Source organism: Micromonospora sp. WMMD998 (assembly GCF_029581235.1).
Classification (GTDB): Bacteria; Actinomycetota; Actinomycetes; order Mycobacteriales; family Micromonosporaceae; genus Micromonospora.
On sequence record NZ_CP120740.1, the window covers coordinates 1,376,430 to 1,430,891 of the forward strand.

A 54,462-nucleotide genomic window follows, 5' to 3' on the forward strand; every position below is an offset into this window, starting at 1 on the left:
GAAGATCGGCGCGCACCCGGACGTGATGGTGGTCGACCTGGACCCGGGCGCCCCGGCCGCGTTGAAGCAGTGCTGCCAGGTGGCGTTGCTGATGCGTGACCGGCTGGCCCGTGACGGCGTGGCGGCGTATCCGAAGACGTCCGGGAAGAAGGGCATGCAGCTCTGCTGCCCGATCGCCGGTACGCAGGACGCGGAGGTCGTCTCCGGTTACGCCCGGGCAGTCGCACGGGAGTTGGAGCAGACGCACCCGAAGCTGGTCGTGTCGAAGATGGCGAAGAACCTGCGCCCCGGCAAGGTCTTCATCGACTGGAGTCAGAACAACGCGGCGAAGACGACGGTCGCGCCGTACTCGCTGCGCGCCCAGCCGGTGCCGGCCGTGTCCACGCCGTTGACCTGGGAAGAGGTCGAGGCGGGGGCGGCCGGGAAGCGGCCGTCGACCCGCCCCTACACCGCCGCCGAGGTGCTCACGCGGGTGGCGAAGCAGGGTGACCTGCTGGCTCCGCTGCTCGACGGCGGTCCCGAGCTGCCCACCCGCTGATCCGCCACCAGGCGCCGCCCACCAGGAGCAGCACGATCACGCTGATCGCCACGTCACCCGTCAGGTCCGCGGCCGGGCTCGACGGGGAATAGGTCGGCACGTCGTACGCGGAGGTGGCCGCGGCGAGCACGCTTGCCGAGCCGGCGGCGAGCACGTGCAGTTGTCCCCAGCCGGGCCGCCGGGACCAGCGCGTGAGCAGGACGCCGGTGACCGCGGCGAGCGTGAGCGCGACCCCGATCCCCGGCCAGCCCGGCAGGGCACTGGCCCCGGCGTACGCGACCGCCACCAGCAGCCCCGCGCAGACCGGCCATGGCGCGGTCGCGGCGCTGGTGTCGACGCGGCCACGGCGGCGCAGCAGGGCGGCGGTGATCAGGGCCAGCGCCACCCCGGCGGCGAACACGAGCTGGACCGGCGAGGCCTGAAAACCCTTGCGACCCCCATCGTCGGCGAAGATCAGCAGGCTGCCACCGAGCCAGAGCAGCGCGGCCACGGCCAGCCCCGGACGGCCCAGCCAGGGCCGCGACCGGCGGCCCGCACCGAGGTACGACTCGACGAGCGCGATCGACGCGCAGATGGTCAGCGCCACGTGGTTGCCCACGTAGTCGACGGCCTGCCGGGCGCTGAACCCGAGGCCGGGCACCAGAGTCGCGTCGGCGACGGCGCGGGAGCCGGCGAACTGGGTGTCGTCGAGGTACCCGGGGTTGAACAGCGACTGGTCGACCAGGCCGGCCTGGACCACGCCGAAGGCGGCGGCGAGCAGGACGATCCCGGGCCAGCCGAGCCGGAGCCGCCGGGCCGTCTCCCGGATCAGCAGCGCGGCCCCGCCGTACATCGGGGCGAGTATGACCACGACGAACGGCATGCCGACGAGCGTGAAACCGCCCCAGGAGCACTCGGCGGTCCAGGGCGCGAGCAGCAGCAGCGCGATCGACGGGAGGAGCCGGCGGCGCAGGGGTTCGGTCGTCATGCCCGCACCGTGCCGTAGCCGCCCGGCTCGCCGATACGGCCATCGGCCGGCCGGGTCCGCGACCAAAGTCGACGTTCGCGGACCCGGAGGCTCTCTTCGGTGGCCGACGCCGCTGGAGCGGCCGGCGTCTAGAGGGCGAACAGCAGGGCGGTGTCGAGGAGCATGACCATGGCGGTGGCGAAGTGGATGCCGAAGGCGGTGGCCCGGGTGCCGCCGTGCCGGAGCACGATGACGGTGTCGGCGAGCGGGGCCAGCGTGACGACGAGCATGAACCAGGCGACCGCGTCCGCGTTGGTGAAGGCGATCAGGGCGAGACCGACCAGGCCGTAGGTGAGGTCGCGCACGCCCTTGATCGTGAGATAGGCGGGGTCGCCCCCGCCCTCCGTCGCCGGGACGCCGTAGCCGGCGGCGGCGGCCCGGGGCACCACGAGGAAGCGTGCGCCGATGTAGACGATGAACAGGTTGAGGACGATGGCGAGCCCGTAGGCGAGGACGTTGAGCATGACCGACTCCAAAAGCTAGCGCCGCTAGATATGAGGGCAACGCTAGCAGAGCGCCGGCAGCCTGGCTAGCGGTGCTAGAGTCTCGGTCATGTCGATTCAGGCGCGGCGGGAGCGGGAGCGGGCGGAACGCGAGCGGGCGATCGTCGCCACGGCCCGCGAGCTGGCCGAGTCGGAGGGCTGGGACGCGGTCACCACCCGCCGGCTCGCCGCCGAGATCGAATACAGCCAGCCCGTCCTCTACAGCCACTTCAAGGGCAAGGACGCCATCATGGCGGCGGTCGCCGTGGAAGGCTTCGGCGACCTCGCCGACGACCTCACCGCCGTCCGGACCGCCGCGACCGACCCGCGCCGCGCGGTGGCCGACGTCGCGACGGCGTACGTCGCGTTCGCCGAGCGTCGGCCCGCCCTCTACGACGCGATGTTCACCCTCGCCATCGAGTTGCCCTTCGCCACCCAGGACGTTCCGGTCGACCTGGCCCGGGGCTTCGCCCAACTGGCCGAGGCCCTGCGCCCGTTCGCCGGGGACAACGACCTGGGGGCGTTCACCGAGACGTTCTGGAGCGGGCTGCACGGCCTGATCACGCTGATGCGCAACGGGCGGCTGCGGCGGGCCGACCACGAGCGACGCTTGGCCCTCCTGGTGGACCGGTTCGCCCGGCTAGGGTGAGGCGACCCCGCCAGGGAGGAGCCCGTCCGATGGCAGCACCCGCGTCCGTCCCCGTCGCCGCAGACGAGCCGCTGCTCAGCTACCACGACGACGCCACCGGCGAGCGCACCGAGCTGACCACGTCGGAGCTGGGCGCCTGGGCGGCCCGCAGCGCCGGGTTGCTGCGCGACGGCTGCGGGCTACGCCCCGGCGACCGGGTGGCGGTGCTGCTGCCGCCGCACTGGCGCACCGCGGCGGTGCTGCTCGGGGCCTGGTCGGTCGGGCTCACCGTCTCCTTCCGGCCCCGGGCGCTGGCCGGGCTGCCGGTGCTGGAGCCGGGCGCGGACCGACCCTACGACGCGGTGTTCGTGACCCCGGAACGCCTCGACGACTGGCTGGAGGACGTACCCGAGGGGACGCACCGCTACCTGGTCGGCACCGGCGCCGGCGCGCTCGACGCGGTGCCGGCGGGCTGGCTGGACTGGTCGGCCGAGGTTCTGCGGCACCCCGCCGACCCGCCGGACTACACGGCGGTGGACCCGGCCGACCCGGCCACCCCGGACGGCACCAGCTTCGGCGCGTGGCGACGGCTGGCCGCGGAGATCGCCGGGCAACTCGACCTGCACGCCGGTGATCGCCTGCTCGTCGACCCGGTCGAGCACGAGCAGCCGCTGAAGTGGCTGCTCGCGCCGCTCTCCGCCGGTGCCCGGATCGTCATTCACGCCAACCCCACGAATCCGGCCCCGCCCCACACCCACCGCCTCTGACGGAACTGGTGACGGTGGGGGTGAGCCTGGGGCCTACTGCTGCCGGCAACGGGCGACGGAGGTGGCACCGGGCGGGCGGGTCACGCTGCTGCGGCGTCCTGACCGCCCTTGTTGATGCCGCCGGCCCCCCTCTTCGGTGCGAGTTGCGATACACGCTGCGCGGAGATGCCAAGGAGGGCGCCCGCGTCGCGAACCGTGTAGCCCTTGGAGAGCAGGGCACGCACTGCGGTGACGGTCGCCTCCTCGGCGGACTCTTCAGCCGCCCGCAGGGCGCTTCGTGCCTTGCGGGCGCGGGTCACCTCTTGGGGCATCTCGGGCTGCACCTCGACGTCGAAACTCAGTGGGTCGACTTCGAGGAGGAGAGCGATGGCTTCGCGAGCCATCCCCTCGACCTGGTCGAGACGACGTGCTTGGGAGAACACGCCAGTGATCTCGGGTACGGTGATTGCCCACCAGCCGCCCGAGCGCACGCAAGTGGCGGTGTACTTCATTTGCGCCCCCCTCACCTCAGTCCGAGGCTGCGCAGGATACCCCGCGCCGTAAGTTCGTTGATCTCCTTGTGTCGAGGTATGACGACGTTCTGTGGGCCGTACCGATAGATCGTATGGCTGCCGCCCTCGCGAACCATCTCGAAGGTCACGCCAGCATCGGCGGCAGCCTTGCTGATCTTGTGGATGAGGTCAACCCGCTTCACATTGGAAGTCTAGTCTACTAGATGAGATAAGTTAAACGCACTAGATGTGCGACTTGACGGTTGGGGTGGGTGCCCAGGCGGGGATGTACTCGGGTGCCTAGAAACTTGATGGCGTGGATGGATCAGCGTCGGCGGAGCCAGGGCGCGCGGCGGGCGCACGCCGCGACGTGATCCACCGGCAGCGCACACCGGCCGCCGCCATCCGGCAGCGGGTGATCGCAGAACACCCAATGGCGTACGCACTGCGCGTCCTCCGCCGACACGGTCACCCCGCCCGGCTCGACCCGGGCGCTGAGCTGGGCCAAGACCCGGGCGGCGGTACGCGCGAAGATGCGCGCCCGGTGCAGGTCCGGCGCGGTCACCGGCAGGTGGATCGCCCAACGTTCGGTCATCGGTAGCGGTGCTGCGCCGACTGGGCGCCCTGCCAGGCGCGGAGCACATCTTTGAGGCTCGCGGACGACTATGACGTGTCGCGGTCAACGATCAGCCGGGCGGTGGCGCGTCTGCGGGAGCAGGGCGTACTGGTGGGCCACCCCGGCCGAGGCGTCTTCGTCGCTGAGGCCGACCGCTGCTGATCGCGTGAGATCTTGGTACGAATCGGCCCCTCCGGGGGCCATTTCGTACCAAGATCTATGCGGATGTCCATTAAATGAGACACCGATCCTGCTGGGTGGGATGCGGTGCCATTCGTTGGTGTCGTCCATAGCCAAACTCGTCGAAGCGATGCGGAAGGGCCAGTAGAACGTCGCCTACAACGATCTCTACCGGGTCTGCGAGCATCACTTCCGGAAGCCGCGCGAGGCCGGCACCTCCATACGGTGTTCAAGATGCCGTGGGCCGGCGATCCACGGGTCAACATCCAGGACGACAAGGGCAAGGCCAAGGCTTACCAGGTACGGCAGGTGCTCAAGGCGATCGACAAGAAGGAGGCCATGTGATGTCCGAGTCCCGTCCTGAGATCTCGCACTACACCTACCGCGTCACGTGGTTGGCCGAGGATCAGGAGTTCGTCGCCACCTGCGCCGAGTTTCCGTCCCTCTCGTGGTTGGCTGCCCGTCAGTTCGAGGCGCTGCAAGGGCTCCAGGCGTTGCTGCGTGAGGTGATCGCCGACATGGCGGAGCAGGGCGAGCAGGTCCCGGAGCCGCTGTCGGAGCGCACCTACTCGGGCAAGTTCAATCTCCGGGTCGGCGAGAGCCTGCACCGTGAGCTGGCCATCCACGCCGCCGAGGAAGGCATGAGCCTCAACCAGTACGTGCTCAGGAAGCTGAGCGCCGCCTGACCAAGCCCGAGGGGTGTTGTGGACGCCGTTGACGTGGTCTTATGTCGGGACGACGACGTCATCGACCCGCAGCTTTGACAACCCCGCGTCGTGTTCCTTTCATGCCTCTCGAAAGGTGCAACGATGCACAGGAAACCGACCATCCACCTGGCAGTGCTCGCCGCTGCCGCTGCCACGTTCCTCACCGCCGGCGGCGCGCCCGCCACGGCGTCCGCCGCCCAAACGGCGACCTGCCAGCCCGGCGCCGCTGACACGCACAGCGCCGCCCGGGTACGCGAGGGCGCCACCGCCCAGGAGCCGGCGCTCTACTCGAAGAACGAGGCACACGCGTACGGCGTGATCAAGGACGCCCCGCGCCTGGCCGACGGCAGCGTCACCGTGCCGACGGTCTTCCACATGATCTCCGACCACACGCTCGGCGCGGCCGAGAAGGCCCGCTGGAACACGCTGATCGCGGCGCAGATGACCGTGCTCAACGACTCGTACGCGGGCCGCACCGCGGCCGACGCCTCCGACACCCCGTTCCGGTTCTCGCTCGTCGACACCACGTGGACCGTGAACAGCACCTGGTACACGGTGGTGCCGGGCAAGAACGAGCGGGACATGAAGAAGGCGCTCTACACCGGTGACTCCCGCACGCTCAACGTCTACGCGGCGAACATCGGCGGCGGGCTGCTCGGCTGGGCGTACTTCCCGAAGGGTTACAACAACGGCCGGGACTACATCGACGGCGTGGTGATGCTCGACGAGTCGATGCCGGGCGGCACGGCTGGCAAGTACGCGCTCGGCGACACGCTCACCCACGAGGTGGGGCACTGGCTGATGCTGGAGCACACGTTCGCGCACGGCTGTTCCGCGTCCGGCGACTTCGTCGCCGACACGCCGCGTGAGGCGGCGCCGCAGTTCAACTGCCCGATCGGCGCGGACACCTGCACCGCGCCGGGGCTGGACCCGATCCACAACTTCATGGACTACACGCAGGACTCCTGCATGAACATGTTCACCCCCGGCCAGGCCGACCGGATGAGTGACGCCTGGGTGGCGTTCCGCGCCAGCGGCCAGGGCTGACCGACGACGGAGGGGACGGCCGCATCAGACCGTGGCCGTCCCCTCCGCCTGCGGAGACTCAGCAGGTGGTGTTGCCCAGCGGCACCCAGCCGTCGATCGACGGGTACTCGGCGCCGTGGCCGTACACCCAGGCCTCGTTGTCCTCGGCCCAGCCCCCGTGGGCGCGGAACCCACGCCCGGCGGTCAGGGTGCGCAGCACGCCGCCGTGCGGTTGGTCCCGCAGCCAGGTGTTCTGGGTGAGGTTGCAGACGAAACCGGGCGCGTCGCTCGCCGAGGCGGGCGAGGGCGCCACGGCCGCGAGGGCGAGGCCGACGGTGGCGACCGTCAGTGCGGAGAGAAAACGGCGGTTCACTCGGGTCCCTTCTGGTGCTCCAGTGACGGTCCCCGATTGTGCCACTGTGGACGGACGCCGGGAACACCGGAAGCCGGGCTACTCGACCGTCGGCAGCGGCGGGCCGAGGACGTCGTCGGCGTCCACGATGGTGTACGCGTACCCCTGCTCGGCGAGGAAGCGCTGCCGGTGCGCGGCGTACTCGGTGTCGATGGTGTCCCGGGAGACCACGGTGTAGAAGTGCGCCTGCCGGCCGTCGGCCTTCGGGCGGAGCACCCGGCCCAGCCGCTGCGCCTCCTCCTGCCGTGATCCGAACGTGCCGGACACCTGGATCGCCACCGCCGCCTCCGGCAGGTCGATGGAGAAGTTGCCCACCTTCGAGATCACCAAGGTTCGCAACGAACCGGCCCGGAACGCGTCGAACAGCCGCTCGCGTTCCTTGTTCGTGGTGGAGCCCTGCACGATCGGCGCGTCCAGATATTCGCCGAGCTGGTGCAACTGGTCGAGGAAGCCACCGATGACGAGCACCTGCTCGGACGGGTGCCGTTCCACCAGGGCCCGGACCACGGGCAGCTTGGTGCGGGCGCTCGCGGCCATCCGGTAGCGCTCCTCCGCCTCCGCCGTCGCGTACGCCAGCCGCTCCGCGTCGGTGAGCGTCACCCGTACCTCGGTGCACTCCGCCGGGGCGATCCAGCCCTGCTGCTCGATGTCCTTCCACGGCGCGTCGTACCGCTTCGGGCCGATCAGGCTGAACACGTCGCCCTCCCGGCCGTCCTCGCGTACCAGCGTCGCGGTGAGGCCGAGCCGGCGGCGGGCCTGGAGGTCCGCGGTGAAGCGGAAGATCGGCGCGGGCAGCAGGTGCACCTCGTCGTAGACGACCAGGCCCCAGTCGCGGGCGCCGAACAGGTCCAGGTGGGTGAACGCGCCGCCGCGCCGCGAGGTGAGCACCTGGTACGTGGCGATGGTGACCGGGCGGATCTCCTTGCGCTCGCCCGAGTATTCGCCGATCTCCTCCTCGGTCAGCGACGTGCGGGCGATCAGCTCCCGCTTCCACTGCCGGCCGGCCACCGTGTTGGTGACCAGGATCAGCGTGGTCGCCTTCGCCTCGGCCATCGCCGCCGCGCCGACGAGCGTCTTGCCGGCGCCGCAGGGCAGCACCACCACGCCGGAGCCGCCGGCCCAGAACGCCTCCACCGCCTCGCGTTGGTAGGAGCGCAGCGTCCACGCCCTGCCCCCGTCCTTGCCGGACTCGGCCAGCTCGATCGGGTGCGCCTCGCCGTCGACGTAGCCGGCCAGGTCCTCCGCCGGCCAGCCGAGCTTGAGCAGCGCCTGCTTGAGGCGCCCCCGCTCGGACGGGTGCACGGCGATGGTGTCGTCGTCGAGCTTCGCGCCGAGCATGCCGGCGAGCTTCTTGCTCTTCGCCACCTCGATCAGCACCACCCGGTCCAGGGCGCGCAGCACCAGCCCGTGCGCCGGGTCGTTGGCGAGCTGGAGCCGGCCGTACCGGTCCATCGTCTCGGCCACGTCGACGAGCAGCCCGTGCGGCACCGGATAACGCGAATACTTGATCAGGGTGTCGACCACGCCCTCCGCGTCGTGGCCGGCGGCCCGCGCGTTCCACAGGCCCAGCGGCGTCAGCCGATAGGTGTGCACGTGCTCGGGGGAACGCTCCAACTCCGCGAACGGCGCGATGGCCATCCGGCAGGACTGCGCGTCCGGGTGGTCGATCTCCAGCAGCAGCGTCTTGTCCGACTGCACGATCAGTGGTCCACCGCTCACGCCGCGTTCTCCTCGCATCGGCCGGGATCCGTGCCCGCACCCCGGCTGACCTGCCGAAGGCGGACCATCAAGTGTTGCACGCCCGGCATGGTCGGAAAAAAGTCTCGCTGGACAGGCAACGTCATACTCACCCCACACGTCTAGAAAGCGGGACAACTGTCCAGGGAGGGCCCATGCAGCGTGTCCGGTTTCTCGCCCGGGTCGTCGGTCTGACAGTGGTCGTGCTGGTCGGCGTCGGCGCGTGTGCGCTCGATCCGCAGGCGGAGGGCGCCGGGGGCAGCACCCCCGCGCCGGTCGGGCTGACGGAGGGAGCATCGGGGGCGAGCGCGCCGCCCACGCCCGAGCGGTCGGCGACGTCCCCGTCGGCGCAGCCGAGCCGGACGGCCACGCCGAAACCCACCCGGTCGCCGACCGCGACCAGGAAGCCGAAGCCGAAGGCCACGCCGAGCCGGCCCGCCGGGTGCCCGCAGGGGGAGCACCAGAAGGCCGTGGAGAGCTACCTGAGTCGGCTGGGCGGTTTCGGGACGCTGAGCGTGGACGGTGCGCAGTCCGCCGCCGACTGCGCCGCGATCAAGAAATTCCAGATCCGGTACGGCATCAGCCCCGCCGCCGGGCGCGCCGGCCCCACCACGTACGACGTGGCGAAGCGGCTGGCCGGCACCGACGTGTCCCGCTGCCGGGCCGGTTCCCGGCTCACGTTCTGCGTCGACCTGACCCGGCAGACCGTGTGGGCGATGCGCGGCGGCAAGGTGGTGCTGGGCCCGACCGTCACCCGCACCGGCATGTCCGGGTACGCCACGCCGACCGGCACCTACTCGGTGGGCGGGCGGAACCTGCGCGAGTGGTCCAACCCGTACGAGGTGTGGCTGCCGTACTGGCAGCGGTTCAACGGCGGGATCGGCTTCCACGAGACCACCACCTACCTGCACAACGGCGCGATCGGCTCGCACGGCTGCGTCAATCTGCTGCACCGCGACGCGGTACGCCTCTGGGAGTTGGGCTCGATCGGCACCCGCGTGGTGGTGTTCGGCCGCCGCCCGTGACCGGACCGCCCGGATCAGGGTTTTAACCCCTGTCCGCGCGGGCCGGTCGGTGTCACTGTGGAAGCCGGGTCCACCACGGGGCGGGGAGGGGCTGGCCATGACCGTCGATCAGGACGTGCTTCCCGAGGACGAGCGGACGCAGCAGGAGGTCTCCACGGCGGCGATGGTCGGTTACGCGGTCGCCGCCGTGGGCGTGTTCGGGTGGTTCCTGTTCGGGCTGCTGGTGCAGCGGCAGGGCTTCGTCGACTCGGTCGGCGAGTCGGCCGGCGCGGCGTTCGCGCTGCTGCTGGCCGTCTCGGTGATCGGCACGCTGCGGCGCAACGGCGAATAGGGTCACTCCTCCAGCACGGCGGCGGTGATCCGGTGCAGCGCGAACGTGTGCAGCATCTCGGTGCGGTCGTCCTCGGCGCGCAGATAGCCGGCGCCGATCGACACCGGCCGCACCAGCCGGGACGCGGTCGCCCCGTGCGCGTCGACGTAACCCACCCAGACCAGCGCCTTGTCCCGTACCGCCTGCTGGAGCACGGCAAGCGCCTCGCCGTGCCCGTGCGCCGGCGCCGGACCGGTGGTCGCCGCGCCACGGACCACCGCCGGCGCCCGCCGCGCCACCCGGGCTGCCATGTCGCCCCGGCGCATCTGCTCCACCACGCCGAGCAGGCGGGGCATCGGCAGCTTCGGCGTGGCCAGCGGGTCCATCGCGCGGCCGGTGACCGGGCTGCGGCCCGGCGCCCGCCGGGTCTTCGGGCGGGCCAGCACCGTCGCGCCGCTGGCGTCCTCGGGCACCGGCGCGTACCCGGCGTCGCGCAGGGCCAGCAGCATCCGGTTGACCTGGTACGGGGTGACAAGCACCGTCGGGGCCAGCCGGCGGAACGCCAGCGACTCCAGTCGCCGGTCCGCCTGCACCTCGGTGAGCAGCGCCTCGTCGTCGCTGCGCACGTACCCACCGGCCGAGCCGACCCGCAGCCCGCCGTGTTTCCGGGCCACGTCGTCCACCAGGTAGGTCAACCCCTGCGGGACCGGGGTACGCGACCGGCGGCGGAACAGCGCGTGCAGGTCGTCGGCGGTGTAGCCGGCGTCCAGGGCCCGCCGGATGCTCGCCGTGGTGACCCGGTGCACGCTCGCCCCGCCCGCCGACTCGTGCTCGGCCACCACGTCCAGTTCGGCGGCGAGCGCCGGGTCCGGCGGGCCGGGCACCACCACACTCAGGTCGGCCTGCACGAGCACGTGGTCGACCGGGGCGGGCAGCAGCCCGTCCAGTGCGCGTACCGCCGTCGACGGGTCACCCGACTCGGCGTCGGAGCGCAACCCCAGCGGGTCGTCACCCCGCTCGTCGGCGTCGGTCAGCTCGGCCAGCAGCAGCCGCCCGTACGTGGTGAGCGCGCCCAGCGCGGTCACCCCGAGCCGCGCCGCCTCGGCCAGCACCTCGCGGTGGGCCGTCTCCCGCCCTCGGGCCCGGCGGGGCGCTCGCCAGTCGAGCAGCGCCAGCACCTCGTCCGGCGTCGGCGCGGTGGCCTGCGGCAGGTCGGCCAGCACGGCGAGCACCGCGCGTCGGGCGGCCGGCGCGCCGGCGCGTTCCGCCTCGGGGGAGAGCACCGAGATCGGGCGGTCCCGGTCGTCCCGCTGGCCGACCAGGCCCACCTGGCGGGTCATCGCCAGCCACGCCCGGGCGAGTTGCTCCCAGCGCTGGGCGAGCGACGCCGCGCGCCACACCTCGTATCCCCCGGTGGGCAGGATCTGCTGGTCACCGCCGTACCGGGTGGTGGCCGACCCGGTCAGTTCCAGCTCGCCGGTCAGCCCCGCCGCGTACGCCACCTCGAAGATCAGCGCGGTCGTCGGCTCGTCCAGCCCGAGGCCACGGGCGAGCCGGCGCAGGTCGCGCACCCCCACGCCGCCGGAGCGCAGCACCGGGGCCGGTTCGGCGACAAGCGCCTCCAGCAGCGCCTCGGTGTGCCGGACCACCTCCATGGTCTGCCCGGCGCCGGCCGAGTCCACGGCCTTGACCTCCCGGGGCGGGCCGGAGACCTCGGGCGGGCCGGTGCGCAGCGGGCCGAGCGGACCGGCGTCGCGGCGCAGCACCAGCCCCACCTCGCGGGGCAGCTCGACGGTGCCGTTGGGGTCGCCGGACATCCGCACCAGCAGCCGGTGCTCGACCAGCCAGCGGATCGGTGAGCCGGTGGGCGTGCCGCCGTTGACCAGGTCGGGCGGAAGCACGTCCTGGTCGCCGGTGGCGGGCGCCTCCAGCGCGCCCGGGGCCACGGTGCCGACCGGTGGGCCGGCGGCCAGCCGGTCCAGGACCGCCCGGGCGGAGGGCGGCGCGGCGAGCAGCGTCCGCCGCAGCTTCGCCGGGTCCGCGCACAGGGCCGCCGCGCGCGGGTCCAGCTCCGCCGCCGGCCGGCCCAGCCCCGCGGGGTACGGGGAGACCTCGTCGACGCCGCCCACCACGTGCAGGTCGTGTTCGGCGCCGTAGAGCAGGAACCGCGCCCGGAGCCGGTCCACCGCGGCGCGGACCGTGGTCGGGGCGGGTGGGTGCGGCCCGGCGGTGGCCATGGCCAGGATCTGGTCGGTGGAGGTGCCGCTCTCGGTGCCCTGGGTGAGCCGGGCGGCGTCGAGGATCTGGAGGGTGAACTGGTCCAGCCCGTCGAGTGCCCGGGCCACGGAGACCCGGGACTGGGCGCGCAGGGCGAGGGCGGACACATCGGCCGGCACCGGCACGACGAGGTCCGGCCGCAGTTGGAGCAGGGCGGCCAGGGACTCGTCGGGGAGGGCCCGCAGGTGGTCGGCGAGTGAGGTGGTCATCGTCGTACCACGCTAGCCCGCTGGGTAGGTTCTCGGCATGTCTCCGCTGATGGTCGGCTTCGACCTTGACATGACCCTGGTCGACTCGCGCCCCGGCATCGCCGCCGCCTACCGGGCGTTGACCGAGCGCACGGGCGTGCCGGTGGACGCGGATCTGGCCGTGTCCCGGCTGGGCCCGCCGCTGCGTACCGAGCTGGCGCACTGGTTCCCGCCGGAGCGGATCGAGGAGGCGGTGACGCTCTACCGGGAGCTCTATCCCGCGTACGCGATCACGCCCACGACGCCGATGCCGGGCGCGGAGGCCGCGCTCCGGGCGGTGCACGCGCGCGGCGGCCGGGTGATGGTGGTGACCTCCAAGATCGGGCGGCTGGCGAAGCTGCACCTGGACCACCTCGGGCTGCCGGTCGACGAGTTGGCCGGGGACCTGTTCGCCGAGCAGAAGGCGACCGCGCTGCGGGAGCACGGCGCGACGCTCTACGTGGGCGACCACGTGGCCGACATGGCCGCGGCGCGGGCGGCCGGAATCCCGGGCGTGGGAGTGGCGACCGGCCCGTGCCCGGTGGACGAGCTGAGCGCGGCCGGCGCGTATCTGGTGCTGAATGATCTTGTCGAATTCCCGAAGGCGGTCGACCGGATCATCGGGCTAGCCTTGGAGGGGTAGACGGTTCGAGTGGAGCGGGGTTCGACAGGTGCCGACGGGTCGAGTGAAGTGGTACGACGCGGCCAAGGGATACGGGTTCGTCACCAGTGACGAGGGTGGCGACGTGTTCCTGCCGAAGGGCGCGCTACCGGCGGGTGTCGCCGACCTGAAGGGTGGCCAGCGGGTCGATTTCAGCGTGGTGGACAGCCGCCGTGGCGCCCAGGCCATGGGGGTGAAGCTGCTGGAGGCGCCGCCGTCCGTGGCGGAGCTGCGCCGCCGGCCGGCGGAGGAGTTGCACGGCCTGGTCGAGGACATGATCAAGGTGCTGGAGGCGAAGGTCCAGCCGGACCTGCGCCGGGGTCGCTTCCCCGACCGCAAGGCCGCGCAGAAGATCGCTCAGTTGGTCCACGCGGTCGCGCGCGAGCTGGAGGTCTGAGGGACGAGCCCGGCGTCGGCGGCCCGGCCCAGCAGCGCCTCCACGGCGGCGAAGCCGGCCTCACCCAGGTCGGCGGTGAACTCGTTGACGTAGAGGCCGATGTGCCGGTCCACCACGTCGGGCTCCATCTCCTGCGCGTGCGCGAGCACGTACCCGCGGCTGGCCTCCGGGTCGGCCCATGCCTGCCGGACCGACTCGCGGATCCAGGTGGCCGCCTCAACGGGGTCCACGGCGCCCTTGCGGGCCAGGATCGCGCCGAGCGGGATCGGCAGCCCCGTGTCGCCCTCCCACCATTCGCCCAGGTCGACCAGGGCGGTCAGCCCGTGCCGCGGGTAGGTGAAACGGGCCTCGTGGATCACCAGTCCGGCGTCGTACCGGCCGGCGGCCACACCCGGCATGATCTCGTGGAACGGCACCACCTCGATCCGCTTCGGCGCCTGCTTGGCCGCCCAGAGCCGGAACAGCAGGTACGCCGTGGTCCGCTCGCCGGGCACCGCCACGGTCGCGCCGGACAGGTCGGCCCGGTCACCCCGGGTCAGCACCAGCGGGCCGCAGCCCCGGCCCAGCGCGCCCCCGCAGGGCAACAGGTGGTAGTCGTCGAGCAGCCAGGGCAGCGCCGCGTAGCTGACCTTCACCAGGTCGAACGCGCCGCGCTCGGCGGCCGTGTTGGTGACGTCCACGTCCGCGTAGGTCACCTCGACCGGCGGCGCGCCGGGCACCCGCCCGTGCACCAGGGCGTCGAAGACGAACGTGTCGTTGGGGCAGGGGGAGATCGCCAGGGAGAGCGTCACGCTCCCACCGTAGCTCCGCCCCTTTCCAGCGCCCGCCGCCCCGGCTCCGCGATGTGACCGGCGAGGCTGTCGGCTCACCGGGAAGTGCCGGCTTCAGGGAGCGCCGGGTTCCGGGAGCGCCGGGTCGGGGAGCGCCGGGTCGGGGAAGTGCCGCTCCGGCGGAGGCCGAGGAGATGTTCCCGCGGGGAAGATGCGGGGTGGACCAGGGCGCTCGTCCCCCAACTCGCGCAGCCGCGGGCGAGCGGCGAGGTCCTGGTTGGCTGCCTAGAAACTTGATGACGTAGATGAATCGGCCCCCGGACGGGCCTCGCCCCGCCCGTCGAGGGACTCGGCCGAATCCTCGCCAGGGTCGATTCCTCCTGGTAGGGGCCCATCGGATGAATCCGAGGGCCCGGGGTCGGTTGGGTGGAGTCGAGGGCCCGGTCGGGTGGGTTGGGTGGAGTCGAGGATCTGCCCGAGGTCGATCCGGCCGCGTCGAGCTTCCGCGCCGGCGTGGGATTCGGCCCTGGCTCGTCGCGCCCGCCTGCGGCCGATCCACTCTCGTCATCACGTTTCTAGGCGCTGGCGCACCCCTTCGTCCCCAGCGGCGCTGCTTTTCCACAGCGTTGTCCACAGGCTGACAGGTGGGGTGGAGGAACAGCCGGCGACGGTCGAGCATGACGTGGTGACCGATGTCGAACACCCCGCCGAGCAGACCATCACGTTGGGGGCGACGCTGCGGGCGTTGCGCCGGGCGGCCGATCTGAGCCAGCGCGAGCTGGCGGCGAGGTCGGGGGTGCCGCAGGCCACCCTGGCGCGCATCGAGTCGGAAAATTCGGGCCGATCGGTCGGCCGGTCGGCTGGTCGGTCCTCCGGCCGGTCGGCAGGCCCGAGTTTCCGGACCATCGAGCGGCTGGTCATCGGTGCGGGCGGGCAGATCATCGTCGTGCCGCCACCATCGGACGGCGCGCCGGAGCCAGCCACCGGGACCGGCGCGTCGGAGCCAGCCACGAGGCCCGGCGCGCCTGAGCTGGCCATGGGACCCGGAGCGCCGGACGGAGAGCCGGCGGCGCAGGAGCAACTGCGGGACGCGGCGGGGCGGCACTGCCCGGCGCACCTGGACGCCCGGGAGGTGCGTGAGCCGAAGGACTGGCCGAGGGCCTGGTGGGCGCACTGGCCGAGCCTGTCCGCCGGATACTGGTCCGCCCTGCCGGCGGTGACGTACCGCCTCGACCGGGAGCTGCGTGATCGCGATCGGGTCCGCGAAAGGGTGCGGCAGGGCTTCCGGGTCCGTCGGCACCTTGCCCCGGAGTTGCCGACCACCTCCTGGCGGTTCGTCGCCGAGTTGCCCGACGGTGAGCTGGTGGGCGAGTTGCGCGCGCACGAGCGCAGCGACGAGTTGCTGTTCGGGTACCCGGTGCCCGAGCAGGATCAGATCGTGTTGGACGGGATCCTGGTCGTGCCGGCATACCGGCGACTCGGCATCGGCCGACGGTTGGTGAACGCGCTGACCGCCGAGATGGCCCGGTGCGGGGTGCGGTCGGCGCACGGCTTCGCCGAGGGCGGCAGCACACGCTTCCTATGGGTCTGCGGGTTCCGGGTCGAGTCGATGCGAGCGGCAGAGATGCGGTTCGACCTGCCGGTCAACGCAGGACTGACGCGGCGGTGGTGAGCGCGGTGAACGCCTCGCGCATGCGCCAGGCGTCGCGATCGCGCGGGCCGATCGGGTTCGAGATCGTGCGCAGCTCGACGAAGGGGATGTCGGCCAGGGCGGCGGCGACGGCCACGCCGTACCCCTCCATGGCCTCGGCCACGGCGTCGGGGTGCCGGCCGGCGAGGGCCGCGGCGCTCGCGGCGGTGCCGGTCACCGTGCTGACCGTCAGGACCGTGCCGACGGTGGCCGCCGGGAGGGCGGCGCGCAGCGCGCCCAGCAGGGCGCGGTCGCCGGGCACGGTGCGGCCGACGCCCAGCATTTCGGGGGCCATGCCCAGCTCCTCGACCGGGAGGAAACCGCTCGGCGACTCGGCGCCGAGGTCCGCGACGACGCTGCGGTCGGCCAGCACGGTGGCGCCGACCTCGACCCGGCCGACGAAGCCGCCGGCGATACCGGCGCTGACCACCGCCCGGTACGGCCGGCCGGCGGCCTCGGCCAGCGCCAACAGCCGGGCCGTGGCGGCGCCGGCGACCGCCGGGCCGACGCCCACCGGTCGCACCGTCACGCCCGGGTCAGCGAGGCCGGCGCGGATCGCCTCGGCCTCGGCGGGCACCGCCGTGACCACCAACAATCCGGTCACGCCACCGGCCCCCGGGGGTCGCGCCGGTTCTCGTCCTCCGTCGTGCCGGGGCCGCCGACCGACGAGGAGGGGCGGTAGATGTGGAAGCCGGGCGGCGCCAGCGCATCGTCGTCGGGTGCCGGCGCGTCGGCTCGCTGCGGCGCCGGCGAGGTGGGCACCGGGTTGTCGAACGCGGTGACAGCGGGCTCGTGGAACGCGGTACCGGTCGGCTCGTGGAGCGCCGTGGCGGCGGGCTCGGCCGGTGCGGCGGCCGGCGGCACCGCCGCCGGGTCGTCGTCGCCCACGGGACGGCCGCTGGTCAGTTCGTCGTCGCCCAAGGGGCGGCCGACCAGGTGCTCGCCGCGCAGTCGGCCGGCGACAAGCACGCCGCGTACGGCCACCAGCGCGGCCACGCCGGCGGCCACCGCCACCCCGATCAGGCCGGTGAACGGCACCAGCCCGAGCCCGCCGCCGGCCACGAAGGCGAGCATCAGCGCGGTCTCCGAGTGCGCGAAGGAACTGGCCCGCAGCCGCTCCGGGATCCGCTCCTGGATCGACGCGTCCACCGCCAGCTTGGCGATCCCGCTCATCAGCGCGGCCACCAGGCAGAGCAGCGCCACCATCGGCAGCGAGAACTTGATCGCGGCGAGCAGCGCGACACCGGCCACGATGATCGTGCCGCTGGACTGGATCGCGGTCGGGCGGTGGATGCGCAGCCGGGTGCCGAGCGCGGTGGCCAGGAAGGTGCCCACCGCCAGCGCGCCACCGACCAGGCCCAGCGCGGCCTGGGCGCTCAGCTCGCGGCCGAAGAAGTCGGTGGTCAGGTCGCCGGCCTTGATGGCGAACGCGAGAAAGAGCAGCAGGAAGCCGTAGAGCCCGCGTAGTGCCGCGGCACCGATCAGCGTGGCGATCACCAGGCGGCCGGCGGGGCGTCCCCGGCCCAGCGGGCGTTCGCCGTCGACGCGGCGCATCGCCCGCAGCGGGCGTGGCATCCGCTCCGGCGGCTCCGAGTCGGCCCTCGGCGGCAACCGGAGTGCGATCACCATGCCGACCAGGAAGATCACCGAGGCGACCCGGAGCGGCCACTGCGGCCCGAGCCAGAACGCGGCCAAGCCGATCGGGGCGACGAGCGCGCCGGCCACCGTGCCGTAGACGCTGGCCCGCGCCCCGACCTGGGACAGCCCCAGCCCGTCGGGGAGCAGCCGGGGCACCGCCGCCGACCGGGCCACCCCGTAGGCGCGGGAGAGGGCGAGCACCCCGAACGCCGCCGGGTAGAGCCCGAGGCCGCCCATGTAGTCGGAGATCAGCCAGGCCAGGAAGGCCCGGCCGAGCATGGTGGTGGCCAGGGCGTACCGGCGGCCGTGGCGGAAGTGGTCGAGCAGCGGGCCGACCACCGGGGCGAGCATGGCGAACGGGACCATGGTCACCAGCAGGTAGAGCGCGACCTTGTTGCGGGCCTCGCCCAGCGGCACGTCGAAGAAGATGGTCCCGGCCAGGCCGATGGCGATCAGCGTGTCCCCGGCGCAGGAGAGCGCGTGCAGGTCGAACAGGCGGACCATGCCCACCTCGTTGCCGGCGCTGCGGGCCCGGGCGGTGCCGGCCCGCCGGGTCATCCAGCGTCCGCCGTGCAAGGAGCCCCGCAGCAGCAGCCGGGTGGCGCGGATGCCGGTGCCGACGGTCCGCCCGAGGAAGGAGCGGCCGGAGCGGGAGGACTGCGCCATGTGTCCCATCCTCGCCCATCCGCTCCCCGCGCGCCGCCTCACCCGGGGAGAACCCGCCGACGGGCATGGGGAACAATGGAACAGTGACCAGGCCCGTCTCCGCCCGCGCTCCCCGGCTCGACCAGGTCTGCGCCGCCGCCGTCGAGGTGGCCCGCGACGCCATCACCGAGGTGGAGCCGACCGACGTCGGCGATCACCTCCAGGCCGTCGCCGAGGGCGACCGGGTCGTCACCCACTACTTCGACTGCCGGATGGCCGGCTACCGCGGCTGGCGCTGGGCCGTCACGGTGGCCCGGGTGGCGCGCAGCAAGCACGTCACGATCTGCGAGACGGTGCTGCTGCCCGGCCCCGACGCGCTGCTCGCCCCGGGCTGGCTGCCGTGGCAGGAACGGCTCCAGCCGGGCGACCTGGGCCCGGGCGACCTGCTCACCACCTCGGCCGACGACGAGCGGCTCGCTCCCGGCTACCTGCTCTCCGACGACCCGGCGGTGGAGGAGACCTCCTGGGAGCTGGGCCTCGGCCGGGCCCGGGTGCTGTCCCGGGAGGGGCGCGCCGACACCGCCCAGCGCTGGTACGACGGGGACCACGGGCCGGACGCCGCCATCTCCACCGCCGCCCCGGCCGCCGCCCGTTGCGGCACCTGCGGCTTCTACCTGCCGCTGGCCGGCTCGCTGCGGCAGTCCTTCGGGGCGTGCGGCAACTTCTTCGCTCCCGACGACGGCCGGGTGGTGAGCGCCGACCACGGCTGCGGCGCGCACTCGGAGACGCTCGTCGGGGTGGCCGAGACGCCCGTCGACGAACTGCCCACCGTCTATGACGACAGCGAGGTCGAGGCGATGCCGGTCGGCCAGGTCCCGGGCGCGAACTCGGCGGAGGCTGCCGAGTCGACGGAGCCCTACGGGCCGTGACCGGTCAGCGCTGAGGCTCGGCGGCGGCCCGTCGACGACGCCTGGCGGCGGCCCGTCGACGACGCCTGTTGGCGTCGTGCCGCATCATCGTGGCCAGCCCGGGAAAGCCCCACAGAAAACCGGCGAGGCAGGTCCAGAGCCAGTTCTCGTGCCCGTGGGTGGTGAGCCAGCCGCGGAAGAAGATCAGCAGCACCAGGCCGGCCACCGCCCAGGCGATCAGCCCGGCAACGGCGAACGGCACCATCGGCGGGTCGAGCGGCTCCGGCCGCGGCTGCTCCTCGGGCACCGGCCCAGCGTACGTGATCGTCCTTCCCTGTCCGCCGGGTGATCTGGCACGATGCGCGCGACGAAACCGGTTGATCGACAGGATGAGGACCTCCGATGGCCATTGACCCGCCGGCGGACCACGGCACGCCGCCCGATCCCGCGCACCCACGTAACGCCTTCGACCGCTTCTTCGAGATCTCCGCCCGCCGGTCGACGACGGGACGAGAGATCCGTGGTGGTCTCGCCACGTTCTTCACGATGGCGTACATCGTGGTGTTGAACCCGCTGATCCTCGGCGGCTCGGAGGACGCGGACGGCCGTATCCTGGCCATCCCGGCGCTTGCCGCGGCGACCGCGCTGGTGGCGGGCCTGATGACCATCCTGATGGGCGTGGTGGCCCGGTTCCCGATCGCGCTGGCCGCCGGGCTGGGCGTGAACGCGCTCGTCGCGTTCGAGATCGCGCCGCAGATGACCTGGGCGGACGCGATGGGTCTGGTGGTCATCGAGGGTGTGCTGATCGGCATCCTGGTGCTCACCGGGCTGCGCACCGCGGTGTTCCGCTCGGTGCCGACGCAGCTCAAGACCGCGATCGGCGTCGGCATCGGTCTGTTCCTGACCATCATCGGCCTGGTCGACGCCGGGTTCGTCCGGCGGGTGTCGGACGCCGCGAACAGCACCGTGCCGGTCGGGCTCGGCATCAACGGCAAGATCGTCAGTTGGCCGATGCTGGTGTTCGTGGTGGGCCTGCTGGTGACCGTGGTGCTCGTGGTGCGCCGGGTCCGCGGGGCGATCCTGATCGGCATCCTGTCCTCCACCGTGCTGGCCATCATCGTCGAGGCGATCGGCGACATCGGCCCGTCCTTCGTCGACGGCAAGCCGAACCCGAAGGGCTGGGCGCTGAACGTGCCCGAGCTGCCGAAGCAGGTGGTGGACCTGCCGGACCTGTCGTTGCTCGGCAACTTCAACGTGCTCGACTCGTGGACCCGGGTGGGCTGGCTGGTCCCGCTGATGTTCGTCTTCACGCTGCTGATCACGGACTTCTTCGACACCATGGGCACGATGGTCGCGATCGGCCAGGAGGGGGACATGCTCGACGAGCAGGGCACCCCGCCCCGGGCCAAGGAGATCCTGCTCGTCGACTCGATCGCCGCCGCCGCCGGTGGCGCGGCGTCGGTGTCGAGCAACACGTCGTACATCGAGAGCGCCGCCGGTGTCGGCGAGGGTGCCCGGACCGGGGTGGCCAACCTGGTCACCGGCGTCCTGTTCCTGCTGGCCATGTTCCTGGCGCCGCTGTCGGCGATCGTGCCGTTCGAGGCCGCGTCGACGGCGCTCGTGGTGGTCGGCTTCCTCATGATGACGGCCGTCCGGACCATCGACTGGACCGACTACGAGATCGCGATCCCGGCGTTCCTCACCATCGTGCTGATGCCGTTCACCTACTCGATCTCGAACGGCATCGGGGCCGGCGTGATCAGCTACGTGCTGGTGAAGCTGGCGAAGGGTAAGGCCCGGGAGGTCCACCCCCTGCTGTACGGCGTGGCCGCGCTCTTCGTCCTCTACTTCCTGCGCGGGCCGATCGAATCCGTGTTGCTGTGAGCCGGTGAGCCTGGTCATAACGCATGTCGTTAGCCAGGCTCATTAGTTAAGCTAACGAGTGTGACGGAGCGGACGGTGACGGCGAGACGCGTGCCACCGGCGCAGCTGGCCCCCCAGCTGCGAGATGCGATCACCCGACTCAACCGGCGGGTCCGGCAGGCCCGGCCGGTCGGCGACCTCACGGTCACCCAGTTGTCGGCGCTCACCAGCCTCAACCTGGCGGGCGCCCTCACACCACGGGAACTGGCCGACGTCGAACGGGTGCAGCCGCCCACGATGACGAAGATCGTCGCGAAGTTGGAGGAGCGCGGCCTCGTGCAGCGCACCCCCCACCCGACCGACGGACGGCAGGTCATCCTGGCGGCGACCGAGGGGGGACGGGCCGTGCTCGACCAGTTCGAGCGCGCCCGCAACGAGTGGCTGGCCAGCCGGCTGGCCGCGCTCACCGAGGAGGAACGCGACACGCTACGGCGGGCCGCCGACATCCTCCAGGGGATCGCTCGCGCCTGACACCGCGTCGCGCGGTTCGCTTCGTCCGCTGTGGATGAGGCATACCCGACGCAAGGAGGCGCACCAAGAGTGCGGGCCAAGCTGAGCACGATGTTCCAGTCCCTACGAGTCCGCAACTATCGACTCTTCGCCACCGGACAACTGATCAAACTGATCGGCGTCTGGATGATGTTCATCGCCCAGGACTGGCTCGTCCTCGAGCTCAGCGACAACTCCGCGACCGCGCTCGGCGTGGTCACCGCGTTGCAGTTCACCCCCGTACTCCTGCTCACCCTGCTCTCCGGCCGCCTCGCCGACCGGTACGACAAGCGGATGCTGCTCTTCGCCGCCAACGCGTTCTGGACCGTGCTGGCACTCGGTATGAGCCTGCTCGTCGTCACCGGCCTGGTGCAGCTCTGGCACGTCTTCGCGTTCGCCGCGCTGCTCGGCGTCGGCAACGCGGTGGAGACACCGGTGCGGCAGTCGTTCGTCTCCGAACTGGTCGGTGTACCGCTGCTGCCGAACGCGCTCTCGCTCAACGCCGCCGTGTTCAACTCCGCCCGGATCATCGGCCCCGCCGTCGCCGGCCTGGCCATCGCCGCCTTCGACGTCGGCCCGGTGTTCATGTTCACCGCGCTCAGCTCGATCGCCCCGCTCGTCAACGTGGTCCGGATGCGACCCGCGGAACTGCACCGCAAGGACCTGCCGCCGGCCGGTGAACGGGACCGGGCCCGAGTGGTGGACGGCCTCCGGTACGTCGCCCGCCGCCCCGACCTGCTGCTGCCCATGATGCTCATGTCGGTGGTCGGGATGAGCCTGTTCAACTTCCAGCTCACCCTCGCCGCGTTGGCCAAGACCGTGTTCAAGACCGGGGCCGCCTCGTTCGGCCTGTTCAGCACCGCGCTCGCGGTCGGCGCGCTGGTCGGCGCGCTCGCCGGCACCGGCCGGCGCAGCCGCCCCTCGGTCTGGTTGGTGCTCGGCGCCGCGATCGGCTGCGCCAGCTTCGGCACGCTCGTCGGGCTCGCCCCGGCGTACTGGATGGTGGTGGCGCTCCTGATGCCCACCGGGTTCTTCATGGTCTTCTTCGCCCAGGCCGCCAACCAGCGGGTGCAGCTCGGCGTCGACGCCTCCTTCCGGGGTCGGGTGATGGCGCTGTGGGTGCTGGTGTTCCTGGGCACCAACCCGGTCGGCGCGCCGATCATCGGGTGGACGGCCGAACGGTTCGGCGCCGGCGCGAGCATCTGGATCGGTGGACTGATCTCGCTGGCCGCCGCGCTGCTGGCGCTCACCTGGCAACTGCGCCGTTCCGGTGCCCGGCTGCGGCTGCGGGTGCTCCCGATGCCCCGCTTCTACGTGGTGTCCCCCGGGGCCGAGTGAAAGGAGGGGGCCCCTGTTAACGCTTTCGGTATAGGAGGGGCCCCCGCTTAACACCCCGCACACCCGTACCACCCGGTTTTGGCAATCGGGTGGCGGGTGCGTCCGGCAGGGCCTAGCGTCAATGTGTGGGATTGGGTCAGGGGCTGCTGTTGGCGCTGGCGATCTTCGCCGTCTGCTGCCTGCCGGCCCTCTTCGCGCTGATCTTCTGCGCCGACGAGATCATCGACCGGGTCGCCTGCGGCTGGGCCGACTGGCGTGAGCAGCGTCGCGAGCGTCGCACCATCGACCGGCTCGACCGGGCCGTCGAGGCCGAGGCGCTGACCCGTGACATCGACCTCACCGAGTTCGAGCGGGAGGGCCGCCGCTCCCTGGAGCAGCTCGCGACCGACCTGCGCCGGCTGGGCGGGCACCGACTCGCCGCCGCCGACCGGTCGGTGGTGTGGCACGGCGCGGTCATCGAGGCGTACGACGAGCGGTTGTCCGCCGCCTGCCGCGCCCTGGGCATCGCCGAGCACCTGACCGAGCTGGACGGCGTCGACCGGGAGATCGAACGGGTACGCGTCGAAGGGCTGCTGCACGCCGCCGGGTTGACCCTGCCGGCCGCCCGTGCGGCGCACCACCAGCGGCACCGCTGACCGGGTGCGGCTCTTCGCGGCGATCTGTCCACCTCAGGCCGCCGTCGACGACCTGACCGGGAGGGTCGCCGAGCTGCGGGTCGGCCTCGCCTCCGCGAGCGGCGTCGACGTCCGGCTCGCCGACCCGGCCCACCTCCACCTCACGCTTGCCTTCCTCGGCGAGGTGCCGGACGACCGGCTGGTCGACGTCGAAAGCACGCTCGGGCTCGCTGCGGCGGCGTTCCGGCAGGGTCGGGGCAGCTCGCCCCGGCTGCGCCTCGGTGGCGGGGGCAGCTTCGGCCAGGGCCGCTCCACTGTGCTCTGGGTGGACGTGCGCGGCGACACCGACGCGCTCAAGGCGCTCGCCGGCCTGGTCCGCGACGGGCTGCGCCGGGCCGGGCTGCCGCACGACGACAAGCCGTTCCGCGCGCACCTGACCATCGCCCGCCCCGGTGACCGGATGGACCCCGCCGACGTCCGCGCCGACCGGGAGGCGCTGCACGGATACGCCGGCCCGCCGTGGCCGGCTGCCGAACTGGTTCTGGTACGCAGCCGGCTCGGCTCCCGCCGCCGCTACACGCGCCTTGCCGCGTGGCCACTCTGACCGCCGCGTACCGCCGCGTACCCGCAGCCGTGCGCCGCGGCTCGCCTGCCGCCGGCAGTGGTTAACAGGGGCCCCCGCCTATACCGAATGCGTTAAAAGGGGGCCCCTCCTTACACCTACCAGGCCCAGGCTTCGGGGGCGGGGCCGCCGTTGCCGATCGGCGGGAACAGCTCGTCGAGGCGGGTCAGCGTCGACTCGTCCAGGTGGACGTCGAGGGCGCCCAGGTTGCGGTCGAGCTGGTCCATGGTGCGCGGGCCGACGATCGGGGCGGTCACGCCCGGTCGGGAGAGCAGCCAGGCTAGCGCCACGTCCGCCGGGTCGTGGCCGAGGTCCGCGCAGAGCTTCTCGTACGCCTCGATGGTGTTCCGGTGCTCGGCCAGCGCGTCGGCCGAGCGGCCGGTGGTGCCCCGCGCCGCGCTGCCGTCGGCCATCTTCCGGATGATCCCGGAGAGCAACCCGCCGTGCAGCGGCGACCAGGGGATGATGCCCAGCCCGTAGTGCTGGGCGGCCGGGATGACCTCCAACTCGACGTGCCGGGTGAGCAGGTTGTAGATGGACTGCTCGGAGACGAGGCCGAGGAAGTTGCGCTTGCCGGCCGCGGCCTGCGCCTGCGCGATGTGCCAGCCGGCGAAGTTGGACGAGCCGACGTAGAGCACCTTGCCCTGCGCGACGAGCGTCTCCATCGCCTGCCAGATCTCCTCCCACGGCGTGGTCCGGGAGACGTGGTGCATCTGATAGAGGTCGATGGTGTCGGTCTGGAGCCGGCGCAGCGAGTCCTCGCAGGCCCGGATGATGTGCCGGGCGCTCAGGCCCTGGTCGTTGGGCCACTCGCCCATCTTGCCGTAGACCTTGGTGGCCAGCACGACCTTGTCGCGCCGCCCGTCGCCCTGGGCGAACCAGCGGCCGACGATCTGCTCGGTGATGCCTTCGCCGAGCTTCCAGCCGTAGACGTTCGCGGTGTCGAAGAAGTTGATCCCGTGTTCGAGCGCCCGGTCCATGATGGCGAAGCTGTCCGGCTCGTCCGTCTGCGGCCCGAAGTTCATGGTGCCGAGGCAGAGCCGGCTCACCGACAGGCCGGTGCGTCCCAGGTTCGTGTACTCCATGGGTCCACCCTGGCACGCGGGCACTTCGAGTGCCTCACGTCGAGCGCCCCAGGGTGGACCTGTGGATCAGGAGGATTCGCGGGCCGCCGGGCCGCTGCCGAAGAGGACGTCGTCCCAGCTCGGCAGCCGCTTACGCGGCTTGCCGCCGGCCTCACCGGCGTCGCTGCCCGAGCCGGACGCCGGTGCGGCGCCCGTGCGCCTGGGCCGCAGCACCGCCAGCGAGGGTACGGCCGGGATCTCCTTCGGCGTGTCCGAGTCGTCGTCGAACGCCGAGCCCTGACCGCCGCCGAGCAGCGCGGCGGCGCCCCCGGCGACGGCCCGTTGCCGGGGCGCGTCGGAGCCGGCGAGCGCGGCCGGGGACCGGGTGTCGAGCCCACGGCCGGACGAGCCGCCGAGGGGCCGGTCGAGCGAGGCGAGCAGCGCGTCCCGGCCGGCGCGGATCGGATCCCGCCCCGGTCGGGCCTGCTCGACGCCGGACGGCAGGCCGTGCCCGCCCCGGCTCGGCTCGCCACGCGACGGGCCGGGCAGCGCGTGGCCGCCCCGCTCCGGCGCCGGCTCCTGGCCGAGGATCGGCGTGGGCCGCTCGGCGCACAGGTATTGCGCCATGTCGTCGTGCGCGATGACGTTCTGCCGGGACTTGTCGAGATCCCACACCGCCTGGGCGGTGGCCTTGCCGGACGGCCAGGTGGCGATGATCCGCCAGGTGCCGTCGTCGCGGCGGTAGGCGTCCCACGAGATCTTCTCGGTGTCGATGCCGTGTTGGGCCAGCCGACCGTTCACCACCTCGGCCAGCGGGGTCGGCTTCTCGGCGCCCTTGAGCCGGGTGCGGCGGGCGTGCTGGGCGAGCATGGCCCGCTCCTGGAGCACCGGGCCGGCGTAGCGCAGCACCCGGTCGACGGGGACGCCGGCGATGCGGGCGACGTCCTCCGCGGACTCGCCGGAGCGGATCCGGGCCTGGATGTCCCGCGGGGACAGCGACGGCGTGGGGTCGGTGGACGCGGGCACCACGGCGAGCGGGGCGCCGCCCGGCTCGGAGTGCAGGGCGGTGGCGACGCGCTCGTCGATGGGCAGGGCCAGCAGGCGGCCCACCTCGTCGGTGAGCACCAGGGCCTGGCCGTCCTCGGAGAGGGCGACGAAGCGTACTGGGCGCATGGGCTTGCCTCCGTCCCGCTTCGCTGGCCGTCACGCCACGAGCCGGCCACCCGGGCGTCCTCGCACCACCGTACGCTCATCTTCCCAGCCGTGGCGATAACGACACCCCGGCATGTCGCGACTGAGCTGCGGCGATGATCACGGTGGGTGGCCGCCGGAGCCCCGGCGACCACCCAGCGTCACGACGTGATCAGAGTCGCTCCACCACGTAGTCGATGGACGCGGTGAGCGCCTCGACGTCGGCCGGCTCGACCGCCGGGAAGAGCGCGACCCGCAGTTGGTTGCGGCCGAGCTTGCGGTACGGCTCGGTGTCGACGATGCCGTTGGCGCGCAGCGCCTTGGCGATCGCGGTCGCGTCCACCCCGTCGGCGAAGTCGACGGTGGCGACCACGGTGGAGCGCAGCGCCGGGTCGGACACGAACGGGGTGGCGTACGCCGAGCGCTCGGCCCAGCCGTACACGATGCCGGCGCTCTCGGCGGTGCGCTTGGCCGCCCAGGCCAGGCCGCCCTGACCGTTCATCCAGTCGGTCTGCTCGGCGGCCAGGAAGATGGTGGCCAGCGCCGGGGTGTTGTAGGTCTGCTCCAGCCGCGAGTTGTCGATCGCGGTGACCAGGTCGAGGAAGGCCGGGATGTAGCGGCCCGACGACTTGATCTCGGTGGCCCGGTCGAGCGCGGCCGGCGACATCAGGGCGAGCCAGAGACCGCCGTCGGAGCCGAAGCACTTCTGCGGGGCGAAGTAGTAGACGTCGGTCTCGGCGACGTCGACGTCCAGGCCGCCGGCGCCGGAGGTGGCGTCGACGAGCAGCAGTGAGCCCTCGTCCGCGCCGGGCACCCGGCTGATCGGCACCGCCACGCCGGTGGAGGTCTCGTTGTGCGGGGTGGCGTAGACGTCCACGCCGGCCTCGGCGGTGAGCGTGGGAGCGCTGCCCGCCTCGGACTTGCGGACGGTCGGCTCGCCCAGGAACGGCGCGTCCTTGACCGACTTGGCGAACTTCGCGCCGAACTCGCCGAAGCTGGCGAACTGGGCCCGGTCGCGCACCAGGCCGAACGTGGCGACCTCCCAGAACGCGGTGGTGCCGCCGTTGCCGATGATCACCTCGTAGCCCTCGGGCAGGGAGAAGAACTCGGCCAGGCCGCGGCGCAGCCGGGCGACCTGGTCGCGGACCGTCTTCTGCCGGTGCGACGTGCCCAGGTAGCTGGTGGCGACGTCGGCGAGCGCGGAGACCGCCGCCGGGCGGACCTTGGACGGCCCGCAGCCGAAACGTCCGTCGGCGGGCCTGAGGTCGTCGGGAATCCGGATGGTCGGTGCGTCAGCCACGGTTGTCTCGATCCTTCCGCATGGGCGAGGGCGGGCCTTCCTGCGGGCGCGGAGCGCCGACCGGCTCGTGCGCCGGGCGCACGGGACGGCCGGGATCCGAACCCGGCCGGCAGCGCTGCCGGCCCCCATCCTCGCACCCGACCGGCCGCGACCGGCCGTTCGTCCCACCCCCAGCCCTGAGGCGTACGCCACAGGGCGGGTGTTAAAAAGGGGCCCCGCCTATGCAGAATGCGTTAAGCGGGGGCCCCTCCTTACATCTCAGACGTTGTGCGGGATGGCGTCCCAACCCTCGACCTGCTGGGGCTTGCGGGTGCCCGGGCCGACGTAGGTGGCGGACGGGCGGACCAGCCGCTGGAGCTTCTTCTGCTCCAGGATGTGCGCGGACCAGCCGCCCATCCGGGCGCAGGTGAACATCGAGGTGAACATGTGCGCCGGGACCTCGGCGAAGTCCAGCACCACGGCCGACCAGAACTCGACGTTGGTGGCGAGGACGCGGTCCGGGCGGCGGGCCTGAAGCTCGGCCAGGGCGGCCTTCTCCAGCGCCTCGGCCACCTCGAAACGCGGCGCGCCCAGCTCCTTGGCGGTGCGCCGGAGCACGCGGGCGCGCGGGTCCTCGGCCCGGTAGACCCGGTGCCCGAAGCCCATCAGCCGCTCACCACGGTCGAGCACGCCCCGGACGTAACCCTCGGCGTCGCCGCCGCGCTCGACCGCCTCCAGCATGCTGAGCACCCGCGACGGCGCGCCGCCGTGCAGCGGGCCGGAGAGGGCGCCGATGCCGGAGGAGATGCAGGCCGCGGCGTCCGCGCCGGTGGAGGCGACGATCCGGGCGGTGAAGGTGGAGGCGTTCAGGCCGTGCTCGGCGGCCGAGATGAAGTAGGCGTCGACGGCCTTGACGTGCCGGGGGTCGGGCTCGCCCCGCCAGCGCTTCATGAACCGCTCGACGATGGTCTCCGCCTTGTCGATCTCCTTCTGCGGCACCGCCGGCAGGCCCAGCCCGCGCGCCGACTGGGCGACGAAGGAGAGCGCGGTGACCGACACCCGGGCCAGGTCCTCGCGGGCCTGGACGTCGGAGATGTCGAGGAGCTGGCTGAGCCCCCAGTACGGGGCCAGCATGGCGACCGCGGACTGCACGTCGACGCGGATGTCGCCGGAGTGCACCGGCACCGGGAACGGCTCGGCCGGCGGCAGGCCCGGCCCGAACCGGCCGTCCACCAGCAGCGCCCAGACGTTGCCGAAGGAGACCTGGCCGATCAGATCCTCGATGTCCACGCCCCGGTAGCGCAGCGATCCGCCCGCACGGTCGGGTTCGGCGATCTGGGTCTCGAAGGCTACGACGCCCTCCAGCCCCGGTTTGAAATCGGACATGTCGTCTCCAGGCTTCCGGTGCGGTGCGCCCGGCGGGCTGATCCAGCCCCGCAGCTCAGGCGACCCTCAGGGATGTGGTTCGTGACATCTTGCCCGGTGGGTAACCAGGTCCGCGACCCACGGCCACTGTGCGCCACGCGACATCCCCGCCGGTGGACACCCGTTCGGGTGAGGGAAGACTGTTCGTCGGGGCCTGGCCAGCGTCGGGGGACGCCGGTTTGCCCGGGAGAGGGACGGCGAGAGTGACAGGCGACACATCCACCCCGGCCGGCATGCGTAACGAGTACGCCGCCGACCTGGGCCTGACCAAAACGGACCTGGCCTCGGACTGGACCACCCAGTTCACCCGCTGGTTCGCCGACGCGGTGGCGCACCCGCTGCCCGAACCGAACGCGATGGTGCTCGGCACCGCCGACGACCGCGGCCGGCCCAGCGGTCGCACCGTGCTGCTCAAGGGGTACGACCCGGAGGGCTTCGTCTTCTTCACCAACCACCACTCGCGCAAGGGCGCCGAGCTGACCGCCAATCCCTGGGCCAGCCTGGTCTTCCCGTGGTTTCCGATGCAGCGGCAGGTGACCGTCACCGGCCGGGTGGAGCGGATCGACCGGGTCGAGACCGAGACCTACTTCGCCAGCCGGCCGCGCGGCTCGCAGCTCGGCGCGTGGGCCAGCACCCAGTCCGCGGTGGTGCCGGACCGGGCCGCGCTGGACGCCGCGTACCGGGCGGCGACGGAGCGGTTCGCCGGCGTCGAGCCGGTCCCCGCGCCGCCGCACTGGGGTGGGTTCCGGGTCCACCCGGAGACGGTGGAGTTCTGGCAGGGGCGGGCCGGTCGGCTGCACGACCGGCTGCGGTTCCGGCGTACCACCGGGGGCGTCTGGGTCGTCGAGCGGCTCGCACCGTGACGGAAATCACCAAGCCCCGGGCTCGTGGACCGCGTCGCTGGGCGATCGACGTGCGTCCGCTGGGCGTGCCCGCGTACCGGCGGGTGTGGCTCGGCAACGCGGTGGCGATGTTCGGCTTCCAGTTCACCGCGGTCGCGGTGCCGGTGGAGATGTTCGACCTCACCGGCGGCTCGTTCTGGGTCGGCCTGCTCGGCATCGCCGGTTTCGTACCGCTGCTGGTCTTCGGGCTCTGGGGCGGCGCGGTCGCGGACGCCCGGGACCGGCGGCGGGTGCTGCTCGCCGCCGGCACCCTGCTCTGGGCCGCGACGCTCGGGCTGCTGGTGCAGTCCCTGGCCGGGGCGCGCAGCCCGGTGCTGCTCCTGCTGCTCGTGGGCGTGCAGGCGGTGGCGTTCGCGATCACCTCGCCGGCCCGCAGCGCGATCCTGCCCCGGCTGGTGCCGGCCGAGCTGGTCCCGGCGGCCACCACGCTGAACTACACCACGTTCACCGCCGCGGCCGTCTTCGGCCCGCTGGCCGCCGGGCTGATCTTCGCCACCTGGCGCGTCGACGCGGCACTGCCCATCGCGTACGGGTTGGACGCGCTGCTGTTCACCGTCTCGCTCTGGGCCACGCTACGGCTGCCGGCGATGCCGCCCGAGCCGGAGCCGGGCGGCGGCGTCCGCCGGGCGGGGCTGGGCAGCATCGTCGACGGCTTCCGCTACCTGGCCACCACGCCGGTGCTGCTGCTCTCCTTCGCCATCGACCTGATCGCGATGATCCTGGCCATGCCGCGGGCGCTCTTCCCGGAGCTGGCCCAGGACCGCTTTGGCGGCGGCGCGGCGGTCGGCTGGCTCTACAGCTCCATCGCCATCGGCGCGATGCTCGGCGGTCTCACCTCCGGCTGGATCGGCCGGGTCCGCCGGCAGGGGCTGGCGCTCGCCGTGGCGGTGGTCGGCTGGGGCGTGGCGATCGCGTTCGCCGGGCTCGCCGGCCGGCTCTGGCTGGCGGTGCTGCTGCTCGGCGTGGCCGGCGCCGCCGACCTGGTCAGCGCGACCCTGCGGCAGTCGATGCTGCTGGTGTACGCGCCGGACCGGATGCGCGGCCGGCTCCAGGGCGTGAACACGGTGGTGGTGGCCGGCGGCCCGCGCCTGGGTGACCTGCGGGCGGGGGTGACGGCCGCCGGGTTCGGCACCGGCTTCGCCATGGTCGGCGGTGGGATCGCCGCGGCCGTGCTGGCGACGCTGCTGGTGGTCGCGTTCCCGGCGCTGCTGCGCTATCGCGCCACCATCCCCGCCGAGGAACGTCGCTGACGGTAGGGTCGCCGAATGGGGATCGACGCGCAGGCACCGTCCGGAGCACAGTGGACCATTTCCGCCGACGGCCACGAGGCCGTCGTGGTGGCGGTCGGCGGTGGGCTGCGGGCCTACCGCCACGACGGGGTGGACTACCTCGACGGGTACGCCGAGGACGAGCTGAGCCCCGGCTCGGCCGGGCACGTGCTGGCCCCCTGGCCGAACCGCATCCGGGACGGCGCGTACACGTTCGGGGGCCGCTCGTTCCAGCTCGACCTGACCGAGCCGGAACGGCACAACGCCCTGCACGGTCTGGTCGACTGGGCCCGGTGGGAGTTGGTCGAGCAGTCGCCGGCGAGCGTGACGGTCGGCTACGACCTGCCACCCACCCCCGGCTACCCGTGGGCGCTGCGACTGCGCAGCCGGTGGAGCGTCGGCCCGGACGGCCTGCACGCCGCGCACGAGGTGACGAACCTGGCCGCCGAGGCGGCGCCGTTCGGCTTCTCCGTGCACCCCTACTTCCAGTTGCCCAAGGTCGCCGTGGACGACCTGCTGCTGAGCGTGCCGGGGCGCAGGCGGGTGCTGGTGGACGGCCGCCTGCTGCCGGTCGCGGCGACCGAGGTGGCCGGGACGGAGTACGACTTCACCACGCCCCGCCCGATCGGCGGCCTGGTGCTCGACCTGGCCTTCGGTGACGTGCGGCGGGACGCCGACGGCGGCTCGGCGGTGACGCTCGGCGCGCCCGACGGCACGAGCGGGCTGCGGATCTGGGCGGACCGCGAGTTCGGTTGGTGGCAGGTGTTCACCGGGGACACGCTCGGCGGTGAGCGGCACCGCCGCTCGGTCGCGGTGGAGCCGATGACCTGCCCGCCGGACGCGTTCCGGTCCGGCAAGGACCTGATCACGCTCGATCCGGGGCAGACCTGGCGGGGTGCCTGGGGCGTCCGACCGGCGGTCTGAGCGTGGAGTTCGCCGAGGTCGTCCGGCGTCGCCGGATGGTACGCAACTACGACCCGGACCGGCCGGTGCCGCCGGAGACGGTGGACCGTCTGCTGGCGCACGCGGTCCGGGCCCCGTCGGCCGGGTTCGCCCAGGGCTGGGGTTTCCTGGTGCTGGAGGAGCCGGCGGACCGGGACCGGTTCTGGGCGGCGGCCACCCCGGACGGCGGCGGCCGGGAACGCTGGCTGGCCGGCATGCGCCGGGCGCCGCTGATCGTGGTGCCGCACGCCAACCGCGACGCCTACCTCGACCGGTACGCCGAGCCGGACAAGGGCTGGTCGGACCGGGCGCAGGAGCGCTGGCCGGTGCCCTACTGGTACGTGGACACCGGCTTCGCCGCGCTGCTGATGCTGCTGACCGCCGTGGACGAGGGGCTCGGCGCCTGCTTCTTCGGCATCCCGCCGCAGCGGATCGAGGCGTACCGGGGCGCGTTCGGAGTGCCGCCGGAGCTGCACCCGATCGGTGCCGTCACCATCGGTTATCGAGCTGTCGACCATCGGTCACCGTCGCTTCGCCGGGGGCGGCGTCCGGTGGATGATGTGGTGCGGCGGGGGCGGTGGAGCTGAGCGGCTAGGCTGGCACCCACATCGTCAGCCGGGCCTGGGGGAGGAGAGCGCGCCGTGATCTTCAGGGCGGTCCGGGACGGTCGTCCCTACCCGGAGCACAATTTCACGCTGAAGCAGTGGGCCGAGATCCCACCGCGTCCGCTGCGGCTGGACCAGCTCATCACCACCAAGCGGGAGTTGGCGCTGGACAAGCTGCTCGCGGAGGACTCCACCTTCTACGGCGACCTCTTCCCGCACGTGGTGCAGTGGAGCGGCGGCCTCTACCTGGAGGACGGCCTGCACCGGGCGTTGCGCGCGGCGTTGCAGCAGCGCAACCAGATCCACGCCCGGGTGCTCGTGCTCGGCGAGCAGGGCGAGTGACGGCATGACCACCCTCGACCTGCTCGACGTCGGCGCGTCGCTGAGCGAGGAGGAGCGGCAGATCCGCGCCGTCGTGCGCCAGCTCGTGACCGACCGGGTACGCCCGCACGTCGCCGGCTGGTATGAGGACGGCGACGTGCCGGCCCGCGATCTGGCCCGCGAGTTCGGCAAGCTCGGCCTGCTCGGCATGCACCTCACCGGCTACGGCTGCGCCGGCGCGTCCGCCGTCGCGTACGGGCTGGCCTGCCTGGAGCTGGAGGCCGGCGACTCCGGCGTCCGCTCGCTGGTCTCGGTGCAGGGTTCGCTGGCCATGTACGCGATCTGGCGCTTCGGCAGCGAGGAGCAGAAGCAGCGCTGGCTGCCGGCCATGGCGACCGGCGACGCGATCGGCTGCTTCGGCCTGACCGAGCCGGACCACGGCTCCGACCCGGCCTCGATGGCCACCCGGGCACGCCGCGACGGCGACGACTGGATCCTCACCGGCGGCAAGATGTGGATCACCAACGCGCCGATCGCCGACGTCGCGGTGATCTGGGCCCGCACCGACTCCGGCGTGCGGGGTTTCGTCGTACCCATGGACACGCCGGGGGTGACGGCGCGCGAGATCCGGCGCAAGATGTCGCTGCGCGCCTCGCTGACCGGCGAGATCACGCTCGACGACGTGCGGCTGCCGGCGGACGCGCAACTGCCCGAGGCGACCGGGCTGAAAGCGCCGCTGAGCTGCCTGACCGAGGCCCGGCACGGCATCGTCTGGGGCGCGCTCGGCGCGGCCCGCGACTGCCTGGAAACCGCCCTGGAGTACGCCACCACCCGCACCCAGTTCGGTCGGCCGCTCGCCGGCTTCCAGCTCACCCAGGCCAAGCTCGCCGACATGGCGGTGGAGTGGAACAAGGGGCTGCTGCTGGCGCTGCACCTGGGTCGGCTCGCCGACGCCGGGGCGCTGCGGCCCGAGCAGGTGAGCGTGGGCAAGCTGAACAACGTGCGGGAGGCGCTCGACATCGCCCGGCAGTGCCGCACCATCCTCGGCGCGAACGGCGTCTCGGGGGACTACCCGGTGATGCGGCACGCCAACAACCTGGAGAGCGTGCTCACCTACGAGGGCACCTCGGAAATCCACCAGCTCGTCATCGGGCAGCGGTTGACCGGCCTCTCCGCCTTCTCCTGACCTGCGTCTCTCCCCGATCGTGGCACTCGGCGCGCGAGTGTCGCACGCTGCCCGTACCGTCATTGTCAGTCGATGTGTCGGACGAGGACGGTGAGTGGCGATGGCCCGCGATGGTGACCTCAACCAGCCCACCAGGGAGTTTCCGGAATACCCCACGAGCGAGCCCCTGCACGACCGGTCGGAGTCGCCGGCCGAGCCGGAGCCGGGCGCCCCGCCGCCCCCGGCCGGCGGCGCCGCGCGTGGTCTGCTCTGGGTGCTCGGCGTGGCCGCGCTGGCGGTGGTGGTGCTGCTCGGCGTGCAGGCGACGAACCTGCTGCCCGACTTCCACAACCCGTTCGCCAAGGAGCAGACCGACCGCAGCCAGCCGCCGCTGCTCAAGTCGATCCAGGACCTGAGCCGCTACGTCGCCGCGGAAGGCAACTTCCAGGTGGTGGTCGACGTGCAGAAGGACCGGCGCAACGTGCCCGACTTCCTGCTCAACGAGCGCACGCTCTTCATCGGGGCGGGCCGGGTCGAGGCGTACGTCGACTTCGCGAAGATCGGCGACGGTGCCGTGGTGGTCTCCGAGGACGGCAAGTCCGTCGAGATCAAGCTGCCCGCGCCGCAGCTCGGCGAGACCGACCTGGACATGGACAAGAGCTACGTCTTCGCCGAGGAGCGGGGCCTGATCAACCGGCTCAACGATCTGGTGGCCGGCGACCCCAACCGGCAGCAGCAGGTCTACAAGCTGGCCGAGGAGCGGATCACCTCGGCCGCCCGGGACAGCGGCCTCGCCGCCCGGGCCGAGGAGAACACCCGCAAGATGCTGGAGGGGCTGCTGCGCTCCCTCGGGTACGAGAAGGTGACCGTCACCTACACGGCCCCCTGACCTGGCTCCTGCTCTGCTCTGCCCTGCCCGCCCCGGCCTGCTCGGCCGGGGCGGGCGCGTGTCGGGTCAGCGGGTGGCGAGGTAGCGGTCCTCGTTCGGCATCAGCACCCACAGGATCAGGTAGATGATCACCTGGGTGCCGGGCAGCAGCAGCGACAGCAGGAACAGCAGCCGGACCATCCCGGCCGACATGCCGAACCGCTGTCCGAGGCCGGCGCAGACACCGGCGATCATGCGCCCCTCGCGGGGCCGGACCAGTTTGCGACTCATCGTCGTCTCCCACTTCTGCGGCGATCCGCCGCGCTGATTCCACGGTAGAAAGGGGTGCGCGCCGCGCCCTCGGCCCCGAGGAGGATCGGCGACCCGGGCACCCGTAGGTGCTTACCCCTCCACCCCCCTCCCAACGCACCACCCCCACCCCGCGCAGATTCACGGAAAGAGTGGCTACCCGAGCGGGAATAGCCACTCTTTCCGTGAATCTGCATGAGCCGGGGCTGGGCTGGGCTGGGGGAGGGCGGGGTGGGGGCGGGGCACTGGGTGGGTGAGTAGGCTTGCGGGTCGGGCGCCCCCACCCTGGGCGCTGGCCGTCGACCCTCGGACAGCGGGGGCGCGGCACACGCACGGATCGGAACCGCACAACGGGGACGACGGCGAGGAAAGTGCAGCCATGATCAGTGTTTTCGATCTCTTCAGTGTCGGTATCGGGCCGTCCAGCTCGCACACCGTCGGGCCGATGCGGGCCGCCCGTACGTTCGTGGGTGGCCTGAAGGCCGACGGGCAGCTCGCCGACGTCGCCCGGGTGCAGGCCGAGCTGTTCGGGTCGCTCGGCGCCACCGGCCACGGCCACGGCAGCGACCGGGCGGTGCTGCTCGGGCTGGAGGGTGAGTCGCCGGAGACGGTCGACACCGACGGGGTCGGTGAGCGGGTGGCACGGATCCGGGCCGAGCGGCGGCTCAGCCTGCTGGGCAGCCAGGAGATCGACTTCGACCCGGACCGGGATCTGGTGCTGCACCGCCGGCGCTCGCTGCCGTACCACCCGAACGGGATGACGTTCGCGGCCTTCGACGCGGACGGGAACGAGGTGCGGGCGCGCAGCTACTACTCCGTCGGTGGCGGGTTCGTGGTGGACGAGGCGGCGGCCGGGGCGGACCGGATCAGGCCGGACAGCACGCCGGTGCGGCATCCGTTCCTGACCGGGGCGGAACTCCTCGACGTCACCAGGGAGACCGGCCTGTCGATAAGCGCGGTGATGCTCGCCAACGAGTTGTCCTGGCGCGGGGAGGCGGACGTGCGCGCGGGGCTGCTGGACATCTGGCGGGTGATGCGGGAGTGCGTGGAGAACGGGTGCACCCGCGACGGCGTACTCCCCGGGGGGTTGAAGGTCCGTCGCCGCGCCGCCGAGTTGCGGCGCGGCCTGGAGACGGAGAGCGGCCCCGGTGATCCGCTGCGCGCGATGGACTGGGTGACGTTGTTCGCGCTCGCGGTCAACGAGGAGAACGCGGCCGGCGGGCGGGTGGTCACCGCGCCGACGAACGGCGCGGCCGGCATCATCCCGGCCGTGTTGCACTACTACACCCGGTTCGTGCCGGGTGCCTCCAAGGACGGGGTGGTCCGGTTCCTGCTGGCGGCCGGCGCGATCGGCGTGCTGTTCAAGGAGAACGCCTCGATCTCCGGTGCGGAGGTCGGCTGTCAGGGCGAGGTCGGTTCGGCGTGCTCGATGGCGGCGGCGGGGCTGGCCGAGGCGATGGGCGGCACGCCGGAGCAGGTGGAGAACGCCGCCGAGATCGGCATGGAGCACAACCTGGGGCTCACCTGCGACCCGGTCGGTGGGCTGGTGCAGATCCCGTGCATCGAGCGGAACGCGGTCGCGAGCATCAAGGCGATCACCGCGGCCCGGCTGGCGTTGCGGGGTGACGGGGTGCACCACGTGTCGCTGGACAAGGTGATCAAGACGATGCGGGAGACCGGTGCGGACATGAAGGTCAAGTACAAGGAGACGGCGCGGGGCGGGCTCGCGGTCAACGTGATCGAGTGCTGACCCCGTTGGGGTGATCCGCCGCTGACGGCCGCCGCGCCAGCAGGAGAAGGCGCGAGGATGGTGCGGTGACGTCAGGCGTCGCGGCGCTCTGGTCCGCCCGCACCTCGCTGCGCATCCTGGTCCGGCGGGATCTCGCGGTGAAGTACCAGCAGTCGGTGCTGGGTTACCTCTGGTCGCTCATCGAACCGCTCGGCATGGGCCTGATCTACTGGTTCGTCTTCGGTGTGCTCTATTCCGGGGCGACCCGGCGGCACCTGGGGGAGGCGGCCGGCTCGTACCCGCTGTTCCTGATCACCGGGATCTTCGCCTGGATGTGGGCCAGCTCGGCGTTGACCGAGGCGGCGAACGCGCTCACCGGACAGGCCCGGCTGATCACCACGATGAACCTGCCCCGGCCGATCTTCCCGATCGGTCGGGTCGCCGGCCGTTTCGCCGAATACCTGGCCGGCCTGCCGATCCTGGTCGCCATCGCGGCGCTCTACGCGGCCCAGGGGAAGATCCACCCGGGGTGGAGCCTGCTCGCGTTGCCGCTGGCGGTGGCCGTGCAGTTCGTGCTGCTCGTCGGGCTGGCCCTGCTGTTGTCCGCGGGCAACGTGCTGATGCGCGACATCGAGCGGACCATGCGGCTGGTCATCCGGCTGCTGTTCTACGCCACCCCGATCATCTACCCGTTCAACCTGGTCCGCGACTCCGGCATGCCGGGCTGGCTCAAGCTCGGGTACGAGCTGAACCCGCTGGTCGGGATCTTCCAGCTCCACCACGCGGTCTGGTATCCGGACGAGTTCCCGGACGCCCGGCTGCTCACCGTCACCGTGGCGGGCAGCGTGCTGGTGTTCGTGCTCGGCTGGTGGGCGTTCCGTCGGCTGGAACCGGCCGTGCTGAAGGAACTCTGAGTGGCGGCGATCATCGAGGCGGACGGGCTCGGCATCCGGTTCGTCCGCAACCGGCGCCGCCAGCTCCGGCTGCGGGAACTGATCGTCCACCGGGGGGCCCGCGACCCGGACGCCGGCCGGTTCTGGCCGTTGCGGGACCTGTCGTTCCGGATCGAGCCGGGCGAGACGGTGGGTGTGGTGGGGCGCAACGGCACCGGCAAGAGCACGCTGCTGCGGTTGATCGCCGGCGTGCTGATCCCGGACGAGGGCGCGATCCGGGTGCACGGCCGGGTCGCGCCGCTGCTGGAACTGTCCGCCGGGTTCTCCGGCGACCTGACCGGGCGGGAGAACCTCTACCTGGTGGGCGGGCTGCACGGGCTCTCCTCCGCGTACCTGCGCCGGCACTTCGACGAGATCGTCTCGTTCGCCGGTGAGCAGGTGGAACGCGCCATCGACACGTCGGTGCGGCACTACTCGTCGGGGATGAAGGTGCGGCTGGGCTTCGCGGTGATCACGCACCTGCCGCACCCGGTGCTCCTGGTCGACGAGGTGACCGCGGTCGGGGACGCGGAGTTCCGCGCCAAGTGCTATGCGACCATCGAGCGACTTCTCGCGGAAGGGCGCACGCTGGTGCTGGTGTCACACAACGACAAGGACCTCACCCGGTTCTGCAGTCGGGGGCTCTACCTCGACGCCGGACGGTTGACCGTCGACGGGACGATCGACGAGGCACTGCGGGCCTACGCCGACGCGGCGCAGCGGTGACGCTCGCGATCGTGCTCGCCGCCGGGCCGGCGGCGGGCGGAGCCACCGTAGGCGAGAAGCCGCTGGTCGCGCAGTGGCGGCGGGCCGGTGCGGACGACGTGCGGGTGGCCGCCGACCTGACCGAGTTGGCCGACCTGGTGGCCGGCGCGACCGGCCCGGTGCTTGTCAGCGGCGTCGACCTGGTGGCGCACACGGCCGTACTCAGGCACCTGGCGACCAGCCCGGTCGGGCCGACGGTGGCGCTCGTGCTCACCGATCCGCCGGCCGCCGGCCGGGCGACGGTGCGGGAGGAACGCGGCCAGGTGGTCGCGGTCGGGGACGCGGACGCGACGGGCGTGTTCGGTGGCGCGCTCCGGGTCGGCGCGGCCGACCTGCCGGCGCTCGCCGACGCCGCCCGCGCGGCGACCGTGGCCGGTGGGCCGCTCGCCGCGGTGGACCGGCTCGTGGCCGAACTCGCGGCCCGGGGGACGCTGATCTTCGCCCACCGGGTACGCCTGCTCGTGGCGCACCGGGTCGGCGACGCGGCCGAACGGGTGGCCGCCGAGGCGGCGGTGGCGGCGGTCGACGAGGACCGGGCCGAGCTGAGGTTGTCGGTGAAGGAACGGGACGACTTCTTCACCACGTTCTTCGTCAGCACCTGGTCGCCGTACGTGACGAAGGTGGCGGCGCGGATCGGGATCGGGCCGACCGGGGTCACGATGGTCTCGGTGGCGTTCGCGGTGGCGGCGGCGGTGCTGTTCGGCGCGGGCGGGCGGCCCGCGCTGGTGGCCGGCGCGGTCCTGCTCTACCTGGGTTTCGTGCTCGACTGTGTGGACGGGCAGTTGGCCCGCTACACCCGGCACTTCAGCGCCTGGGGCGGCTGGCTGGACACGATGGCCGACCGGTTCAAGGAGTACGTGGTCTACGCCGGGCTCGGCTTCGGGGCCACGCACGTCGGGTTCCGCTACGGCTGGGCGTTGGCGCTGGCCGCGATGACGTTGCAGACCGTGCGGCACATGACCGACACCTGGTACGGCGCGCTGCACGACGAGGCGGCCCGGCGGCCGAAGGTGGTCAGCGGGGACGCGGGCGGGATCGGCGGGAAGTTGAACGCCGCGTCGACCCGGGTGCAGGCGGACACCGGCTCGGTGTCGTACTGGCTGAAGCGGACCGTGGTGTTCCCGATCGGTGAGCGGTGGGCGTTGATCGCGGTGGCGACCGCGCTGTTCGGGCCGCTCGTGGCGCTCTGCGCGGTGCTGGTCTGGGGCGCGCTGGCGTTCGCGTACACCGGGGGGTTGCGGACCTTGCGGGCGCGGTGGATGCGGGTGCCGGTGCTGACCACGGTCGACGCGGGTCTGCACCGCGACGACGGCCCGCTGGCCCGGACGCTGCCGGCGACGCGCCGGCCGCTGCTGGTGGCGGTGGTGGGCGCGCTCGGCGCGGCGGCGCTGCTGGTCTGGGCGTTGTGGGCGGTGCACGACGGGCGCGACCTGCCCGGCTGGGGCGTGGTCCCCGCGATGGTGCTGCTGCTGGTCGCGGCGCAGGGGGCGCGGGCACGGCACGACGGTCCGTTGGACTGGCTGGTGCCGGCCGCGTTGCGGGCCGCCGAGTATCTGTTCGCCATCGCGGTCGGGGTGGCCGGGCGGGCGCCGGCCTGGTTGATCTTCGGGTACGTGCTGGTGCTCACGCTGCACCACTACGACCTGACCGCCCGGTTGGAGAAGCGGCAGGCGGCCCCGCCGCTGCACGCCGCCGCGCTGGGCTGGGAGGGGCGTTCGGTGGTGCTGGCAATCGCGTCGATCGCCGGAATCGCGAGTATCGCTCTAGCTACACTCGGTGCGTACCTTTTTGTGGTTTTCGTCGCGAGCGTGGTCCTCGCCTGGGTGGTCCTGCCGACCCGCGCCCGTGGGGGTGCGCGCTCGCCGGGCTGACGGAGGGCGGGCCGGCATGACCTTGATCAGCTTCGTCGTGCCGGCCTACCGGGTGCAGGGTTACCTGCGGGAATGCCTGGACTCGATCCTCGGCCAGCCGTTCGGCGACGTCGAGGTCATCGGGGTGGACGACGCCTCCCCCGACGACAGCGGCGAGATCCTGGCCGAGTACGCGGACCGCGACCCCCGGGTCCACCCGGTCCGGCTCACCGAGAACATCGGGCTCGGTCCGGCCCGCAACGTCGGGCTGGACCGGGCCGCCGGTGACTACGTGTGGTTCGTCGACGGGGACGACTGGCTGGTCCCCGGCTGCCTGCCGCACGTCGCCGACCGGCTCCGCGACACCCGCCCGGACGTGCTGATCGTGGATCACGTCCGGGCGCACTGGAACAACGTCGGCACCCGCAGCGCCATGCGGGACGTGTTCCCCGTCCCGCCCGGCGCGGCGACGTTCGCGCTGCCGGAGCGGCCGGAGACGCTGCGGCTGCTGCACACCGCCTGGAACCGGCTGGTCCGCCGGGAGTTCCTGGTCGAGCGCGGGTTCCGCTTCGCCCCGGGCTGGTACGAGGACGTGTCGTTCAGCTATCCGGCGCTGATGGCCGCCGAGCGGATCGGGGTGCTGGACCGGATCTGTCTCCACTACCGGCAGCGGCGCACCGGCGCGATCACCCGCACCCGGGGCGACCGGCACTTCGAGGTCTTCGCCCAGTGGCACCGGGTGTTCGCGCTGATCGACGCATGGGGGATGGACGGGCTGCGGCCGGCGATCTTCGAGCGGATGATCTGGCACTACCTGACCGTGCTCGGCAACGGCGACCGGATCGCGCCCGAGTTGCGGGCGGCGTTCTTCGCCCAGATGCACGCCGACCACCTCCAGTTCCGGCCGCCGGCGGGCTATCCGGTCCCACCCGGCGTGGAGGGGCTGAAGCACCGGCTGGTGGCGGCCGGTCGGTGGCGGACGTTCAGCGCGTTGCGCGGGGCGCACCAGACCGGGGAGACCGCCCGGCGGACGGTGGGCCGGGCCCGGCGGCGGCTGGTGCCGGTGGTGCGGCGGGCGCGGAACGGCGCGTTGCGTGAGTACTACCGGGCCGAGACGCACCGGCCGATCGACCCGACGCTGGCGGTGTACGCGGCGTACTGGTACCGGGGTTACTCGTGCAACCCGGCCGCCGTCTACGAGGCGGCCCGCCGGCTCGCCCCGCAGGTGCGCGGCGTCTGGATCGTCCGGCGGGACCGGGTGGCCGCGCTGCCGGCGGGCGTGGAGTACGTCGTCGCCGGCACCCGCGAGTATTACCGGGTGCTCGCCCGGGCCCGCTGGCTGGTCAACAACGTCAACTTTCCGGACTTCGTCCGCAAGCGGCCCGGCTCCATGCACGTGCAGACCCACCACGGCACGCCGGTGAAGGTGATGGGGCTGGACCAGCAGCGCTACCCGGTGGGCGCGATGGGCATGAACTTCGCCGGCCTGCTGCGCCGGGTGGACCGCTGGGACTACAGCGTCACCTCGAACAGCTTCTCCACCCAGATGTGGGAGCGGGCGTACCCGGCCGACTACACCACGCTTGAGGTCGGCTACCCGCGTAACGACCGGCTGGCCCGCGCCACCGCCGAGGAGTGCCGCCGGGTCCGTGCCGCCCTGGGCCTCGGGGAGGACGAGTACGTGGTGCTCTACGCCCCGACCCACCGGGAGCACCTGCCCGGCTGGCGTCCGCCGTTCGACCCGGACCGGCTGCTCGACGTGCTCGGGCCGAGCGGGCGACTGTTGATGCGCAGCCACTACTTCCACGACCGGGAACGACTACCGCGCGGGCCGGCGGCGGGCGGGGTGCTCGACGTCAGCGGCCACGATCGGATCGAGGATCTCTACCTGGCCGCGGACGTGTTCGTCACCGACTATTCCTCGGCGATGTTCGACTACGCTGTGCTGGACCGGCCGATCGTGGTGTACGCCCCGGACTGGGACACGTACCGGGTGGCGCGGGGCGTCTACTTCGACCTGCTGGCCGAGCCGCCGGGCGCGGTCGCGACGGACTTCCCCGCGCTGCTGGACCTCTTTCGATCCGGCGCGGTGCGGGCCGGGACGGCCGAGCGGGCCCGGGCGGCGTTCCGCGCCCGGTTCTGCGCGCTCGACGACGGGCAGGCCGCCGAGCGGGTGGTACGCCGGGTGTTTCTCGACGAACCGGCATAAAAGTGGTTACTCACAGGTCACTTGACGGTAGAGCTTGACGATTACCCCGTAATAGGACTGTCACGAACCGAACATGGCACGTTTACCCGATGTGCGAACCCGATGATCCTGGCCACAGTCAGTTCCGGGTTCGGGCGAACAACTGGGGAGGTGACGGTGAGCACCGTCGCGCTCAAAGATGTCACCAAGGTGTTCCAAGACGGGACGATCGCGGTCGACACCATAAATCTGGACGTCAACGATGGTGAGTTCATGGTCCTGCTCGGCCCCTCGGGCTGCGGCAAGTCCACCGTGCTGCGGATGGTGGCCGGGCTGGAGGATCCGACCTCGGGCGCGGTTCTGCTCGACGGCGAACTCGCCAATGATCTACCACCACGGGACCGGAAGATCGCCATGGTCTTCCAGGATTTCGCGCTCTATCCGCACATGACCGTCGGCGACAATATCGGATTTCCGCTGCGCCTGAGCGGCGTCGAGCCGGGGTCACGCGGCGAGCGGATCCAGGACGTGGCGGGCGCGCTGGGCATCGGCGACGTGCTCGCGCGCAAGCCGAGCCAGCTCTCCGGCGGCCAGCGGCAGCGGGTGGCCATGGGACGGGCCATCGTGCGCCGGCCCGGCCTGTTCCTGATGGACGAGCCGCTGTCCAACCTCGACAGCGGCCTCCGCGCCGAACTGCGGGCGGAGATCTCCGGGCTCACCCGGGAGCTGGGCGTCACCACCATCTACGTCACCCACGACCAGGCCGAGGCGCTCACCATGGCCGACCGGGTCGCCATCATGCGCAAGGGCGTGCTCCAGGACGTCGGCACCCCGACCCAGGTGTACGGGCGGCCGGCGACGCTCTACGTCGCCGCGTTCCTCGGCAGCCCCCGGATGAACCTGCTGGAGGCGTCGGTCTATGTCCATCTCGACCGCTACATCGCGCTGAACCTCGGTGAGCAGTCGCTCTACCTGCCCTGGGACGACATCCGCAGCCGCGCCGTGGCGCACTACCACGGCGAGCGGATCGTGGTCGGCCTGCGCGCCGAGGCGCTCACCCCGGTGGCCCCCGACACGGCCGGCGACGTGCTGCACGGCCGGATCCGCTACCTGGAGCACCACGGCCACGAGTCGCTGGCCTTCCTCGACATCGGCGCCACCGCGATCGTGGTCGACGAGATGGGCACCCCGGTCGAGCGGACCGCGCCCGGCCAGCGCAGCCTGCGCCGGTTCGGCCAGGTGATGCAGCGGCTCACCGGACGCGCGCCGGAGTCCGCCTCGCCGGAGCCCGCCCTGAACGGCGGGGGCGGCGGCAACCGCACGAGCGTGCTGCCCGACCCGGGCCGGCACCACCGCCGCCCGGCGGAGCTGGCGGTGCGGCTCGCGCCCTACCCGCAGGTGTCGTCCGGGCACCCGCTGGCGGTGCAGGTGCGGATGGACGCGCTGCACTTCTTCGACGAGCGCGGCGACCGCATCGACGTCGGCTGGCGGTGAGGTGTAAGGCGGGGGCCCCTATTAACGCATTCGGTATAGGCGGGGGCCCCGCTTAACACCCACCCGGCGGTGGGAGCGGCGCGACGGGCGGGCGGCGGTGCGGGCCCCAGGCGACGAAGCGGACGAACATGTCGGCGGGGGAGGGCGCGTCCGCCGGGTTGAGCCGGTAGAGGTCGCGCGTCGCCTCGTAGAACAGCCCGCACAGATAGATCGACAGGCCGATCTGGTTGTCCTCGTACTCGCTCCGGAGCAGCAGGCGGGCGGTCGCGCACGGCCACGGCTGGCCGCATGCCCGGCAGCACCACATCGGGCGCAGCGGCGTGTGCGGCGTGGCATGCCCGGGGTACGCGCGAGGGCGGTCCCCCGTCGGCCCGTCCGGCGGCTGTCCGAGCTGGTGACTGATCACGGGGCGCTCCTCGCGTTCGCGGGTTCCGGACGAATCCGGCTTCGCTGCGTGACAGTCTCGTCACCGCGTCGCTAGGGTCGGAAGGCGTTCCACCCCCACATCGTGGGCTGTCCGACCGGCCGTCCTTTCGTGTGCAGAGGTGTGCAGATGAGCCGTGCGTCGTTGTGGGAACTCTTCGCCGGTGAGCTACGCCGGCTCCGCACCGAGGCCGAGCTGACCCAGGAGGCGCTGGCCGAGCGGGTGAGCTATTCGGCCTCGCTGGTGGCGGCCGTCGAGCAGTGCCGTCGCGCGCCGCGCGCCGAGTTCACCGAGCGCTGCGACGAGGCGCTGCACGGCGGCGGCCTGCTGGTCCGCATCCGGGCCGCGCTGGTGCGGGAGTCGCTGCTTCCGTGGTTCCGCGAGTGGGTGAGCATCGAACAGGAGGCCACCGCGCTCCGCAGCTTTCAACCGCTTGTGGTCCCGGGCCTGTTGCAGACCGAGGAGTACGCCCGCGCGTTGCACGAGGGCGCGAGCCCGCTTGTCGGCGAGGCGCTCGAACAGCAGGTGGCCGCACGTTTGGCCCGGCAGGGGGTGCTGGAGAAGCCCGCGCCGCCGCAGTTCGTGGCCGTGCTCGACCACTCAGTGCTGACCCGCCCGGTGGGCGGACCGAAGGTGATGCGCGAGCAGTTGGCGCATCTGGTCGAGATGGGCCGCCGGCCGCGGGTGCACCTGCACCTGGTGCCCGAGACGGTGGGCGCCTACCCCGGGCTCAACGGCGCGTTCGTGCTCGCCACCCCGGCGGACGGCGACGACGTGGGCTATCTCGACAACCAGTTGCACGGCTCCATCGTGGAGCGCGCGGCGGACGTAAAATCGCTGCGGCAGACCTGGGAGTCCGCCCGCGCGGAGGCGATGCCGCACGGGGCGACCCTGGCGGCGATCTCGGAGGCGGCGAAACGATGGAGCTGACCGGCGCGACCTGGCGTAAGAGCACCCGCAGCAGCGGCAACTCCGGCGACTGCGTGGAGGTGGCGGACAACCTGCCCGGCGTGGTCGGGGTCCGCGACAGCAAGGACCGGCAGGGGCCGGCGCTGACGTTCACGCCGGCGAGTTGGGCGGCCTTCGTCGCCCGCACCAAGCGCGCCTGACCCCCGACGCCGCCCCCGCGGCGTGATCGACTCCAGCTCGCCGAAGTGGCGGCATACCGCGCCCCAGGATGCCGCCACCTCGCCGAGGTGGCGGGGTGCCCCGCCCGGGACACCGCCACTTCGGCGAGGTGGCGGCATGCCTCGGTCGGAGATGACGCTCAAACGCCGGCGGCCGGCTCGGTCTCCCGGGGTGTGAAGAAGCGGACGATCTCGGCGGCTGCGGTGGAGGACAGCATCATCGCCTGCACCCGCGCCGACATCTCCGCGATCGGTCGGATCCGGGCGAACATCGCTTCCTCGTACACCGGAATGGCCGTCGCCGAATCGGCGGCGAACGCCGCGGCCAGCTCGGCGGCGTCGAGCATCGCCTGGTTGGCACCCTCGCCGACCGGCGGCATGAGGTGCGCGGCGTCGCCGACGAGGGTGATGCCCGGTCGATGGTCCCAGCGCGTGTCGGCGGGCATCGCCTCGATCCGGCGCGGGACCGGCGTGCCGTCGCCAGCTTCGATGAGGGCGGTGAGGCGGGGGTTCCAGCCGTCGAACAGGTCGAGCAGGGCCCGCTTGCTGCGGTAGGTGTCGAGGTCGCGATCGTCCGCCGGCAGGGAGATCCCGACCCGGACGCTGCCGTCGCCGAGGCGCTGGGCGGACAGGACCTGGCGTACGCCGATGCACCAGAAGTTGCCGGGCCCGATCATCTCGGCGAGCGTGGGGTGGCGCCGGTCGATGTCGCTGATGCCGAGTTCCACATGGGTGGAGACGGCGGACAGGGTGACGTCGGTCAGCAGCGGCCGGACGACCGACCGTGCTCCGTCCGCGCCGACGAGGACGTCACAGTCGGCGCGGTGGCCACCGTCGAACGTCAGCTCGAAACCCCCGCCGGGCCGTGGCGTCGCCGCGACGAGCCGATGGCCCCACGCCACCGCGTCCCCGGGAAGCGAGTCGAGCAGCAGGTCACGCAACACGGTCCGGTCGATCTCGGGACGCCCGTCGAACGAGCCGGGCTGTGGCTCGTGGCGCAGGAGGACGCGGCCGTCCGGGTCGAGGATGCGGTGCTCCTCGCCCTGCGGGCGGGCCTCGGACCGGAATCGGGCTTCGAGACCGGCCGCGGCCAGGGCGTGCTGCCCGGACTCCGGGTGCAGGTCGAGCGAACCGCCCTGTGTCCGCGCGGCGCGGTGCGGCTCGCGTTCGTAGACCACCGCGCCGATGCCGTGCCGGCGCAGGATGCGGGCCAGCGTCAGGCCGCCCAGGCCGCCACCGGCGATCGCGATCCGCATCGTCAACTCCCTTAGCGTACGCTGTATCTCATGGATACGCCGTACGGTAACGTACCTCTGCCGGTCTGGGAAAGGCCCGAACCACGGCCCCGGGCGGCGCCGGTGGCGCTGAGCCGCGCGCGGATCGCCACCACGGCGATCCGGCTCGCCGACGCGCACGGCCTCGACGGGCTGTCGTTACGCAAGCTCGCCAAGGAGTTGGGCGTCGGCCCGATGCGGCTCTACGACTACGTGGCCAACCGGTCCGAACTGCTCGACCTGATGGTCGACGCCGTCTACGCCCGCATCGCGGAGACCGCCGGCATCGCGGAGACCGCCGGCATCGCGGAGACCGCCGGCATCGCGGAGACCGCCGGGATCGCGGAGGATGCCGGGACCGGCCGGCGTCCCGAAGCCGAAGGCTGGCGCGACGCCGTCGTGACCATCGCCCGGGCGACGCGCGAGGCCGCCCTCGACCACGAATGGCTCGTCGACCTGCTCGGCGCGCGGCCACACCTGGGACCGCACGCGCTCGCCGTCGGCGAGGCCACCGCCGCCGCGCTCAGCCAGGCCCCCGGCGTACGCGACATCGCCGCTCTTCAGCGGGCCTCGGGCGCACTCGGCGCGTTCCTCGTTGGCGCGCTCCGCCGGGAGATCACCGAGCGCCGCACCGCGCGGGCCACCGGCACCGACGTGTCCGCGTGGCAGTCCGCGCTCGGCCCCTACCTGAGGCGCATGCTCGACACCGGCCGCTATCCCACCATGGCCCGGCTCGTCGTCGACGGCGCCCACCTCGACGCCGAGGAGACCTTCCACCACAACCTGAGCACGATCCTGGACGGCGTCGCCGAGTCATGAGCCCGTGCGGAACGGCGTTGGGTTGCGAGAACGAGTGATGTCCCATTGTCTCTTAATAAGAGACATTCATACGTGCAGCGGAGATCATTGTCTTTTATTAAGAGACAAGGGGACACCTCCAACGTGAACCGGCGCGTCGAGTCTCAGCAAGGACGACACTTGTAGCACAAGTGCTACCCTGGGAGCTGTGCATGAGATTGGGCTGCGGGAGATGCGGCAGAACGCCAGCGACCTGGTGCGCCGGGCCCAGGCGGGTGAACGCGTGACGATCACCGTCGCTGGGCGACCGGCGGCCGTGCTGGGCCCGGTCAGTCCTCGGACCTGGCGCGCGTGGGACGACCTTGCCGGTTTGTTCGACCAACCCACGGATCCCGGGTGGGCAGAGGATCGGGGCCTGATCGACGGCACCGTCGTCGACCCGTGGGACCAGCGGTGAGCCGAGGCATCCTCGATACCAGCGTCCTCATCGCCACCGATGTGACCCCGATTCCCGGCGAACTGGCCATCAGCGTCGCCAGCCTCGCCGAACTCCAGTTCGGTGTCCTGGTCGCGAAGAACGCCGAGGCGAGGGCGCTCCGGTTGGCGCGGCTGAGCGCGATCCAACGTCGGTTTGATCCGCTTCCCATCGATGAAGCCATCGCCGACAGCTACGCGCGCCTGGCCGCCCGTGTCGTCGAGCACGGCCGCCAGCCACGCGCAAGGGTGATGGACCTGCTCATCGCCGCAACCGCGCACGCCCACGACGCCGCCGTCTACACCCGCAACGCCGACGACCTCGCCGGGCTCGAAGACCTGATCACGATTCGCGCCATCTGACCTCGCAGCCGGCCCCTGGCGGCAGTCCAATAAAGGGCTGCGGCTGGCGGGAAGTGGGCCGTCGCATATCTCCGATTTTCTGACGACCCTGTCCACTGGGTGACAGGTGAATGTCGCTCGCGGGATCTCAGCGCGGGCGGACGTTCGATATCGTGCCGCTCATGGTGGGCGATGGCTAGCATCAGAGGCAGTTTTGAATACCCCGATGGGTTGACTCCTGGCGTGGGTAAGACGGGCGGAATGCACCAGAATCTGTTCAATCGCGACGGAAAGCTTGTCGGCCACGGCACTTTCACTCCAGATGAAGGCCGTGCGGGTCGGGTAGGTCCGGCGAGGGAGTCCACGGAGTTCCAAGATCTGGTCAAACGCCTGGCTCTGGAGGCTGCCATGAGGGTGGCCGTGGCGGCCGCGCCGCACGTCGAGAGGTGGTTGGTTCAGCAGGCGCTGCCGGCTGCGAAGACCGCGTTGACCCAGCAGGCCGTACCAGCCGTGAAGTCGGCATGGAGTAACCAGGCGCTCCCAGCTATGCGGTCGACCTGGAACTTCGTGTCGCGGAAACAAGCCTCGCGTGATGCCATTGCCGCCGAATCGGTGCCGGCGCCGGATCCGATTCGGGTTACGGCGACTCTGGGCGAGGAGCCGTCGCGAGAGCTGGCAAGGGCGCTTGAAAGCTTTGGTGCCGGCGGCGGCGAGGTGGATGCACGGGAGCGCTTTGTCGCGGCGCTGATGGCTCAACTGCTCAGTGAGGACGGCCGATTCTTCCATGAAGTGCAGGCGAGGGTGCTGCGCAATGCTGGGGTCGAGGACTTGGACGAAGTGGGTGTGCTTGGCCCGGAGCAGATAAGCGAAAGCGTCAAACGGATGCTGGAGGAGGATCCTGCCCTGATCGATGCACTGATCCGGGCTCTGGAGCCGCATCGGCAGGGCAGTCTTGCCGAGGAAGTTACTGGCGAGTAGCGTTCGGGCATGTCCATCGACTCGCGGCAGGTGGCAGCGGCCCTCCTCGAAGCCGTGCCGTTCGCCCGTACCCTCGGAATCGAGATCGTCGAGGTCGCGCCCGAGGCCGACGGCGGGGTCCGGGCCGTGGTCCGGCTCCCCGACGACCCGGCGCACCACAACCACGTGGGCGGCCCCCACGCCGGCGCCACGTTCACGCTCGGTGAGACCGCGTCCGGCGCGGTGGTGATGGCCGCCTTCGGGCAGGTCCTCGACCGGGCCGTACCCCTGGCCGTGACCGCGACCATCCGCTACCGCAAGGTGGCGATGGGTCCGGTGCTGGCCACGGCGCGGCTCGGGCGTCCGGCGGCCGACGTGCTGGCCGAGCTGGACGCCGGGCGGCGGCCCGAGTTCCCGGTCGAGGTGGAACTCGGCACCGAGGACGGCACCGTCACCTCGTCGCTCACCGTGACGTGGACGCTGCGCCCGCACCGCTGACGCCCCGAACCGTGTTTGCCCGGTGAGTCGCCTGGATAGATTCAAACAATGCTGGGCCTACCCGCGCACGTGACCGCGTGTCTCTTCGATCTGGACGGTGTGCTGACGCAGACCGCCAAGGTGCACAACGCCGCCTGGGCCGAGACGTTCGACGCCTTCCTGCGGCGTCGGGCGGACGAGACCGGCGAGCCGTTCCGCCCGTTCGACCCCGGACCGGACTACAACCGGTACGTGGACGGCAGACCGCGCGCCGACGGGGTGCGCTCATTCCTGGAATCGCGTGGCATCACGCTGCCCGAGGGCACCCCCGACGACCCGCCGGACGCGGACACCGTCAACGGCGTCGGCAACCGCAAGAACGTCGTCCTGCTCCAGCGCATCGCGCACGACGGCGTCGAGGTCTACGACGGTTCGGTGCGCTATCTGGAGGCCGCGACCCGGGCCGGGCTGCGCCGCGCGGTCGTCTCGGCGAGCGCCAACTGCGAGGCCGTGGTGCACGCCGCCGGCCTGGACCGCTGGCTGGAGGCGCGGGTCGACGGCGTGGTCGCCCGCGAGCGCAAACTGTCGGGCAAGCCGCACCCGGACACGTTCCTGGAGGGCGCGCGGATGCTCGGCGTCGAACCGGCGAACGCCGCCGTCTTCGAGGACGCGCTCGCCGGGGTGGCCGCCGGAAAGGCCGGCGGATTCGGGTACGTGATCGGCGTCGACCGGGTCGGCCAGGCCGACGAGTTGCGCGCGCACGGCGCCGACGTGGTGGTCACCGACCTCGCCGACCTGCTGGCCACGGAGCCGGCCGCATGATCCGGGAACGCTCCTACCCGGTCGAGCCCTGGCACATCCGCGAGGTGCGGCTCGACATGGACGTGCTGGCCCAGTCCGAGTCGGTCTTCGCGCTCTCCAACGGCCACATCGGGCTGCGCGGCAACCTCGACGAGGGCGAGCCGCACGGCCTGCCCGGCACCTACCTGAACTCGTTCTACGAGCTGCGCCCGCTGCCCTACGCGGAGGCCGGCTTCGGCTTCCCCGAATCCGGGCAGACCATCGTCAACGTCACGAACGGCAAGCTCATCCGGCTGCTCGTCGACGACGAGCCGCTCGACGTCCGCTACGGCGAACTGCTCGACCACGAGCGGACCCTCGACATGCGCGCCGGCACGCTCCAGCGGGAGCTGCACTGGCGTTCCCCCGCCGGGCGCGAGGTGAAGGTCCGCAGCACCCGGCTGGTGTCGTTCACCCACCGCTCGGTCGCGATGATCAACTATGAGGTGGAGGCGGTCGACGGGCCGCTGCGGCTGATCCTCCAGTCCGAGCTGGTGGCGAACGAGTCGCTGCCACCGCAGAGCCGCGACCCGCGCGTGGCCGCCGTGCTGGAGTCACCGTTGCAGGCGGAGGAGGAGCTGACCACCGACGACGGCGGCCTGCTCATCCACCGCACCAAGGTCAGCGGCCTGCGGGTCGGCGCCGGCATGGGCCACGACGTGCACGGCCCGGAACACACCACGATCGAATCCGAGGGGTACGAGGACTGGGTCCGCACCACCATCGGCTGCGTGCTCAAACCCGGCGAGAAACTACGGGTGGTCAAGTACCTGACGTACGGCTGGTCCAGCCGGCGGTCCCTGCCGGCGCTGCGCGACCAGGTCGGCGCGGCCCTGTCCTCCGCCCGGCTCGACGGCTGGGACGGGCTGCGCCGCGCGCAGCGGGAATACCTCGACAAGTTCTGGGACGCCGCCGACGTGCGGGTCGAGGGCGACCCGGAGGTCCAGCAGGCGGTCCGGTTCGGCCTCTTCCACGTGCTCCAGGCCGGCGCCCGCGCGGAACGGCGGCCGATCTCGGCCAAGGGCCTCACCGGTCCCGGGTACGACGGGCACGCCTTCTGGGACACCGAGATGTTTGTGCTGCCGGTGCTGACCTACACGCAGCCGAGCGCGGTGAAGGACGCGCTCCAGTGGCGCCACGACACCATGGCCCAGGCGCAGGAACGGGCCCGCACGTTGAACCTGCAGGGCGCCGCGTTCCCGTGGCGCACCATCGAGGGGCCGGAGTCGTCGGCGTACTGGCCGGCCGGGACCGCCGCGTTCCACATCGCCGCCGACATCGCCGACGCGCTGCGCCGCTACGTGCTTGTCACCGGCGACGAGGCGCTGGAGCGCGACATCGGGCTGGAGTTGCTCGTCGAAACCGCCCGGCTGTGGCACTCGCTCGGCCACCACGACCGCGCCGGCCGGTTCCACATCGACGGGGTGACCGGCCCGGACGAGTACACCGCGGTCAAGAACGACAACGTCTACACCAACCTGATGGCGCAGCGGAACCTGCTCACCGCCGCCGACTGCGCGATGCGCTACCGGGACCAGGCCCTCGACCTCGGCGTCACCGAGGAGGAGGCCGCCGCCTGGCGGGACGCCGCCCAGGACATGCACGTCCCGTACGACTCCGAGATCGACGTGCACGAGCAGGTGGAGGGCTTCACCCGGTTGCAGGAGTGGGACTTCGAGCACACGCCGCCGGAGAAGTATCCGCTGCTGCTGCACTACCCCTACTTCGACCTGTACCGCAAGCAGGTGGTCAAGCAGGCCGACCTGGTGCTGGCCATGCACTGGCGGGGAGACGCCTTCAGCGCCGCCGAGAAGCTGCGCAACTTCACCTACTACGAGCGCCGGACCGTACGCGACTCGTCGCTGAGCGCCTGCACCCAGGCGGTCCTCGCGGCCGAGGTGGGCTTCCCCGAGCTGGCCCACCGCTATCTGCGCGAGGCCGCGCTGATGGACCTGCACGACCTGAACGAGAACACCCGCGACGGTGTGCACATGGCCTCCCTGGCCGGTGCGTGGATCGCGCTCGTCGCCGGCTTCGGCGGGTTGCGCGACCACGACGGGACGCTGTCCTTCGCGCCCCGGCTCTCCAGTCGACTCAGCCGCCTGGAGTTCTCGTTGCAGTGGCGGTCGCTGCGGCTGCGCGTCGACGTCCGGCCGCACCAGACGACCTACTCGCTGCGCAACGGCGGGCCGGACACGGCGCTCGACCTGCTGCACCACGGCGAGAAGCTGCGGGTCACAAGCGCCCAACCGGTCACCGTGCCGGTGCCGCAGAAACACGAGTCGGGGCCGCAGCCGCAGCAGCCGCAGCCGCAGCAGCCGCCGGGCCGCGCGCCGCTGATGCGCCTGCCGGAACACGCCGACTGACCGCTTCCCGCCGGACCGAGCGGCCCCGCGTCGACGGGGCCGCTCGGTGTGCGTACCTCAGAACTGGCGGCCGTTGGACGGACGCCCGCCGGCGTCCCGCGGCGCCATCGCCCGCGGATCGTCGGGGGTACGCGCCGACGCGGCGCGGTCGGCCCACTCCGGCGAGTCTTCCAGCTCCTGTTCGCGGCGTTTCTGGTCGCTGAGTTCCCGCTCCCGGGACCTGTCCTGTTTGGCCATCATGAGCCTCGCGATCGGTCGGGTTCCGTGGTCACCCCGCGCGTTCCCACCCGGCGCCGGCCCAACCGTCCAGGTGGCGGGCGAAGCTCTGCCGCAGGTGGTTCTTCGGCCGGGCACCGACGGTCGAGCCGACCACCTGGCCGTCCCGGAAGACGAGCATGGTCGGCGCGGACATCACCTGGTAGGCGCGGGCGGTGGTGGGGTTCTCGTCGATGTTCAGCGCGACGAACCGCAGCGCGTCGCCGAACTCCTCGGCCAACTCGGCCAGGTGCTTCGACACCACCCGGCAGGGCGGGCACCACTCGGCCCAGAAGTCGACCACGACCGGGCGGTCGGCGGCCAGCACGGTGGCCGCGAACGTGGCGTCGGTGACCGCGGTCAGTCGGCCGGCCTGCGTGTCCTGAGGCATGTTTCCTCCCGATGGGTGATCGCGTGGGCGAGCTGGTCGTGCAACCGGCGGCGGACCGAGCCGAGCCGGTCGAGATAGTCGTCCACCTCGGCGAGCTTGCGCCGCAGCACCGCCACCGAGTCGGGGCAGACGTCGCCGGAGTCGTGCCCGGCGCGGAGACAGGCGACGAACGGGCGGATGTCGTCCAGCCCGAAGCCGATCGCCAGCAGGGAGCGGATCTCGCGTACGACGCGCAGTTCCGCGTCGTCGTAGATCCGGTAACCGTTCGCGGACCGGCGCGGCCGGACCAGCCCGTGGGTCTCGTAGTAGCGCAGGG

At 72.2% G+C, this 54,462-nt stretch carries 60 protein-coding genes and 1 pseudogene (2 of these 61 running past the window's edge); 39 read left to right on the plus strand and 22 right to left on the minus strand.

Going from position 1 to position 54,462, the window contains the following annotated elements; translation table 11 throughout:
- Positions 1-538 carry the 3' portion of a non-homologous end-joining DNA ligase gene (ligD, locus tag O7619_RS06525; RefSeq protein ID WP_282286344.1) on the plus strand. It extends 377 nt beyond the left edge of the window, so the window shows 538 of its 915 coding nt (coding positions 378-915); its start codon lies off the left edge, out of view; the stop codon is at positions 536-538.
- On the opposite strand, the gene O7619_RS06530 is transcribed toward ligD, so the two are convergent.
- Entirely contained in the window at positions 465-1,505 is a 1,041-nt protein-coding gene (locus O7619_RS06530; RefSeq protein ID WP_282286345.1) for a hypothetical protein, read from the minus strand. The two genes, ligD and O7619_RS06530, sit on opposite strands and share 74 nt — an antisense overlap.
- Positions 1,506-1,633: 128 nt before the next feature.
- Positions 1,634-2,008 (minus strand): DUF4267 domain-containing protein, encoded by a 375-nt coding sequence (locus O7619_RS06535; RefSeq protein WP_282286346.1) that lies wholly within the window; start codon positions 2,006-2,008, stop codon positions 1,634-1,636.
- 88 nt (positions 2,009-2,096) lie between these two features.
- Here O7619_RS06535 and O7619_RS06540 point away from each other — a divergent pair, with 88 nt between their 5' ends.
- Both O7619_RS06540 and O7619_RS06545 read left to right on the plus strand, forming a co-directional pair.
- On the plus strand, positions 2,097-2,675 hold the full coding sequence (locus O7619_RS06540; RefSeq protein WP_282286347.1) for a TetR/AcrR family transcriptional regulator: 579 nt from the start codon (positions 2,097-2,099) through the stop codon (positions 2,673-2,675).
- A 29-nt stretch (positions 2,676-2,704) separates the two neighbouring features.
- The gene (locus tag O7619_RS06545) at positions 2,705-3,421 is read left to right on the plus strand and encodes a TIGR03089 family protein (RefSeq protein WP_282286349.1); all 717 of its coding nucleotides are present in this window, start codon (positions 2,705-2,707) and stop codon (positions 3,419-3,421) included.
- Positions 3,422-3,501: 80 nt separating this feature from the next.
- Here O7619_RS06545 and O7619_RS06550 read toward each other — a convergent pair whose 3' ends face one another.
- The 3 genes from O7619_RS06550 to O7619_RS06560 form a co-directional block, all read right to left on the minus strand.
- Positions 3,502-3,912, minus strand: a complete 411-nt coding sequence (locus O7619_RS06550; RefSeq protein WP_282286351.1) for a type II toxin-antitoxin system HicB family antitoxin — start codon at positions 3,910-3,912, stop codon at positions 3,502-3,504.
- Between the two features lie 11 nt (positions 3,913-3,923).
- A complete protein-coding gene (locus O7619_RS06555; RefSeq protein ID WP_282286352.1) occupies positions 3,924-4,115 on the minus strand; it encodes a type II toxin-antitoxin system HicA family toxin in 192 nt (63 codons plus the stop codon).
- Positions 4,116-4,237: 122 nt separating this feature from the next.
- Complete coding sequence (locus tag O7619_RS06560) at positions 4,238-4,507, minus strand: hypothetical protein (RefSeq protein ID WP_282286353.1); 270 nt, start codon at positions 4,505-4,507, stop codon at positions 4,238-4,240.
- Positions 4,508-4,564: 57 nt separating this feature from the next.
- Here O7619_RS06560 and O7619_RS06565 point away from each other — a divergent pair.
- From O7619_RS06565 to O7619_RS06575, 3 genes and pseudogenes are all read left to right on the plus strand, one after another.
- A pseudogene (locus O7619_RS06565) lies at positions 4,565-4,690 on the plus strand (GntR family transcriptional regulator); the annotation flags it as partial.
- 362 nt (positions 4,691-5,052) lie between these two features.
- Complete coding sequence (locus O7619_RS06570) at positions 5,053-5,394, plus strand: type II toxin-antitoxin system HicB family antitoxin (protein WP_282286354.1); 342 nt, start codon at positions 5,053-5,055, stop codon at positions 5,392-5,394.
- 123 nt (positions 5,395-5,517) lie between these two features.
- Positions 5,518-6,462, plus strand: coding sequence for a zinc metalloprotease (locus O7619_RS06575; RefSeq protein ID WP_282286356.1), 945 nt, complete (start codon positions 5,518-5,520; stop codon positions 6,460-6,462).
- A gap of 58 nt (positions 6,463-6,520) precedes the next feature.
- Here the strand turns inward: O7619_RS06575 and O7619_RS06580 are convergent, their stop codons facing one another.
- Both O7619_RS06580 and O7619_RS06585 read right to left on the minus strand, forming a co-directional pair.
- On the minus strand, positions 6,521-6,814 hold the full coding sequence (locus O7619_RS06580) for a hypothetical protein (RefSeq protein WP_282286357.1): 294 nt from the start codon (positions 6,812-6,814) through the stop codon (positions 6,521-6,523).
- A 78-nt stretch (positions 6,815-6,892) separates the two neighbouring features.
- Positions 6,893-8,572 carry a DNA repair helicase XPB gene (locus tag O7619_RS06585; RefSeq protein ID WP_281585299.1) on the minus strand — a complete coding sequence of 560 codons (1,680 nt, stop codon included), beginning with the start codon at positions 8,570-8,572 and terminating at the stop codon, positions 6,893-6,895.
- Positions 8,573-8,745: 173 nt separating this feature from the next.
- Between O7619_RS06585 and O7619_RS06590 the strand changes: the two genes are divergently transcribed.
- Both O7619_RS06590 and O7619_RS06595 read left to right on the plus strand, forming a co-directional pair.
- Positions 8,746-9,615, plus strand: a complete 870-nt coding sequence (locus O7619_RS06590) for a L,D-transpeptidase family protein (protein ID WP_282286358.1) — start codon at positions 8,746-8,748, stop codon at positions 9,613-9,615.
- A gap of 97 nt (positions 9,616-9,712) precedes the next feature.
- The gene (locus O7619_RS06595; protein WP_281585297.1) at positions 9,713-9,946 is read left to right on the plus strand and encodes a hypothetical protein; all 234 of its coding nucleotides are present in this window, start codon (positions 9,713-9,715) and stop codon (positions 9,944-9,946) included.
- Positions 9,947-9,948: 2 nt separating this feature from the next.
- Here O7619_RS06595 and O7619_RS06600 read toward each other — a convergent pair whose 3' ends face one another.
- Positions 9,949-12,411: a helicase-associated domain-containing protein gene (locus O7619_RS06600; protein ID WP_282286359.1), complete on the minus strand. Its 2,463-nt coding sequence runs from the start codon at positions 12,409-12,411 to the stop codon at positions 9,949-9,951.
- Positions 12,412-12,448: 37 nt separating this feature from the next.
- Here O7619_RS06600 and O7619_RS06605 point away from each other — a divergent pair, with 37 nt between their 5' ends.
- Together O7619_RS06605 and O7619_RS06610 are read left to right on the plus strand one after the other, a co-directional pair.
- Positions 12,449-13,072: an HAD hydrolase-like protein gene (locus O7619_RS06605; protein ID WP_282286360.1), complete on the plus strand. Its 624-nt coding sequence runs from the start codon at positions 12,449-12,451 to the stop codon at positions 13,070-13,072.
- A 28-nt stretch (positions 13,073-13,100) separates the two neighbouring features.
- Positions 13,101-13,487 carry a cold shock domain-containing protein gene (locus O7619_RS06610; protein ID WP_073826071.1) on the plus strand — a complete coding sequence of 129 codons (387 nt, stop codon included), beginning with the start codon at positions 13,101-13,103 and terminating at the stop codon, positions 13,485-13,487.
- On the opposite strand, the gene O7619_RS06615 is transcribed toward O7619_RS06610, so the two are convergent.
- Entirely contained in the window at positions 13,448-14,278 is an 831-nt protein-coding gene (locus O7619_RS06615; protein WP_282286361.1) for a 1,4-dihydroxy-6-naphthoate synthase, read from the minus strand. The two genes, O7619_RS06610 and O7619_RS06615, sit on opposite strands and share 40 nt — an antisense overlap.
- Positions 14,279-14,942: 664 nt before the next feature.
- On the opposite strand from O7619_RS06615, the gene O7619_RS06620 reads away from it, so the two are divergent.
- Positions 14,943-15,929, plus strand: a complete 987-nt coding sequence (locus O7619_RS06620; protein ID WP_282286362.1) for a GNAT family N-acetyltransferase — start codon at positions 14,943-14,945, stop codon at positions 15,927-15,929.
- On the opposite strand, the gene O7619_RS06625 is transcribed toward O7619_RS06620, so the two are convergent.
- Positions 15,901-16,551 carry a futalosine hydrolase gene (locus O7619_RS06625; protein WP_282286363.1) on the minus strand — a complete coding sequence of 217 codons (651 nt, stop codon included), beginning with the start codon at positions 16,549-16,551 and terminating at the stop codon, positions 15,901-15,903. The genes O7619_RS06620 and O7619_RS06625 overlap by 29 nt on opposite strands.
- A complete protein-coding gene (locus O7619_RS06630; RefSeq protein WP_282286364.1) occupies positions 16,548-18,251 on the minus strand; it encodes an MFS transporter in 1,704 nt (567 codons plus the stop codon). Before O7619_RS06630 ends, O7619_RS06625 begins: the two co-directional genes overlap by 4 nt.
- A gap of 65 nt (positions 18,252-18,316) precedes the next feature.
- Between O7619_RS06630 and O7619_RS06635 the strand changes: the two genes are divergently transcribed.
- Entirely contained in the window at positions 18,317-19,159 is an 843-nt protein-coding gene (locus tag O7619_RS06635; protein ID WP_282286366.1) for a DUF3027 domain-containing protein, read from the plus strand.
- Between the two features lie 4 nt (positions 19,160-19,163).
- Here the strand turns inward: O7619_RS06635 and O7619_RS06640 are convergent, their stop codons facing one another.
- Positions 19,164-19,403 (minus strand): DUF2530 domain-containing protein, encoded by a 240-nt coding sequence (locus O7619_RS06640; protein WP_282288702.1) that lies wholly within the window; start codon positions 19,401-19,403, stop codon positions 19,164-19,166.
- A gap of 137 nt (positions 19,404-19,540) precedes the next feature.
- Here O7619_RS06640 and O7619_RS06645 point away from each other — a divergent pair, with 137 nt between their 5' ends.
- The 5 genes from O7619_RS06645 to thpR all read left to right on the plus strand — a co-directional run bounded on the left by O7619_RS06645 (position 19,541) and on the right by thpR (position 24,106).
- Entirely contained in the window at positions 19,541-21,022 is a 1,482-nt protein-coding gene (locus O7619_RS06645; protein WP_282286367.1) for an NCS2 family permease, read from the plus strand.
- A 60-nt stretch (positions 21,023-21,082) separates the two neighbouring features.
- Entirely contained in the window at positions 21,083-21,532 is a 450-nt protein-coding gene (locus O7619_RS06650; protein ID WP_282286369.1) for a MarR family transcriptional regulator, read from the plus strand.
- 69 nt (positions 21,533-21,601) lie between these two features.
- Positions 21,602-22,888 (plus strand): MFS transporter, encoded by a 1,287-nt coding sequence (locus O7619_RS06655; protein WP_282286371.1) that lies wholly within the window; start codon positions 21,602-21,604, stop codon positions 22,886-22,888.
- Positions 22,889-23,013: 125 nt separating this feature from the next.
- Entirely contained in the window at positions 23,014-23,523 is a 510-nt protein-coding gene (locus tag O7619_RS06660; protein WP_282286372.1) for a hypothetical protein, read from the plus strand.
- A 4-nt stretch (positions 23,524-23,527) separates the two neighbouring features.
- Positions 23,528-24,106: an RNA 2',3'-cyclic phosphodiesterase gene (gene thpR / locus O7619_RS06665; RefSeq protein WP_282288704.1), complete on the plus strand. Its 579-nt coding sequence runs from the start codon at positions 23,528-23,530 to the stop codon at positions 24,104-24,106.
- Between the two features lie 116 nt (positions 24,107-24,222).
- Here thpR and O7619_RS06670 read toward each other — a convergent pair whose 3' ends face one another.
- The 4 genes from O7619_RS06670 to O7619_RS06685 all read right to left on the minus strand — a co-directional run bounded on the left by O7619_RS06670 (position 24,223) and on the right by O7619_RS06685 (position 29,044).
- A complete protein-coding gene (locus O7619_RS06670; protein ID WP_282286374.1) occupies positions 24,223-25,209 on the minus strand; it encodes an aldo/keto reductase in 987 nt (328 codons plus the stop codon).
- Between the two features lie 66 nt (positions 25,210-25,275).
- Positions 25,276-26,361 carry a septation protein SepH gene (gene sepH / locus O7619_RS06675; protein ID WP_282286376.1) on the minus strand — a complete coding sequence of 362 codons (1,086 nt, stop codon included), beginning with the start codon at positions 26,359-26,361 and terminating at the stop codon, positions 25,276-25,278.
- Between the two features lie 190 nt (positions 26,362-26,551).
- Positions 26,552-27,679, minus strand: coding sequence for a phosphoserine transaminase (gene serC / locus O7619_RS06680; protein ID WP_282286378.1), 1,128 nt, complete (start codon positions 27,677-27,679; stop codon positions 26,552-26,554).
- 258 nt (positions 27,680-27,937) lie between these two features.
- Entirely contained in the window at positions 27,938-29,044 is a 1,107-nt protein-coding gene (locus O7619_RS06685; protein ID WP_282286379.1) for a citrate synthase 2, read from the minus strand.
- A gap of 272 nt (positions 29,045-29,316) precedes the next feature.
- Here O7619_RS06685 and pdxH point away from each other — a divergent pair, with 272 nt between their 5' ends.
- From pdxH to O7619_RS06720, 7 genes are all read left to right on the plus strand, one after another.
- The gene (gene pdxH / locus O7619_RS06690) at positions 29,317-29,946 is read left to right on the plus strand and encodes a pyridoxamine 5'-phosphate oxidase (RefSeq protein WP_282288705.1); all 630 of its coding nucleotides are present in this window, start codon (positions 29,317-29,319) and stop codon (positions 29,944-29,946) included.
- A complete protein-coding gene (locus O7619_RS06695) occupies positions 29,943-31,235 on the plus strand; it encodes an MFS transporter (RefSeq protein ID WP_282286380.1) in 1,293 nt (430 codons plus the stop codon). Before pdxH ends, O7619_RS06695 begins: the two co-directional genes overlap by 4 nt.
- Positions 31,236-31,250: 15 nt before the next feature.
- Positions 31,251-32,177 carry an aldose 1-epimerase family protein gene (locus tag O7619_RS06700; RefSeq protein WP_282286381.1) on the plus strand — a complete coding sequence of 309 codons (927 nt, stop codon included), beginning with the start codon at positions 31,251-31,253 and terminating at the stop codon, positions 32,175-32,177.
- A 2-nt stretch (positions 32,178-32,179) separates the two neighbouring features.
- Positions 32,180-32,782, plus strand: a complete 603-nt coding sequence (locus O7619_RS06705) for a nitroreductase family protein (RefSeq protein WP_282286382.1) — start codon at positions 32,180-32,182, stop codon at positions 32,780-32,782.
- A gap of 54 nt (positions 32,783-32,836) precedes the next feature.
- On the plus strand, positions 32,837-33,142 hold the full coding sequence (locus O7619_RS06710) for a type II toxin-antitoxin system VapB family antitoxin (protein ID WP_281585277.1): 306 nt from the start codon (positions 32,837-32,839) through the stop codon (positions 33,140-33,142).
- A 4-nt stretch (positions 33,143-33,146) separates the two neighbouring features.
- Positions 33,147-34,307 carry an acyl-CoA dehydrogenase family protein gene (locus O7619_RS06715; protein WP_282286383.1) on the plus strand — a complete coding sequence of 387 codons (1,161 nt, stop codon included), beginning with the start codon at positions 33,147-33,149 and terminating at the stop codon, positions 34,305-34,307.
- Between the two features lie 100 nt (positions 34,308-34,407).
- Positions 34,408-35,175: a DUF4230 domain-containing protein gene (locus O7619_RS06720; RefSeq protein ID WP_282286384.1), complete on the plus strand. Its 768-nt coding sequence runs from the start codon at positions 34,408-34,410 to the stop codon at positions 35,173-35,175.
- A gap of 66 nt (positions 35,176-35,241) precedes the next feature.
- Here O7619_RS06720 and O7619_RS06725 read toward each other — a convergent pair whose 3' ends face one another.
- Complete coding sequence (locus O7619_RS06725; protein ID WP_282286385.1) at positions 35,242-35,445, minus strand: PspC domain-containing protein; 204 nt, start codon at positions 35,443-35,445, stop codon at positions 35,242-35,244.
- Positions 35,446-35,842: 397 nt separating this feature from the next.
- Here O7619_RS06725 and O7619_RS06730 point away from each other — a divergent pair, with 397 nt between their 5' ends.
- From O7619_RS06730 to O7619_RS06755, 6 genes are all read left to right on the plus strand, one after another.
- Positions 35,843-37,213: an L-serine ammonia-lyase gene (locus tag O7619_RS06730; protein ID WP_282286386.1), complete on the plus strand. Its 1,371-nt coding sequence runs from the start codon at positions 35,843-35,845 to the stop codon at positions 37,211-37,213.
- A 65-nt stretch (positions 37,214-37,278) separates the two neighbouring features.
- On the plus strand, positions 37,279-38,106 hold the full coding sequence (locus O7619_RS06735; protein WP_282286387.1) for an ABC transporter permease: 828 nt from the start codon (positions 37,279-37,281) through the stop codon (positions 38,104-38,106).
- Positions 38,107-38,850 (plus strand): ABC transporter ATP-binding protein, encoded by a 744-nt coding sequence (locus O7619_RS06740; protein WP_282286389.1) that lies wholly within the window; start codon positions 38,107-38,109, stop codon positions 38,848-38,850. It abuts the gene before it with no gap.
- Complete coding sequence (locus O7619_RS06745) at positions 38,847-40,760, plus strand: DUF5941 domain-containing protein (RefSeq protein ID WP_282286390.1); 1,914 nt, start codon at positions 38,847-38,849, stop codon at positions 40,758-40,760. The genes O7619_RS06740 and O7619_RS06745 overlap by 4 nt, the downstream gene beginning before the upstream one ends.
- Before the next feature lie 16 nt (positions 40,761-40,776).
- Positions 40,777-42,948: a bifunctional glycosyltransferase family 2 protein/CDP-glycerol:glycerophosphate glycerophosphotransferase gene (locus O7619_RS06750; RefSeq protein WP_282286391.1), complete on the plus strand. Its 2,172-nt coding sequence runs from the start codon at positions 40,777-40,779 to the stop codon at positions 42,946-42,948.
- 156 nt (positions 42,949-43,104) lie between these two features.
- Complete coding sequence (locus O7619_RS06755) at positions 43,105-44,421, plus strand: ABC transporter ATP-binding protein (RefSeq protein WP_282286392.1); 1,317 nt, start codon at positions 43,105-43,107, stop codon at positions 44,419-44,421.
- 52 nt (positions 44,422-44,473) lie between these two features.
- Here the strand turns inward: O7619_RS06755 and O7619_RS06760 are convergent, their stop codons facing one another.
- Positions 44,474-44,827 carry a hypothetical protein gene (locus O7619_RS06760; RefSeq protein ID WP_282286393.1) on the minus strand — a complete coding sequence of 118 codons (354 nt, stop codon included), beginning with the start codon at positions 44,825-44,827 and terminating at the stop codon, positions 44,474-44,476.
- A 147-nt stretch (positions 44,828-44,974) separates the two neighbouring features.
- Here O7619_RS06760 and O7619_RS06765 point away from each other — a divergent pair, with 147 nt between their 5' ends.
- Together O7619_RS06765 and O7619_RS06770 are read left to right on the plus strand one after the other, a co-directional pair.
- Positions 44,975-45,775, plus strand: coding sequence for a helix-turn-helix transcriptional regulator (locus tag O7619_RS06765; RefSeq protein ID WP_282286394.1), 801 nt, complete (start codon positions 44,975-44,977; stop codon positions 45,773-45,775).
- Entirely contained in the window at positions 45,766-45,954 is a 189-nt protein-coding gene (locus tag O7619_RS06770; protein WP_282286395.1) for a DUF397 domain-containing protein, read from the plus strand. The genes O7619_RS06765 and O7619_RS06770 overlap by 10 nt, the downstream gene beginning before the upstream one ends.
- A gap of 158 nt (positions 45,955-46,112) precedes the next feature.
- Here the strand turns inward: O7619_RS06770 and O7619_RS06775 are convergent, their stop codons facing one another.
- Positions 46,113-47,228: an FAD-dependent monooxygenase gene (locus O7619_RS06775; RefSeq protein WP_282286396.1), complete on the minus strand. Its 1,116-nt coding sequence runs from the start codon at positions 47,226-47,228 to the stop codon at positions 46,113-46,115.
- 102 nt (positions 47,229-47,330) lie between these two features.
- Between O7619_RS06775 and O7619_RS06780 the strand changes: the two genes are divergently transcribed.
- From O7619_RS06780 to O7619_RS06810, 7 genes are all read left to right on the plus strand, one after another.
- A complete protein-coding gene (locus tag O7619_RS06780; RefSeq protein WP_282286397.1) occupies positions 47,331-48,065 on the plus strand; it encodes a TetR/AcrR family transcriptional regulator C-terminal domain-containing protein in 735 nt (244 codons plus the stop codon).
- Between the two features lie 187 nt (positions 48,066-48,252).
- Positions 48,253-48,501, plus strand: a complete 249-nt coding sequence (locus O7619_RS06785) for a type II toxin-antitoxin system prevent-host-death family antitoxin (RefSeq protein WP_282286398.1) — start codon at positions 48,253-48,255, stop codon at positions 48,499-48,501.
- Positions 48,498-48,881 (plus strand): PIN domain-containing protein, encoded by a 384-nt coding sequence (locus O7619_RS06790; protein ID WP_282286400.1) that lies wholly within the window; start codon positions 48,498-48,500, stop codon positions 48,879-48,881. The genes O7619_RS06785 and O7619_RS06790 overlap by 4 nt, the downstream gene beginning before the upstream one ends.
- A gap of 240 nt (positions 48,882-49,121) precedes the next feature.
- Positions 49,122-49,838: a hypothetical protein gene (locus O7619_RS06795; protein WP_282286401.1), complete on the plus strand. Its 717-nt coding sequence runs from the start codon at positions 49,122-49,124 to the stop codon at positions 49,836-49,838.
- 9 nt (positions 49,839-49,847) lie between these two features.
- Complete coding sequence (locus O7619_RS06800) at positions 49,848-50,315, plus strand: DUF4442 domain-containing protein (protein ID WP_282286403.1); 468 nt, start codon at positions 49,848-49,850, stop codon at positions 50,313-50,315.
- A gap of 48 nt (positions 50,316-50,363) precedes the next feature.
- Complete coding sequence (locus O7619_RS06805) at positions 50,364-51,116, plus strand: beta-phosphoglucomutase family hydrolase (protein ID WP_282286405.1); 753 nt, start codon at positions 50,364-50,366, stop codon at positions 51,114-51,116.
- Positions 51,113-53,500 (plus strand): glycoside hydrolase family 65 protein, encoded by a 2,388-nt coding sequence (locus O7619_RS06810; protein WP_282286407.1) that lies wholly within the window; start codon positions 51,113-51,115, stop codon positions 53,498-53,500. The genes O7619_RS06805 and O7619_RS06810 overlap by 4 nt, the downstream gene beginning before the upstream one ends.
- A gap of 57 nt (positions 53,501-53,557) precedes the next feature.
- On the opposite strand, the gene O7619_RS06815 is transcribed toward O7619_RS06810, so the two are convergent.
- The 3 genes in view from O7619_RS06815 to O7619_RS06825 are tightly spaced (at most 31 nt apart) and all read right to left on the minus strand, a layout consistent with a single transcriptional unit that may run on beyond the window.
- Entirely contained in the window at positions 53,558-53,737 is a 180-nt protein-coding gene (locus tag O7619_RS06815) for a hypothetical protein (protein ID WP_282288706.1), read from the minus strand.
- A 31-nt stretch (positions 53,738-53,768) separates the two neighbouring features.
- Positions 53,769-54,146 (minus strand): thioredoxin, encoded by a 378-nt coding sequence (gene trxA / locus O7619_RS06820; protein ID WP_282286408.1) that lies wholly within the window; start codon positions 54,144-54,146, stop codon positions 53,769-53,771.
- Positions 54,116-54,462: the 3' portion of a MerR family transcriptional regulator gene (locus O7619_RS06825; protein ID WP_282286409.1), read on the minus strand. 46 nt of this gene lie beyond the right edge of the window; 347 of the gene's 393 nt are visible here — the last part of the coding sequence; its start codon lies beyond the right edge, outside the window — the gene reads right to left on this strand; its stop codon occupies positions 54,116-54,118. Before O7619_RS06825 ends, trxA begins: the two co-directional genes overlap by 31 nt.

What these genes read in the sequence shown, in the direction of transcription:
- O7619_RS06530 (WP_282286345.1), bottom strand. Translation starts at nt 1,505, where the DNA reads ATGACGACCGAACCCCTGCGCCGCCGGCTCCTCCCGTCGATCGCGCTG.
- O7619_RS06535 (WP_282286346.1), bottom strand. Translation starts at nt 2,008, where the DNA reads ATGCTCAACGTCCTCGCCTACGGGCTCGCCATCGTCCTCAACCTGTTC.
- O7619_RS06540 (WP_282286347.1), top strand. Translation starts at nt 2,097, where the DNA reads ATGTCGATTCAGGCGCGGCGGGAGCGGGAGCGGGCGGAACGCGAGCGG.
- O7619_RS06545 (WP_282286349.1), top strand. Translation starts at nt 2,705, where the DNA reads ATGGCAGCACCCGCGTCCGTCCCCGTCGCCGCAGACGAGCCGCTGCTC.
- O7619_RS06550 (WP_282286351.1), bottom strand. Translation starts at nt 3,912, where the DNA reads ATGAAGTACACCGCCACTTGCGTGCGCTCGGGCGGCTGGTGGGCAATC.
- O7619_RS06560 (WP_282286353.1), bottom strand. Translation starts at nt 4,507, where the DNA reads ATGACCGAACGTTGGGCGATCCACCTGCCGGTGACCGCGCCGGACCTG.
- O7619_RS06570 (WP_282286354.1), top strand. Translation starts at nt 5,053, where the DNA reads ATGTCCGAGTCCCGTCCTGAGATCTCGCACTACACCTACCGCGTCACG.
- O7619_RS06575 (WP_282286356.1), top strand. Translation starts at nt 5,518, where the DNA reads ATGCACAGGAAACCGACCATCCACCTGGCAGTGCTCGCCGCTGCCGCT.
- O7619_RS06590 (WP_282286358.1), top strand. Translation starts at nt 8,746, where the DNA reads ATGCAGCGTGTCCGGTTTCTCGCCCGGGTCGTCGGTCTGACAGTGGTC.
- O7619_RS06595 (WP_281585297.1), top strand. Translation starts at nt 9,713, where the DNA reads ATGACCGTCGATCAGGACGTGCTTCCCGAGGACGAGCGGACGCAGCAG.
- O7619_RS06600 (WP_282286359.1), bottom strand. Translation starts at nt 12,411, where the DNA reads ATGACCACCTCACTCGCCGACCACCTGCGGGCCCTCCCCGACGAGTCC.
- O7619_RS06605 (WP_282286360.1), top strand. Translation starts at nt 12,449, where the DNA reads ATGTCTCCGCTGATGGTCGGCTTCGACCTTGACATGACCCTGGTCGAC.
- O7619_RS06630 (WP_282286364.1), bottom strand. Translation starts at nt 18,251, where the DNA reads ATGGCGCAGTCCTCCCGCTCCGGCCGCTCCTTCCTCGGGCGGACCGTC.
- O7619_RS06635 (WP_282286366.1), top strand. Translation starts at nt 18,317, where the DNA reads ATGGGGAACAATGGAACAGTGACCAGGCCCGTCTCCGCCCGCGCTCCC.
- O7619_RS06640 (WP_282288702.1), bottom strand. Translation starts at nt 19,403, where the DNA reads ATGGTGCCGTTCGCCGTTGCCGGGCTGATCGCCTGGGCGGTGGCCGGC.
- O7619_RS06645 (WP_282286367.1), top strand. Translation starts at nt 19,541, where the DNA reads ATGGCCATTGACCCGCCGGCGGACCACGGCACGCCGCCCGATCCCGCG.
- O7619_RS06670 (WP_282286374.1), bottom strand. Translation starts at nt 25,209, where the DNA reads ATGGAGTACACGAACCTGGGACGCACCGGCCTGTCGGTGAGCCGGCTC.
- sepH (WP_282286376.1), bottom strand. Translation starts at nt 26,361, where the DNA reads ATGCGCCCAGTACGCTTCGTCGCCCTCTCCGAGGACGGCCAGGCCCTG.
- O7619_RS06685 (WP_282286379.1), bottom strand. Translation starts at nt 29,044, where the DNA reads ATGTCCGATTTCAAACCGGGGCTGGAGGGCGTCGTAGCCTTCGAGACC.
- pdxH (WP_282288705.1), top strand. Translation starts at nt 29,317, where the DNA reads ATGCGTAACGAGTACGCCGCCGACCTGGGCCTGACCAAAACGGACCTG.
- O7619_RS06700 (WP_282286381.1), top strand. Translation starts at nt 31,251, where the DNA reads ATGGGGATCGACGCGCAGGCACCGTCCGGAGCACAGTGGACCATTTCC.
- O7619_RS06715 (WP_282286383.1), top strand. Translation starts at nt 33,147, where the DNA reads ATGACCACCCTCGACCTGCTCGACGTCGGCGCGTCGCTGAGCGAGGAG.
- O7619_RS06720 (WP_282286384.1), top strand. Translation starts at nt 34,408, where the DNA reads ATGGCCCGCGATGGTGACCTCAACCAGCCCACCAGGGAGTTTCCGGAA.
- O7619_RS06725 (WP_282286385.1), bottom strand. Translation starts at nt 35,445, where the DNA reads ATGAGTCGCAAACTGGTCCGGCCCCGCGAGGGGCGCATGATCGCCGGT.
- O7619_RS06730 (WP_282286386.1), top strand. Translation starts at nt 35,843, where the DNA reads ATGATCAGTGTTTTCGATCTCTTCAGTGTCGGTATCGGGCCGTCCAGC.
- O7619_RS06750 (WP_282286391.1), top strand. Translation starts at nt 40,777, where the DNA reads ATGACCTTGATCAGCTTCGTCGTGCCGGCCTACCGGGTGCAGGGTTAC.
- O7619_RS06765 (WP_282286394.1), top strand. Translation starts at nt 44,975, where the DNA reads ATGAGCCGTGCGTCGTTGTGGGAACTCTTCGCCGGTGAGCTACGCCGG.
- O7619_RS06770 (WP_282286395.1), top strand. Translation starts at nt 45,766, where the DNA reads ATGGAGCTGACCGGCGCGACCTGGCGTAAGAGCACCCGCAGCAGCGGC.
- O7619_RS06775 (WP_282286396.1), bottom strand. Translation starts at nt 47,228, where the DNA reads ATGCGGATCGCGATCGCCGGTGGCGGCCTGGGCGGCCTGACGCTGGCC.
- O7619_RS06795 (WP_282286401.1), top strand. Translation starts at nt 49,122, where the DNA reads ATGCACCAGAATCTGTTCAATCGCGACGGAAAGCTTGTCGGCCACGGC.
- O7619_RS06800 (WP_282286403.1), top strand. Translation starts at nt 49,848, where the DNA reads ATGTCCATCGACTCGCGGCAGGTGGCAGCGGCCCTCCTCGAAGCCGTG.
- O7619_RS06805 (WP_282286405.1), top strand. Translation starts at nt 50,364, where the DNA reads ATGCTGGGCCTACCCGCGCACGTGACCGCGTGTCTCTTCGATCTGGAC.
- O7619_RS06810 (WP_282286407.1), top strand. Translation starts at nt 51,113, where the DNA reads ATGATCCGGGAACGCTCCTACCCGGTCGAGCCCTGGCACATCCGCGAG.
- O7619_RS06815 (WP_282288706.1), bottom strand. Translation starts at nt 53,737, where the DNA reads ATGGCCAAACAGGACAGGTCCCGGGAGCGGGAACTCAGCGACCAGAAA.
- trxA (WP_282286408.1), bottom strand. Translation starts at nt 54,146, where the DNA reads ATGCCTCAGGACACGCAGGCCGGCCGACTGACCGCGGTCACCGACGCC.